The 48,890-nt window shown below is 70.2% G+C and carries 39 protein-coding genes and 4 pseudogenes; 25 read left to right on the top strand and 18 right to left on the bottom strand.

Features of this window, described 5'->3' with window-relative positions; all coding sequences use genetic code 11:
* Nucleotides 1-291 precede the first annotated feature (291 nt).
* The 3 genes and pseudogenes from IG64_RS39635 to IG64_RS32605 all read right to left on the bottom strand — a co-directional run.
* A pseudogene (locus tag IG64_RS39635) lies at nucleotides 292-639 on the bottom strand (transposase); the annotation flags it as partial.
* Nucleotides 640-776: 137 nt separating this feature from the next.
* On the bottom strand, nucleotides 777-2,417 hold the full coding sequence (locus IG64_RS37755; protein ID WP_051813579.1) for a trypsin-like serine protease: 1,641 nt from the start codon (nucleotides 2,415-2,417) through the stop codon (nucleotides 777-779).
* A gap of 220 nt (nucleotides 2,418-2,637) precedes the next feature.
* A complete protein-coding gene (locus IG64_RS32605) occupies nucleotides 2,638-3,153 on the bottom strand; it encodes a hypothetical protein (protein ID WP_199811697.1) in 516 nt (171 codons plus the stop codon).
* 844 nt (nucleotides 3,154-3,997) lie between these two features.
* Between IG64_RS32605 and IG64_RS32610 the strand changes: the two genes are divergently transcribed.
* Nucleotides 3,998-4,198, top strand: coding sequence for a hypothetical protein (locus IG64_RS32610; RefSeq protein ID WP_037862899.1), 201 nt, complete (start codon nucleotides 3,998-4,000; stop codon nucleotides 4,196-4,198).
* Between the two features lie 258 nt (nucleotides 4,199-4,456).
* Nucleotides 4,457-4,966, top strand: a complete 510-nt coding sequence (locus IG64_RS32615) for a hypothetical protein (protein WP_158771700.1) — start codon at nucleotides 4,457-4,459, stop codon at nucleotides 4,964-4,966.
* Nucleotides 4,967-5,020: 54 nt separating this feature from the next.
* Here the strand turns inward: IG64_RS32615 and IG64_RS32620 are convergent.
* A pseudogene (locus IG64_RS32620) lies at nucleotides 5,021-5,396 on the bottom strand (transposase); the annotation flags it as partial.
* Nucleotides 5,397-5,438: 42 nt separating this feature from the next.
* Nucleotides 5,439-6,047 (bottom strand): TetR/AcrR family transcriptional regulator, encoded by a 609-nt coding sequence (locus IG64_RS43125; RefSeq protein ID WP_037862908.1) that lies wholly within the window; start codon nucleotides 6,045-6,047, stop codon nucleotides 5,439-5,441.
* Between the two features lie 49 nt (nucleotides 6,048-6,096).
* On the opposite strand from IG64_RS43125, the gene IG64_RS32630 reads away from it, so the two are divergent.
* The 9 genes from IG64_RS32630 to IG64_RS32670 all read left to right on the top strand — a co-directional run bounded on the left by IG64_RS32630 (nucleotide 6,097) and on the right by IG64_RS32670 (nucleotide 20,354).
* Nucleotides 6,097-7,473 carry a flavin monoamine oxidase family protein gene (locus IG64_RS32630; RefSeq protein WP_199811698.1) on the top strand — a complete coding sequence of 459 codons (1,377 nt, stop codon included), beginning with the start codon at nucleotides 6,097-6,099 and terminating at the stop codon, nucleotides 7,471-7,473.
* Between the two features lie 27 nt (nucleotides 7,474-7,500).
* A complete protein-coding gene (locus IG64_RS32635) occupies nucleotides 7,501-9,219 on the top strand; it encodes an aldehyde dehydrogenase family protein (RefSeq protein WP_037863006.1) in 1,719 nt (572 codons plus the stop codon).
* 142 nt (nucleotides 9,220-9,361) lie between these two features.
* The gene (locus IG64_RS32640) at nucleotides 9,362-11,998 is read left to right on the top strand and encodes a lantibiotic dehydratase (protein WP_037862912.1); all 2,637 of its coding nucleotides are present in this window, start codon (nucleotides 9,362-9,364) and stop codon (nucleotides 11,996-11,998) included.
* Between the two features lie 122 nt (nucleotides 11,999-12,120).
* A complete protein-coding gene (locus IG64_RS32645; protein ID WP_037862919.1) occupies nucleotides 12,121-13,467 on the top strand; it encodes a B12-binding domain-containing radical SAM protein in 1,347 nt (448 codons plus the stop codon).
* Entirely contained in the window at nucleotides 13,464-14,561 is a 1,098-nt protein-coding gene (locus tag IG64_RS32650; protein ID WP_037862922.1) for an arginase family protein, read from the top strand. The genes IG64_RS32645 and IG64_RS32650 overlap by 4 nt, the downstream gene beginning before the upstream one ends.
* A 49-nt stretch (nucleotides 14,562-14,610) precedes the next feature.
* Nucleotides 14,611-15,546, top strand: a complete 936-nt coding sequence (locus tag IG64_RS41330) for a PHP domain-containing protein (protein WP_037862929.1) — start codon at nucleotides 14,611-14,613, stop codon at nucleotides 15,544-15,546.
* An 8-nt stretch (nucleotides 15,547-15,554) separates the two neighbouring features.
* Nucleotides 15,555-18,140: a lantibiotic dehydratase gene (locus tag IG64_RS32660; RefSeq protein WP_158771702.1), complete on the top strand. Its 2,586-nt coding sequence runs from the start codon at nucleotides 15,555-15,557 to the stop codon at nucleotides 18,138-18,140.
* Nucleotides 18,137-19,453 carry an MFS transporter gene (locus IG64_RS32665; RefSeq protein ID WP_158771704.1) on the top strand — a complete coding sequence of 439 codons (1,317 nt, stop codon included), beginning with the start codon at nucleotides 18,137-18,139 and terminating at the stop codon, nucleotides 19,451-19,453. The genes IG64_RS32660 and IG64_RS32665 overlap by 4 nt, the downstream gene beginning before the upstream one ends.
* Nucleotides 19,446-20,354 (top strand): aminoglycoside phosphotransferase family protein, encoded by a 909-nt coding sequence (locus tag IG64_RS32670; RefSeq protein ID WP_037862941.1) that lies wholly within the window; start codon nucleotides 19,446-19,448, stop codon nucleotides 20,352-20,354. Before IG64_RS32665 ends, IG64_RS32670 begins: the two co-directional genes overlap by 8 nt.
* Nucleotides 20,355-20,408: 54 nt before the next feature.
* Here the strand turns inward: IG64_RS32670 and IG64_RS32675 are convergent, their stop codons facing one another.
* Nucleotides 20,409-21,323: an SDR family NAD(P)-dependent oxidoreductase gene (locus IG64_RS32675; protein ID WP_037862945.1), complete on the bottom strand. Its 915-nt coding sequence runs from the start codon at nucleotides 21,321-21,323 to the stop codon at nucleotides 20,409-20,411.
* Between the two features lie 148 nt (nucleotides 21,324-21,471).
* On the opposite strand from IG64_RS32675, the gene IG64_RS32680 reads away from it, so the two are divergent.
* Nucleotides 21,472-22,341, top strand: a complete 870-nt coding sequence (locus IG64_RS32680) for a helix-turn-helix transcriptional regulator (protein WP_037862947.1) — start codon at nucleotides 21,472-21,474, stop codon at nucleotides 22,339-22,341.
* 305 nt (nucleotides 22,342-22,646) lie between these two features.
* On the opposite strand, the gene IG64_RS32685 is transcribed toward IG64_RS32680, so the two are convergent.
* Nucleotides 22,647-23,693, bottom strand: coding sequence for a lactonase family protein (locus IG64_RS32685; RefSeq protein WP_037862951.1), 1,047 nt, complete (start codon nucleotides 23,691-23,693; stop codon nucleotides 22,647-22,649).
* 275 nt (nucleotides 23,694-23,968) lie between these two features.
* Between IG64_RS32685 and IG64_RS32690 the strand changes: the two genes are divergently transcribed.
* From IG64_RS32690 to IG64_RS32700, 3 genes are all read left to right on the top strand, one after another.
* Complete coding sequence (locus tag IG64_RS32690) at nucleotides 23,969-25,795, top strand: glycoside hydrolase family 15 protein (RefSeq protein ID WP_037862963.1); 1,827 nt, start codon at nucleotides 23,969-23,971, stop codon at nucleotides 25,793-25,795.
* On the top strand, nucleotides 25,792-27,192 hold the full coding sequence (locus IG64_RS32695; RefSeq protein ID WP_037862966.1) for a glucose-6-phosphate dehydrogenase: 1,401 nt from the start codon (nucleotides 25,792-25,794) through the stop codon (nucleotides 27,190-27,192). Before IG64_RS32690 ends, IG64_RS32695 begins: the two co-directional genes overlap by 4 nt.
* 85 nt (nucleotides 27,193-27,277) lie before the next feature.
* Nucleotides 27,278-27,799: a gluconokinase gene (locus tag IG64_RS32700; RefSeq protein WP_078884354.1), complete on the top strand. Its 522-nt coding sequence runs from the start codon at nucleotides 27,278-27,280 to the stop codon at nucleotides 27,797-27,799.
* Between the two features lie 96 nt (nucleotides 27,800-27,895).
* Here the strand turns inward: IG64_RS32700 and IG64_RS32705 are convergent, their stop codons facing one another.
* The 4 genes from IG64_RS32705 to IG64_RS32720 all read right to left on the bottom strand — a co-directional run bounded on the left by IG64_RS32705 (nucleotide 27,896) and on the right by IG64_RS32720 (nucleotide 32,288).
* A complete protein-coding gene (locus tag IG64_RS32705; protein ID WP_078884355.1) occupies nucleotides 27,896-28,705 on the bottom strand; it encodes a universal stress protein in 810 nt (269 codons plus the stop codon).
* Between the two features lie 174 nt (nucleotides 28,706-28,879).
* Nucleotides 28,880-29,914 (bottom strand): C-terminal binding protein, encoded by a 1,035-nt coding sequence (locus IG64_RS32710; RefSeq protein WP_051813582.1) that lies wholly within the window; start codon nucleotides 29,912-29,914, stop codon nucleotides 28,880-28,882.
* Nucleotides 29,901-31,691, bottom strand: coding sequence for an IlvD/Edd family dehydratase (locus tag IG64_RS32715; protein ID WP_037862971.1), 1,791 nt, complete (start codon nucleotides 31,689-31,691; stop codon nucleotides 29,901-29,903). The genes IG64_RS32710 and IG64_RS32715 overlap by 14 nt, the downstream gene beginning before the upstream one ends.
* A gap of 138 nt (nucleotides 31,692-31,829) precedes the next feature.
* On the bottom strand, nucleotides 31,830-32,288 hold the full coding sequence (locus IG64_RS32720) for a universal stress protein (protein WP_037862974.1): 459 nt from the start codon (nucleotides 32,286-32,288) through the stop codon (nucleotides 31,830-31,832).
* 748 nt (nucleotides 32,289-33,036) lie between these two features.
* Here IG64_RS32720 and IG64_RS32725 point away from each other — a divergent pair.
* The 3 genes from IG64_RS32725 (at nucleotide 33,037) to IG64_RS32735 (ending at nucleotide 35,978) form a co-directional block, all read left to right on the top strand.
* On the top strand, nucleotides 33,037-33,606 hold the full coding sequence (locus IG64_RS32725) for a hypothetical protein (RefSeq protein ID WP_037862975.1): 570 nt from the start codon (nucleotides 33,037-33,039) through the stop codon (nucleotides 33,604-33,606).
* 68 nt (nucleotides 33,607-33,674) lie between these two features.
* The gene (locus IG64_RS32730; RefSeq protein ID WP_037862977.1) at nucleotides 33,675-34,172 is read left to right on the top strand and encodes an SMI1/KNR4 family protein; all 498 of its coding nucleotides are present in this window, start codon (nucleotides 33,675-33,677) and stop codon (nucleotides 34,170-34,172) included.
* Nucleotides 34,173-34,436: 264 nt separating this feature from the next.
* Nucleotides 34,437-35,978: an ISL3 family transposase gene (locus IG64_RS32735; RefSeq protein ID WP_158771706.1), complete on the top strand. Its 1,542-nt coding sequence runs from the start codon at nucleotides 34,437-34,439 to the stop codon at nucleotides 35,976-35,978.
* Between the two features lie 4 nt (nucleotides 35,979-35,982).
* Here IG64_RS32735 and IG64_RS42575 read toward each other — a convergent pair whose 3' ends face one another.
* Together IG64_RS42575 and IG64_RS39645 are read right to left on the bottom strand one after the other, a co-directional pair.
* Entirely contained in the window at nucleotides 35,983-36,765 is a 783-nt protein-coding gene (locus IG64_RS42575; RefSeq protein ID WP_037862980.1) for a hypothetical protein, read from the bottom strand.
* A gap of 468 nt (nucleotides 36,766-37,233) precedes the next feature.
* Nucleotides 37,234-38,778: a serine/threonine-protein kinase gene (locus tag IG64_RS39645; protein ID WP_051813587.1), complete on the bottom strand. Its 1,545-nt coding sequence runs from the start codon at nucleotides 38,776-38,778 to the stop codon at nucleotides 37,234-37,236.
* Nucleotides 38,779-39,169: 391 nt separating this feature from the next.
* Here IG64_RS39645 and IG64_RS32750 point away from each other — a divergent pair, with 391 nt between their 5' ends.
* Nucleotides 39,170-39,661, top strand: a complete 492-nt coding sequence (locus IG64_RS32750) for a nucleotidyltransferase domain-containing protein (RefSeq protein WP_199811699.1) — start codon at nucleotides 39,170-39,172, stop codon at nucleotides 39,659-39,661.
* A 104-nt stretch (nucleotides 39,662-39,765) separates the two neighbouring features.
* Here the strand turns inward: IG64_RS32750 and IG64_RS39650 are convergent.
* From IG64_RS39650 to IG64_RS32765, 3 genes and pseudogenes are all read right to left on the bottom strand, one after another.
* A pseudogene (locus tag IG64_RS39650) lies at nucleotides 39,766-39,978 on the bottom strand (IS5/IS1182 family transposase); the annotation flags it as partial.
* Nucleotides 39,979-40,440: 462 nt separating this feature from the next.
* Nucleotides 40,441-41,376: a hypothetical protein gene (locus tag IG64_RS32760; RefSeq protein WP_158771708.1), complete on the bottom strand. Its 936-nt coding sequence runs from the start codon at nucleotides 41,374-41,376 to the stop codon at nucleotides 40,441-40,443.
* A 378-nt stretch (nucleotides 41,377-41,754) separates the two neighbouring features.
* Nucleotides 41,755-42,648 carry a helix-turn-helix transcriptional regulator gene (locus tag IG64_RS32765; protein ID WP_037862987.1) on the bottom strand — a complete coding sequence of 298 codons (894 nt, stop codon included), beginning with the start codon at nucleotides 42,646-42,648 and terminating at the stop codon, nucleotides 41,755-41,757.
* A gap of 400 nt (nucleotides 42,649-43,048) precedes the next feature.
* Between IG64_RS32765 and IG64_RS32770 the strand changes: the two genes are divergently transcribed.
* The 5 genes and pseudogenes from IG64_RS32770 to IG64_RS43380 form a co-directional block, all read left to right on the top strand.
* Complete coding sequence (locus tag IG64_RS32770; RefSeq protein WP_037862990.1) at nucleotides 43,049-43,369, top strand: carboxymuconolactone decarboxylase family protein; 321 nt, start codon at nucleotides 43,049-43,051, stop codon at nucleotides 43,367-43,369.
* Between the two features lie 74 nt (nucleotides 43,370-43,443).
* A complete protein-coding gene (locus IG64_RS32775) occupies nucleotides 43,444-43,881 on the top strand; it encodes a cupin domain-containing protein (RefSeq protein WP_037862992.1) in 438 nt (145 codons plus the stop codon).
* A complete protein-coding gene (locus IG64_RS32780; RefSeq protein WP_037862993.1) occupies nucleotides 43,878-44,735 on the top strand; it encodes an aldo/keto reductase in 858 nt (285 codons plus the stop codon). Before IG64_RS32775 ends, IG64_RS32780 begins: the two co-directional genes overlap by 4 nt.
* A 363-nt stretch (nucleotides 44,736-45,098) precedes the next feature.
* Nucleotides 45,099-45,866, top strand: coding sequence for a glucose 1-dehydrogenase (locus IG64_RS32785; protein ID WP_037862994.1), 768 nt, complete (start codon nucleotides 45,099-45,101; stop codon nucleotides 45,864-45,866).
* A 38-nt stretch (nucleotides 45,867-45,904) separates the two neighbouring features.
* Nucleotides 45,905-46,241, top strand: a pseudogene (locus IG64_RS43380) (transposase); the annotation flags it as partial.
* Nucleotides 46,242-46,251: 10 nt separating this feature from the next.
* Here the strand turns inward: IG64_RS43380 and cutA are convergent.
* Entirely contained in the window at nucleotides 46,252-46,587 is a 336-nt protein-coding gene (gene cutA / locus IG64_RS32795; protein ID WP_037863020.1) for a divalent-cation tolerance protein CutA, read from the bottom strand.
* Nucleotides 46,588-47,035: 448 nt separating this feature from the next.
* Between cutA and IG64_RS32805 the strand changes: the two genes are divergently transcribed.
* Nucleotides 47,036-47,497, top strand: a complete 462-nt coding sequence (locus IG64_RS32805) for a DUF5709 domain-containing protein (RefSeq protein WP_037862997.1) — start codon at nucleotides 47,036-47,038, stop codon at nucleotides 47,495-47,497.
* A 321-nt stretch (nucleotides 47,498-47,818) separates the two neighbouring features.
* Here IG64_RS32805 and IG64_RS32810 read toward each other — a convergent pair whose 3' ends face one another.
* Nucleotides 47,819-48,790 (bottom strand): fumarylacetoacetate hydrolase family protein, encoded by a 972-nt coding sequence (locus IG64_RS32810; RefSeq protein ID WP_037862998.1) that lies wholly within the window; start codon nucleotides 48,788-48,790, stop codon nucleotides 47,819-47,821.
* Nucleotides 48,791-48,890: the final 100 nt, after the last annotated feature.

Genomic DNA, 48,890 nt, shown 5'->3' on the forward strand with positions numbered 1-48,890 from the left:
AACCGATGTCGCTGCCGGTCACAACGCGGACGGGCGTCTTGAGGCCATCGCTTCCAACGGAGGCGGTGTCTACCACCGGTACAACACCAGTGAACAGCCCTACTGGTCCAACTGGGGCTACCTCAACGGCCCCGGCCCCGGCATCGACTACTGAACACCTGCGCCAGTGATGTCGAAGTGCCGCAACTGAGTCACCGAGCCGGGCACTCGCCGAACGCCGGGACGGCTTCGGGGAGTGCCCGGGAGCGACGGTTGACCCGCCTCGCAAGTGGCGTACCGGTGCGGTCGGCCCACACCGACCTGGCTGTTCTCCATCTGCCGCGTGGCGCCGGTGTACTGCCGCTGCACGCCCGCCGAGGCGGTGCCGTTTTTCAGGAAGCCTGTCTCGTCGACGATCAGCACACCGTTGTCGGCACCGAGGTGCTCGTGGACGTAGGCGCGCACGTCGTCACGGAGGGCGTCGGCGTCCCAGCGGGCGGTTCGCAGCAGCCGCTGCATCGGCCCGGGGCGGGCATGGCCGGCCTGCTCGGCCAGCCGTCAGCAGTTCTTCCGCTCGACGCCGGAGAGCAACCCGAGCACGAACGCGCGGGCAGTGGCACGCGGCTCAACCCGCCTGAACCGGCCCGCGATTCGGGCCATGGCCTGGTCGCACATCCTGTGTGAGGGGGCGCGGGCGCGGACATGAGCCTCCCTCGGGGATGCGCGGGAGGGGCACAGGCCTCCCCCGCGGCGCGACTGGCGCCGCGGGGGAGCCGGACCGAGTGCCGGAGAGTGCGTCAGAGGGTGCCGGCGAGGGAGACCGCGCCGAGCGTTCCGGTGATGCCTCCGGCGGCGACCGGCGCGGTCGGACCCCAGGTGCGATCGACGTGGCGGATCGTGTGCACGATCCGGTCGTCCACGGTCGTCACCGCCACCTGGAGTTCGCCGTCGACGGTGCCGGCGGCCACGGACCTGGCCGTCACGGTGCCGAGGTAGTCCTTCAGGTCGGCGAAGGGCGCCCAGGTGGCGTTCCCGTAACGGATGGAGTGGTACTGGCGGGTGCCGTTGTCGGTCGCGATGACGATGTGGGCGTCGCTGCCCGCACCGGCCATGGCCACAGAAGTGATCGGGCCTGTGGCGCCGGCCGCCCGGGCCACGTCGCCCCAGACGGCCCACTGTCCGTTGGTGTGGCGGACGGAGTGGTACGCCTTGCCGCCGGACACGGCAATGATCTGGAGTTCGCCGCCGACGCTGGCGGTGGCGACGGAGGTGACGGCGCCGATCGGGCCGACCGCGTCAGCGACGTCGTGGAACGGGGTCCAGGTTCCGTTCGCCCCGCTGCGGACCGTGTGGAACACCTTGCCGCCCGCGACGACCACGACGTGCAGGTCGGCGCCGATCGACACGGTGGACACCTGTGTGATGTCGCTCAGCGCGCCGGCCGCGGTGTTCACGTCGCCGAACTTGCTCCATGTACCGTCCGCCTTGCGGATGGTGTGCCAAAGACGGCCGCTGCCGCCGAGCGCCACCACGTGGGTGTCGCCGTTGATCCCGGCCACGGCTGCCGTGCGCACCCCGCCGATGCTCCCGGCCTTGGACTGGACGTCTGTGAATCCCGTCCACGAGCCGTCGGCCAGCCGGATGCCCTGGTACAGCGTGGAGCCGGCCTGGACCAGCATCTCGCCCTTCCAGCCGGGGGTCAGGGCCCGTACCGACTGGATCCAGTCGGTCAGGTCGTCGGTGCGTACGCTGATGGCACCCGTACGGGTCTCCGTGTCCGGGCTGCCGAGGCAACCGCCCTGCCAGGAGCGTGAGTTGATACCGACCAGTTCGCCGGCGGAGTTGAGGAGCGGGCCGCCGGTGTCGCCCTTGCAGATCGCGTCGGTCCCCTTGCCGGTGATGGCGTACGTCGTCGCGTCGGCGGTGTCGAGGACGAAGGAGCCGGTGTGGAGTCTGTCCGTGACCCATGCGGTCTTGGTGCGGCCGAACCCGGCCGCCGTCAGCTCGGAACCCGCGGCCGGGGCGGCGGTGGCTCGCTTGACGCCCGAGATCCCGGCAGCAGGCGTGGCGAGGCGGGCGAGGACCAGGTCCCGGTCGGTGCGCGACTCCAGGTCGACCACCTCGATGGCCTTGCCGTCGCTGAGGGTGGCGGTGCTCTTCAGCGCGGGCTTGCCGGACGGGACCGGGGTGCCGGGGGTGGCGGCGAAGCAGCTGGACGCCGTCGCGATCCAGTTCTGGTCGACGAGGACGCCGGTGCAGGCACGGGAGTTCGCCTCATCTCCGATGTTCAACTTGACGACGGAGGAGAGCTGTCCGGCAGCGGCTTCGGGGCCTGTGAGCGCATGGGCCGGGACCGCGGAGATCAGGCCCGCGGAGACCGCCGTGGCCGACACGAGGAGACCGGTGATCCGCGGGGGGTGCGGACGGGAGACAGACATGGAATTTCCTTCGAATGAGCGATTGCGTGGGAAATCGGCTGAGGGCGCCACCGTGAATTCCGCCCGGGCGCGCGCGAAGACGCTGTGGCCGGGTTGCGCGGGACCACGGGCGTGACGGGCTCGGCGTGCGAGGCCGCAGCGTGGTCGGGAGACGGCCGGAATCGGCGCACGGCGAACCGGAAGCGGCACACCGGCGAAGAACACAGGGCTGCCCGATGTGTTATTTGGTGGTGCGGATTTCCATGAGCATGAATTCGCGACCCTTCTCGTCGGCGCTTTCACCCACCGGTGTCCACGCGTTCTTGTTCACGTCGAACGACTTTTCCTCGGTACCCGTGGTCATGTCGACCTGGGCCGAGTAGCTGTTGCCCTTGACGGCATACACAGAGGGGATCTCAAGGGTCAGGTAACCGGCCTTTCCGGTGACGCGGAAGCAGATCTTGTCGTTCGCTCGGGCCCACACCTCCATCAGGTCGGTGGCGCTCGTGCAATCCGCGAGAAGAATGTGCCCGTCGCCGCGCTTCAGGGTGATGCCCCGCTCGGCGAGGATCTTGTCGGCGTTCGGGTAGCCGAAGTCCTCGATGGCGTAACCAGGGCCTTCCTCGGCGACCGACTTCATCGCGGGAGTGTCCGCCATGGATCCACCGGTCCCGCCGACGGTGATCGCGCACCATGCCAGAACGCCCGCGCCAAGCGCCGCGCCCACCGTGCGGAGCATCGTCCTGCGTGCCTTCATCACTGTCCTGTCGTCGGTTCGGGGGAAACCCGAAGCATGTGTCAACGCGGAGGTGAAGGCTGCTGTCCAGCCGAAGGAAAATGAACCCGAACCCGGGTTCACCGCCCCGTGGAAGCCCCCCCACTCCCCGAAAGAGCGTAACTGTCGGCCCGATATGTCATCTCCCTGGAAAAGACAGGAAAGCGGAAGACGGTGGTGAGACCGGTCCCCGCCGGGCCTTCCGTATGGAAACACCAGAGCATGAATCCAGTCAACGGGCGACACGTGATATATGTCACGCCGGGCTGAGGTTTCCCGTATTGCCCGGACTTTCGCATTTCCTTTCCGTTTTCCGGAATGCTGGATTCCATACGGCCGGCCGTGGACGATCACCTCGCGCGCTGTGCCTTGCCGGGCCGGTTCCTCGGCTGCTGCCCCCGTGCCGCCTTCGCGGAAGGGGGGCGGGAAGCAGGCCACGAAGAAGGCGGCGGAGAAGAAGGCAGTGCCGCTGCCGCGCGAGCGCCCCGGCCCGCTCGTAGCGCTTGGCTGCTCACGGCGGCTTGAAGCTGCGAACAAAGTGGGCCCCGGCGGGCGGCGCCCGGCACGCGCCCTCGCCGCGTTGCCGGAAGGCCCTGGCAACTCCGCTGCAAGGACCTTCCGGCGCCTTGCGGCCGCACGCACCGGACACCGCCCGCTGACCGGAACCCACTTTTGTTCGCAGCTCCTACCGCCGGTGCCGACGAGCCACCAGTGGCCGGGCCGGGCGAAGTTCGGCGGTGTGGGTGAGCCGGTCGACGGCCGGGGTCCGGCGTCCGGGCTGGGAACGATGAGCTGACGGGAGTGGCCGGACAGGGCGCGGTCGGCGATGCCGTCGTCCGGACCGCGTGAACTCCTGGCCGCGCAGGGCCTCCAGCAGGCGTCGACGGGCTCCGGCCAGGGCGTGGCGGCGCGCGAAGCTGCCGCGCACCGTGGAGGGGCCCGCGACGACGCCGACGGCGGCGAGCGCCGCAACCACCACGGGGCCCACCGGGCCCGGATCGCCGCACCCGCTGCCCGGCAGCGCTGAAGAAGCCCGCCGATCGTCTGCATGCCGGACTTCAGGAGCGCGGACGCCCGCCACCACGCGAGCAGCCGCTTCGAAAGGGCGTGGGTCTTCTTCTCGGGGCGGGTGTCCTGCGCCGCCCGCCGGGCAACGCCCTGGCGGGCACCCTCGCCAGGCAGCCGCCCGTGCCTTTCCGCGCACTTGCAGGTGAGGCCCTCAAGGACGTCCTCGATCCGCTTGCGGCGGGTCGGGGACTCCTGCCTGAGGGAGCCGCAGACCCGCATGTCCTACTACATTGATGCCCCGCCCGATATGGAGGATCAGATGATCGATTTCGCGTTCGAACCGCGCCAAGACGACGACTCCTGGTCCCCGGACTGGCATCCTGATCATCCGACCCTGAACGGTTCGGACTTCTGTCTCCAATACTTCAAGGCGGACCGACGGCTCATCATCCACGGTGCAGACCTCAGCGTGCGCCTACTGGGTGAGCCCGTGGTCGACTTCGCACTGATGCTGGACTACGCCACCCGGGAACTCATGGACCAGAACAGCGTCTCGGCCGAAGCCAGCTTGACCCAGCACCTGTACTCGTTCCTTCGAGAAGAACAGGTTGTCACCCTGACGACAACGTGGCCGCCGGGGACAGTGGCACGGCTGTCCTGGTCGGAGTTGCAGGAGCTGACCGAAAGAGCAAAGGACGAAGCGGTGCGATTGATCACCACCGCACACCCGGAACTCCGCCACAACACCTGGCTGAGGCAGACAGTGGGGCAACCGCCCGCTGCCTGAAGGGCTTTCCCGCAAAGGGGCTTTGAGGCGCTGGGTGACCTGCTGGTTTCTGTGTCACCCGGCAAGGACGAGATGGTGAAGGCGGGCGATGCCGAGCACGGCGTGATGGACGCCGTCGCCTTTCAGGCGGCAGTCGCGGGGGATCTTCCATCCCTTCATACGGGCGAAGGCGTGCTCGGCGCGGGCCCGGACCTTGCGGTGGGAGGCACAGTGTTCCTCCTTCCGGGCAGTGGGTTCGGTTCGGCCGCGTTCACGGCGGTGCGGGATGACCGGACCGGTACGTCGGCAGCCGCCATCTGCAATGACCGCCGTGCTGCGGGGCTGCCTTCGCGCCGGACAGCTCCCGCGCCTTGCAGTCGTTGCGGTTGCCGGGCAGCGGCCGGCTGACGGCGACGACGAGCCGGGTGCCGGCGTCGATGACGACCTGGTGCACATCTCCCCAGCCCGCAGGTGACAGCGGGGGCGCGGCGGGTCACGCGGACGGCGGGACGCCGTCGGTCACCACCCCGCCGATGAGGTCGCGGACGAGGGCTGCCGCCTGGGTGCGGGCCTGCTCCGGCTCATCGGTCTCCGTGATCGTGATGGACAGCTCGGTGAGCGCGCCGTAGAAGGCGCGGGCGACCAGGGTGGCCGGGTGGGGCCGCAGCCGGCCGGCCTCCAGAGCGGCGTTGACGATGTCGAGGACCAGGCCGCCGAGGTGCAGATGATCCAGCTCACGCCACCGCGGCCAGCCCAGGGCGACCGGGCCCTGCTGGAGCACGACGTGCCGATAGGTGTCGTCGGCACAGACCTCAAGAAACGCGTCGACACCCCGGTAGGCGCGCTCACGCGGATCGGACACGGGCGCGATCGCCGTGCGGATGCGTTCCGTGGCCTGTCGTTCCAGCTCCTCGAAGACGGCTTCGAAGAGTCCGGGCTTGCCGTTGAAGTGGTGGTACAGCGCCCCCCGTGTCAGCCCGGCGGTACGCACCAGCTCCTCCGCGGAGACGCTCGCGTAGTCCCGCTCACTGAACAGTCGCAGCCCTGTGTCGAGCAGGGTGCGGCGCGTGTTCTCGGCGTATCTCTCGCGCAGTGTTTCCATACAGTATGGATACCACATACATTGCGTATGTCAGATTCACTCTGTATGAATGGCGGGCGTGATGGAGAAGTCGGTGGACGTCGTGATCGTCGGAGCCGGGGTGGCGGGGCTGGTTGCCGCCCGCGACCTGCTACGGAACGGGGCGGACGTCCTGGTCCTGGAAGCCCGCGACCGCGTCGGCGGCCGGCTCCTGAACGGCGAACTGCCCGGCGGCTCACCCATCGAAGTGGGCGGACAGTGGGTGGGCCCCACCCAGCACCACGCCATGAAGCTGATCGGGGAACTGGGCCTGAGCACCTACCCGACCTACGCCGCTGGCGAGCACATCGGAGAGTTCGGCACCGCCCGCTCCCGGTACACGGGCCGGATTCCCAAGCTGAACCCCCTGGTCCTCGCCGACATCGGGCAGGCTCAGTACCGCCTGGACCGGATCGCCCGTCAGGTCGCGGCGACCGACCCGTGGCGGGCACCCCGGGCCGGGCAACTGGACCGCCAGACCTTCGACACCTGGCTGCGCAGGACCGCCCGTACCACCGGTGGCCGGGACTTCTTCCGGCTGGTCACCGAGGCGGTCTTCTCCATCGAGCCCGAGGACATGTCCGCGCTCTGGGCCGCCTTCTACGTCGGCGCGGCCGGCGGCCTCGACCCGCTGATCAATGTCGTCGGCGGGGCCCAGCAGGACCGCGTCGTGGGCGGGACGCAGCGCATCGCGCTCGAACTGGCCAAGGAACTCGGTGACCGGATCGTCCTCGAAGCCCCCGTCACCGACGTGGACCGGCAGCCCGCGGCGGCCTCGGGCGTCCGCGTCACCACGCGCGGGGGCCTGACCTTCCGCGCTCAGCGGGCCGTGGTCGCCGTGCCGCCGCCGCTCGCCGCCCGCATCCGCTACACCCCGGGCCTGCCCGGCGACCGGGACCAGCTCGTCCAGCGGATGCCGATGGGCCGGGTCATCAAAGTCAACGTCGCCTACGAGGAGCCCTTCTGGCGCCACGCCGGCCTCAGCGGGCAGGCCAACAGCACCCACCGCCCGTTCGGTACCGTCCTCGACAACACCCCCCACGACGGCTCGTGCGGTGTGCTCGTCGGCTTCCTCGAAGGCCGCCACGCCGACACCGGCTCACGCATGGCCCCCGACGAGCGCCGCGCTCAGGTGATCCACGACCTCGTCGGCTACTTCGGCCCCCAGGCTCGCACGCCCCTCGCCTACATCGAACGCGACTGGGCGCAGGAGGAGTACAGCCGAGGCTGTTACGGAGCATTCACCGTGCCGGGCACCCTCACCCGCTTCGGCCCTGCGCTGCGCCGCCCGGTCGGCCCCCTGCACTGGGCGGGCACCGAAACCGCCACGCGCTGGGCCGGCTACATCGACGGAGCCGCCGAATCCGGCCACCGCGTCGCCGCCGAGATCCTCCCCGAGCTGTCCTGACCCCGACCCGTGAGCGAGGCCCGCGCCATGACCGCCACACCCGCCACCACCCACGATCTCGACGCCCTCGTCGCGCGACTCGCCGCCGGCGAACGAACCTGGGCCCGCACCTCCCTCGCCGAACGGCGCGAGCTGCTCCTCGGCATGGCAGCGGCCACCGCGGCCGTCGCCGAGCAGTGGGTCCGCACCGCGGCCGGGATCAAGCAGCTGAACCCCGCCTCCCCGCTCCTCGGAGAGGAATGGATGAGCGGCCCGTATGCGGTGCTCAGCTACCTCCAGGCACTCCAGAAGACGCTGCGCCGCCTGGACGAGGGAGCCGACGTCCTCGGCGGCACCCGGATCACCCCGGCGCCGGGCGGTCGGCTCGCCGTCCAGGTCCTGCCCTACGACACCTACGACAAGCTGCTCATGAGCGGCTTCCACGCCGAGGTCTGGACGTCCCCCGGCATCACCGCGGAGCAGCTACGCGCCACGGCCGGCCTCACCCAGCGGACACCGCGGCAGACCAAGGGAGTGGCCCTCGTCCTGGGCGCCGGCAACATCTTCTCCATCCCGCCCCTTGACGTGCTCTACCAGCTGTACGCCGAGAACCGCACCGCCGTCCTCAAGCTGAACCCCATCACCGACCCGCTCGCCGACGTCTACCGGGCGATCTTCGAACCGCTCACCGACCGGGGCCTGGTCGAGACCGTCACCGGCGGACCCGAGATGGGCGCCGCACTCACCGAGCACCCCGGTATCACCGCCGTCCACATGACCGGCAGCGAAGCCACGCACGACGCCGTGGTCTGGGGCACCGGCGAGACGGCGACGGCCGCAAGGGCCTCCGGCACACCCAAGTCGGCCAAGCCCATGACCAGTGAACTCGGCGGCGTGGCCCCGGTCATCGTCCTGCCCGGCTCATGGTCCGAGGCGGACCTGCGCTACCAGGCCGAACACGTCGCCACCATGCGCCTGCACAACAGCGGCTGCAACTGCATCGCCGGCCAGATCCTCATCCTCAGCTCCGACTGGCCGCAGAAGAACGCCTTCCTCACCGCCCTGCGCAGGGCACTGGCGACCGCACCGGCCCGACCGGCCTGGTACCCCGGCTGCGAGGCCCGCGTGCACTCCGCCCGCGAGCTGCACCCCGGTCACGCGGAAAAGCCCGGTGGCACTTCAGGACCTACCCTCCTCACCGGCCTGGACATCACCGACGCCGACGAGTCCGCCTTCACGACCGAGTACTTCGGACCGGTCCTGGGCGTCGCCGAACTGCCCGGCACCGGAGACCGGTTCCTGAGCGCCGCCGTCACCGCCGCCAACGACCGCCTCCGTGGCACTCTCGGCGCCAACCTCATCGCCCACCCCCACACCGTCAAAGCCCTCGGCCACCGCCTCCGCGCCGCGATCGCCGACCTGCGCTACGGCACCGTCGCCGTCAACGCCTGGACCGGCGTCGGCTATGCCACACCTCGCGCCACATGGGGGGCCTTCCCCGGGCACACCCTCGACAACGTCCAGAGCGGCATCGGCGTCGTCCACAATGCCCTCCTCCTGGATCACACCGAACGCACCGTCGTCACAGGCCCGTTCAGGCCCGCACCACGATCCGTGCTCCACGGCGAGCCGTCCCTCTCCCCGAAGCCTCCGTGGTTCGTCACCAACACCACCGCCGCCCGCACCGGCCGACTCCTCACCGAATTCGCCGCAAACCCTCGATGGCGGGACCTCCCGGCCCTCTTCGCCTCCGCGATGAGCGGCTGATCTCGGCGATGAGGCGGGGCCGCGTGTTACTGGCGTGAACTCGTTGTCGTCGGTGTGCACACCGTTGAATCCTCCACACGACCGTGACTACCGTGACATCTCGGCTTGATCACAAGTTCGCCGACCGGGCAGGAGATCGGGAGTGGGTACCAGCGGGGCGAGCGGCAGCGACAGCCGGTTACGGGACGAGGATCGGCACGAGGCCACGCCGGACGCCCATGGCGGGTGGTCCCTCGTGCCGGTCGCGCTGTTACGGCATGCGGGTTTCCCGGTCGCTTTGCTGGACCGGTTCTCCGATGTCCCGGCGGCCCAAGGGGCCGACCTCCTGCTCGCCCGTGCCGACGCGGCTCGTCATCTAGCGCAGGAGGCCAAGGCCGCGTTGCGCGAGGCCCGGGTTGGCAGCCAGGGGGACCTCTCCTCGGGCGTGGGGATGCTCCGGGCCTTCGGGGACCAGGATCTGGCCCGGCTGCGGGCCGCCCTCGCGCCGTCAGTTCTGGAGGTCGTCGAGCGATATCAGGACGCGGCACTCGGTCTGGACCGGATGTGGACGGAGTTCGAACGTGGCATCACCGAAGGGCTTGCGCGGGCCCGCCACGACGTGAAGGAACTCTTCAGGGATCCGGCGCTGAAACAGGTCCTGTTGCTGTCCAACGACGCGCGTTTCCCCGAGTTCGAGGACTGGATCGACGGGGGAAGCAGCGGATCGCCCGGACGGATGCGGCGAATGACCGATCTGCTCGCCATGTACCTCCAGCGGGTCACGACGAAGAACGAGACGCATTCCCATTTCGGTCCCATGGGCGTGGCCCGGGTGTCATCGGACACCTCGGGTGTCTCCTGGGCTGCCGGCCCACTGCGCAGGACCGCTTTTCTCACCCATTGGGCGGGAGAACAGCTGGCCGAGACATTCAGCCGCCGCCCCGGGACGTTCGAGGAAGTGCGGCCCCGGCGCCGGCCGCTCGCGTTCGCGGAGGGTTCGCGGCTCGCGCTGTACGCGTTCGAGTCGGTGACGGGGATGCCCGACGGCTGGCGCTTCGTGGCCGTGGCGACCGCCACCCTCGATGACGACCAACTGTGGCTGTGGCGACGGTGCGATGGTGAGCGCACGGTCGCCCGACTGCGTAGGGCCTGGCACCTGCGGGAAGACGAAGGCGATGCGCCGCTACGGGGCTTCGATGACGTCCTGCACGAATTGATCGAGAAGGACTGGCTGGTCGGTCGCTGGGAGATCCCCATAGGCTGCCCGTATCCACTACGCGTGCTGACCGAGCACCTGCAGTCCCCGGACGTGCTGCGAACAGCCGACGGCGACCGCGATCTGGCGACGGCGGCACGGTTCGAAACGATGTTGCAGGAGTTCGCGGCCGCTCCGGCGGTGAACCGCGCGCCCCTGCTCGCCGGCATGAAGGAACACTTCCAGGAGATCACCGGAGCCGCTGCCAACCGCGCCGGTGGCAGACACTACGCCGATCGGAGCATCCTGTACGAGGAGGCCCTCGGGCCCGTCCGGGACCTGCGCATCGGCCAGGACGTCGCCGACCTGATCGGCCGTGAACTGGCCATCGTCTACGACCTCGCCTTGCTCGCTCCCCGGCTGCGGGTCCGCCGGGAACTGCAGGTCCTCGGCCGCTGGCTCGAACGCCGCTTCGGCGCGGAGGCGGACGTCCCGCTGGAGCACTTCTACAACGGGTTCTACGCCGACAGACCGGAACTCGTCCGCGAGTGCGAGGACATCGACCGGGAGATCACGGCCGTAGACCGCGAGGTCACCGCGCTGCTCCTCGACGGACATCAGGAGGGAGCGGACGAGGCGGTCGTCGACCGGGAGCGCCTGGAGGAGTTCCTCGCCCGCTTCCCGTCCTCACCGCCCGCGCTGTGCAACCCCGACGTCATGATCGCATCGGCGAACGCCGAGGCACTGGCTCGCGGGGACCTGCTGGCCGTCGTGGGCGACTGCCACGGTCTGCGTGAACTGCTGACGCACTCCAGTTTCGCTCCACTGATCCAAGCCGAGGCACCGGAGCTGCTCGATGAGGTGTACTCCCGATACCAGGACCTGCTCGACGGCGACGAACTCCTGCTCGACCTCGCTCGGGCTCACCCGGACAAGACGGGAGCACAACTGGCCTATCCCTGCCCGGACCTCGAGGTCTACGGCCTCTCGGCCAAGAGCCGGGACCAGGTGCTCCAGCCACAGCAGCTGTATGTCACCGTCCGCGGCGGACGGCCCCAGCTGCGCGCCCACGGAACCGAGAAGCGGCTGAAGCTGCTGGCGCCGCTCGCCGGCGGTCCCAGCATCCGTCAGGATCCGCTGTCACCCTTCGCCTTCCCCCGCCACTTCGGCGGCATCGGTCTGGACGCCGCCGGCCATGACCGCCTGCCCCGGATCCGGTGCGGCCGGGTGGTCCTCCAACGGGCCCGCCAGCGGATCCCCGCGCAGGCCTTCCATGGCTGGAGCCCAGGCGTGCACCGGGGGAACGGGGACGCGGCCGAGTTCGCGGCAGGGCGCATGCTCCGGCGTGCTTTCGGCCTGCCCGAACAGGGCTTCGTGAAGATTCCGGGCGAGCCCAAGCCGGTGTATGTCGACTGGCAATCGCCGCTCCTCGTGCGGCAGGTCTTCCGCCTCGTACGAAAGACTGATCTGCCTGTCGATTTCACCGAGATGCTGCCCTCACGGGAGCAGCTGTGGCTTGAGATCGAGGGACAGCGGTTCACGAGCGAGCTGCGTTGCGCTGTCTTCTCCCCGCGCGCCGGTCGACCTTCTGAACGAGCCCGCTGACCCGACGGCGCAGGACCGGCGACTTCACGGCGCGCAGACGGACCACCGTGCGTTTCGATTCCCTCTCCCTTCCCTTCCGGCTCATCGTCACATCAGCCGTCCGAGCGACGTGAGGAACACTCATGCTCAGGAGTTGCATCGTTCAATTGCCCTTCCCCTCCACACACGACCCCGACCCGCTGCTCTCCCAGTACTACGAGGACTACGACCGGACGTTCCGGGACTTCCTCCCCGAGTACTTCATCCCGTCGGACGGATTATGGGAGATTCCCTTATGGGTGGCTCACCTGACCGCTCTGCTCAACACCGCGGGTATCGACTCCGCCTTCAGTGACCTTTCGAAGGTCCCCGCCGAAGCGGAAGCCTGCTGCGAACCGCTGTTGCGCGATACAGCGGCCGGAGACCTCGTTCTCATCTCGCCACTGGCACAGAACTTCCGGCTCGCCCTCGACATCGCGAAGCGGCTGGAAGCCGCCGGGCGGCGCGTCGTTCTCGGCGGCAACATGGCCCCGCTGGCACCGAAGGACGCCGTGCACATCGTGCACCGGGGGCAGCTCGACGCCGACTTCGTGCGCAGACTCGCCCGTCTGGCGGCCGGGACCGGCGGTGCCATGGAGAAGCCTGTGGAGCGTGGCCTGTCCGCATCGCGCATCACCTGGGCCCCGGACTACCGGCATCTGAACGGCTTCGGCGGGAAAGTGCCTCTGCTGAGACTCAACGCCAGTCACGGCTGCCTCTACGACTGCGCGTTCTGCGGTGACGCCTGGAGCAGACAGCTCATTCTCGTGGACAAGAAAGCCCTGGCCGCCGAGGTGGACGAGATCACCGCCCGGTTCCCCGAAACCCGGCTCATCTACATCGGGGACAAGACGTTCGGCCAGTCGAGAGAAGCGGTCGAGAACCTCTTGGAGGTCTTCCGTGACCGTCCCGGGTACAGGTTCATCGCGCAGACGCATGTCATGCAGGTGAAGGACTGGGTCGTCGAAGCCATGACCGAACTGGGCGTCGTCGCGGTGGAACTCGGCTTCGAGTCGGCGGACTCCCAGATGCTGAAGCGTCTGGGAAAGCTGTCACGCGGCCTGAGCGACTACACCAAGAAGATTCACACGCTCAGCGACGCCGGTCTGAAGGTCGTGCTGAACATGATGGGCGGACTCGACGAGGAGGGCGAGCGGTCACACGCCCAGACGATCGAATGGCTCGAGGAGAACAGCGCTTCCCTGTGGCTGTTCAACCTCTACAATTTCGTCCCCTATCCGCTCACTCCTGACTTTCCACAGCTACGTGAGCGCATTTTCGACTGGGACTTCGCGAACTGGCGGGAAGACGCCCCAGTCGTCTACCGGCCCCAGCACCTGACTCCCGAGCGGAGCTGGGAGCTCTTCCAGGAGAAGATCGCCGTCGCCCGCCGTATCGTCCGCACGCCTGTCCCTGACCTGCCCGTTCCAGTTCGTGGGGAGACGAAATGACCCAGCAGCTACCGGACTTCGAGGCATTGCAGCACAGCGTCAAGCCCGAGGACTTCGAGACGGACCCACTGCCGGGATGGGCCGGCGTCGCCACGCTGTTCGGTGCCCCCACCACCTCGATGTCACAGGTGGACGTCGGCCCGGACGGCTGGGTGGTGTCCGGTATTCCCTTCGACGCCACCGCCAGCTCCCGCCCGGGAGCCGCGGAAGGCCCCCGGGCCGTACGGCAGGCAAGTCTCGTGTTCTCCAGTTATCTGACCAGCCTCGGTGAATGGCCGATGCTGGACACACGCAGTGGCCACACCTTCCGCTACCGGGCGCCCAAGGTGGCCGACGCCGGTGACCTGCACGTCTATCCGACCGACACGGTGCGTACCTTCCAGGCGGTCGCGGCCGAGAGCCGACGGCTCAGCCAGGCCGCCCCGCATCTGATCTTCCTCAACGGCGACCACTCGGCCACCTTCCCGACCTTCGCCGGCTTCCGCGCCGGACGGCTCGACCGGGGAGCGGAGCGGGTGGGGTTCATCAACATCGACCACCACTTCGACTTCGGAAACTGGAGCACACTGCACGGACCGCTCTACCACGGATCGAACTCACGCCGGATCAGCGAACTGCCGGGGGTACGGGCCGAGGACATCGCTTTCGTCGGCGTCGGCGATGTGACGAAGTACGACCAGTTCCGCGGCCTGCTGGAACGAGGCTTCCACGTGGTCCCCGGCGCCCAGATCCTCAAGGAAGGCGCCGCCACGGCACTGCGGCCCGTGATCCAGCAACTGAGCGAGCGGTGCGACACCGTCTACGTGTCACTGGACATCGACGTGCTGGACAGCGCCGTGTCCACCGGAACCGGCCATGTGACCCTGGGCGGCATCGACACGGGGGCTCTCCTGGACATCTACGAGGAGCTGAGGGCCCTTCCGGTCGGTGCCGTGGACATCGCAGAGGTCGCTCCCCGCTACGACCCGTCCGGCAGCACGGCACAGATCGCCGCCCACTTGCTGTTCAACTTCCTGTTCCGCACCGAGAGCACGGCGAGCGGACTCGCCCCCTGGTCGGACGGCGGCGCCGGTGACGCCCGGGAGGACAGGTGAGGGGCGGTCCTGCCCGCACCCAGCGGCTCTCTCCCGCCGGGAACCCGTGATGCCCGGCGTACCGGCGACCCTTGCCGGACCGCTCGACCTGCATCTGCACACCCGACGGTCGGACGGCGACGAGAGCCCCGCCGAAGTGGCGCGCCGCTGTCTCGCCGCCGGACTGCGCGTCGCGTCGGTCACGGACCACAACACCATGGCGGGGGTCGCCGAGTTCACCGGGACGGTCGGCGACTCGATGACGGTGGTGCCCGGCTGCGAGGTCACCGCCCGATGGCGGGGCGAGGAAGTGCACTGCCTCGCCTACTTCATCGACCCCACCGACCGGCGCCTCCAGCGACGGCTCCGGCGGGTGCACGACGCCGACCTGGAATGGTGGCGGGCCTGGGCGGAGCGAGTACGGCACATCGGAGTGCCGCTCACCTGGGAGGACATCACGGAGCGGATAGGCGGTGACCGGATCGCCTATCCGGGCGACTACCTGGCGCTGCTGGCCGAGGCCGCCCGTGAGGACCCCCGGTTCGCCGGGTACGGCCCCACGGACCACGAGCGGCTCGCAACGGACTGGTGCCGCCCCGGTCGGCCCCTCCATGTGCCCGAGCCCTGGATGCCCGGCATCACGGACGTTCTGTCCTGGATCGCCGACGCGGGTGGCGTCGCGGTGCTCGCCCATCCCGCTCGTGTCCTGGACGTCTCGGACGGCGCGCAATGCCGGACACTGCTGAAACCGCTGGTCGCCGCCGGGCTGGCCGGCCTCGAAGCGTGGACCAGCTGGCACACCCCGGCGGAGAGCGCCGGGCTGGCCCGGATCTGTGCCGCCCTCGGCTTGGCGGCGACAGCCGGCTCGGACTATCACGGAGTCCGGGTCAAGTCGTGGGTGACCGCTCCCGGGCGGCTGCCCGCGCTCCCACCGGAACCCATGGCCGTCCTCGACGCTCTGTGCGACCGGCGGCCCACCCCACCGAAGTCCGAGGCGGAGCTATGACCGCGGTGATGACCCCACCAGACCCAGATCCCCAGTCCGCCGCCCGGCACCAGCCGCAACACACGCGCCGGGCCTGGACCCTCGTGCCGGTCGTCGTGCTCCGCCAGGCCGGATATCCGATGGAGTTGCTGGACCCGCTCCTCGCCCCGGACGCGACCGAAGAGGCCACGTCGCTCCTCGACTCCAGAGACCGGCTCGCCGGGCTGGCGGACGAGGTGAAGAAGCTTCTGCGCAAGCACCGGATCACGGGCGGCCAGCAGCTGTCCTCGCGGGCGGGCCAGCTGCGGCCGGTCCCCGAGGCCGAACTCGACGGGGCGCTCGCCGACCTGCCCGACGACGCGAGCGCCACGCTGCGTGACTACCAGGAGGCCGCGACCGGACTCGGGGACCGGTGGGCGGCGTTCGCCGTCCGCCACCGCGAGCGACTGGCCGAGGCACGGCTCGCGGTGGCCGAGACCTTCACCGAACCCTCGATGCGGCAGGTACTCCTGCTGTCGAACGACGCCGCCTACCCCGAACTCAGCTCCTGGCTGGACTCCTTCCACGGCGAAGCCGGACCGCGCACGCGCAAGATGACCGACCTGCTGGCGATGTACCTGCAGCGCGTCACGACGAAGAACGAGACACACTCGCACTTCGGACCGATCGCTGTGGGCCGCGTCGTCAGTGACACCCCGGGCATCGCCTGGGTGCGGCGGCAACCGCTGGAGCGCCGGTCCTACTTCGCCCACTGGGCCGCCGAACGGCTCGCCGCGGCAGCGGGACGGACCGTGGGTCTCGGCGGCCATGTGCGACCGCGTCGACGTCCGCTGGCGTTCCTGCGCGACGGACGGATCGACCTGTACGCGTTCACCACCCGGGACGGGCTCGACATCGACTGGCACTTCCAGCACCTGGGAGGGGCCGACGTATCGCCGTCGGAGGAGTGGCTGTGGCAGTGCTGCAACGGCGACCGGACGGTTCTGGAACTGCGCGCGGAATGGTCCGACCGACACGGGCCGCACCATCAGCCGTCGTTCGACGAGGCACTTCGACGGCTGACCGAGCGGGAATGGGTGATCGCCGAGTTCGAGGTTCCGGTCGGCGGCTCCCAGCCGCTGGCCGCACTGCGCGACATGCTGCCGGCCACCGGGGAGCCCGCGCGCCAGATCCTGGACGCGATCACACGATTCGAACAGGATCTGGTCCGGTTCTCCGCACTGCCCCTGGCAGAGCGACCGGCACTGCTCTCCGAAGCCAAGCACCGCTTCGAAAGGGTGACCGGGAGCCCGGCCAACCGGCACAGCGGCCTGCACTACGCGGACCGCAGCATCCTCTTCGAAGAGGCCCACGGCGAACTCCGCGATCTCACCATCGGGCCGGACATCGCCCGCTTCATCACGGACGAGCTGTCGATCGTGTACGACACCGTACTCGCCGGTCCCCGACTCCGTATGCGACGGGAGACGGCGATCCTCACCGGCTGGGTGACGGACCGATTCGGTCCCGGTACCGAGGTGGACCTGGACCGTCTGTACGCGGGCTTCTTCGACGACCGGGACCGCCTGGCGGCGCAGTGCGCCGCCGTGGACGGCGAACTGGCGGACCTGGACGAGGCGATGACGGCCGCGCTGCTCGGTGCCGAAACCGAGCGGCGGGAGGTCGTCGTACCACGCGAACGGGTGGAGGAGGTCCTCACCGCCTACCCGGGCTCTCCCGCCGCGGTCTGCAATCCCGACATCCTCTTCGCCGCGACCAGCCAGGAAGCGCTGCGGCGGGGCGACTTCACGGCCGTGATCGGTGACTGCCATGCCGTGCGCGAGGTGATCACCCACACCAGCTTCGGCCCGCTGGTCCAGGAAACGGCCCCGCGCCTCCTTCCCGAGGTGTACCGCGGTTACCTCTCGCTCCTCGACGACGACGAAGTCCTCGTCAACCTGTCGCGAGGACATCCCGACAAGACGTCGACCCAACTGTGCTACCCGTGCTACGACCTGGAGGTCTACGGCCGGTCCGCGCAGACCCGTGACAAGGTGCTGCAGCCGTCGCAGCTGTACGTGGTGGTCCGGGACGGCCGGCTCGAACTGCGTGCGCGGGGCGTCGAGGGCAGACTGCGTCTCATGGCGCCTCCGGCCGGAGGGCCGAGCATCGTCCAGGACCCGCTCTCCCCGTTCTCCTTTCCCCGGCATTTCGGCGGAGTCGGACTGCGGGCCTCGGCTCTGGAGCACGTTCCCCGCATCCGCTGCGGACGTGTGGTGCTCCACAGGGAGACCTGGCGGATCCCCACGGCCCGCCTGCGTGGTCTGGCCCTGTCGGGCGACCGGGTGACGGCCGACGACGCCGCGCAATTCCTCACCATCTGCCGGCTGCGCGCTGAACTCGGTCTGCCGCAGCAGGTCTTCGTGAAGGTTCCCGGCGAACCGAAGCCGCTCTACGTGGACTGGGACGCGCCGCTGCTGGTCCGCCAACTGTGCAGGCTGGCCAGGAAGACGGACGGCACGATGGAGATCTCCGAGATGCTGCCCGGCCGCGACCAGCGCTGGCTTGAGGCAGGCGCCCGGCGCTACACCGCCGAACTCCGGTGCGCGGTGTTCTCCTCCGGGCGGCGGCGTTGACCAAGAGCCCGGCCCTTTCTTCCGTCTCCGGATACCACCGTGTCATCGCCGCGGCGGGCGTTTCAGCGGTCGGCGACGGCATCCGCTTCGCCGCTCTGCCCCTGCTGTCGGCGGCGCTGCTGGACGACGCCTTCGAGGTGTCCGTGATCACCGCCGCCACGACCGTGCCGTGGCTGCTGCTCGGTCTCCCGGCGGGGGCGTACGCGGACCGGTTCGAGCGTAGCCGCCTGATGGTGCTCGCCGATCTGCTGCGCGCCGGTGCGCTGATCGCCGCGGCCGCTCTGCTCGCCTGCGGCCGGCTGTCGTTCTGGCCGCTGCTGGTGATCGCGTTGCTGCTGGGAGTGGGGGAGGTGCTGTTCGACTGCGCATCCTTCGCCCTGCTGCCCAGCGTGGTACCCGAGGACCGCCTCGAAGCCGCGAACGGCCGGCTGTTCGCCGTCCAGAACCTGGGGCGTGACTTGCTGGGCCACCTCCTGGGCGGCGTGCTCTTCGCGGTGGGCCGGGCCGTCCCGCTGCTCCTGGACGCGTGCTCCTTCGTCGTCTCCGCCGCACTGCTGCGGGGCGTACGCGGGCCGCTGCCCGACCGTTCCGGGGCCGAGCCGAGGCTGCTGGCCGAGATCCGGGAGGGGGTCAGCCATGTGGCGCGCGACCCGCTGCTCCGGGCCCTGACCGTCGCAGCCGGGCTCATCAATGCCGTCTTCCTCGGCCAGGTGGCCGTCTTCGTCATCCTGGTCCGTGACGTACTGGGGCTGCCCTCCGCCGCGTACGGGGTGCTCGTCGCGGGCGGGGCCGCGGGAGGGCTGGCCGGCAGCGCGGTCGCGGGCCGGGTGAGCCGCATGGCGGGCCGGGTCCCCTCTCTGCTCGGCGCTCTGGCCCTGATCGGTGCGGCCGGGCTGGGCGTGGCCGCCACCGACAGTCCCTATGTGGTCGCTGTCGCCTACTCCGCGTCCGGGGCAGGCCTGATGGTGTGGAACGTCGTGGCGGTCTCCATGCGGCAGCGGCTCATTCCCGACCGGCTGCTGGGCCGTGCCACGGGCGTGTACCGCCTCTTCGCGTGGGGCACGATGCCCATCGGCGCACTGCTCTTCGGCGCGCTGACCGACGCGGCAGGTCCCAGGACGGCCTTCGCGGCGGGCGGTGCGGTGCTCCTCGTGCTGTCCGTCCTCGTCGCTCCCACCCTGCTCAGGAGCGACCGGACAGGTGGCGACCGGCAGGCGATCGGGAATACGGACGAAGCCACCGGCGGGAATAGAGACGAAGCCACCGGCAAGAAAACAGAAGACAAGGCGGACGAGAAGACACACGATGAGTGAGCGACTGGACACACTGAATGAGCTCGCCGAGCGCTGGGGAATCGACGCCCCCACGCTTGCCGGCAGCGGGCTGGAATTCTCCGTCTACCGGGCGCGGAGCCGGGACGGGGACCTCATGGCTCTCAGGGTGGCCCACAGGCGTTTCGATTCCAACGCCAATGACCCCGCCGTGGACACACGTGCGCTGCTGGTGCAGGAATACCGGCTCACCCGGCATCTGGCCGCTCAGGGATTTCCGGTGGCGGAGCCTGTGGAACTCTTCCTCTCGGAGGATTCGTCGTCCCCGGACGTGCTGCTGTCCAGGTACGTCTCCGATGACGGGGCGCCCCTCGACTGCTTCGCCCTGGGCAGGCTCCTCGCCCGCCTTCATCTTCTGCCGCCACCGCACCTGAACCTCGTCGCATCCGAGGGGATGTCCACCCCCGAGGTCATCGCCACCCGCATCCGGCGGCGATGGGCCGAAGTGGGCTGTCACGTCGTGGACTGGCCGAAGCCGCCGAGCCACCCCCACCTCGCCCGGTTGCTCGCCGGTGTCTCCGGGAACAGCCTCGTGCATCTCGACGTCCGCAGCGACAACATCCGCCGCGAGGGCGGCGAGATCACCGCACTGCTGGATTGGTCGAACACGTTGCCCGGTGACAGCGCGGTGGAATTCGGACGATTGGCGGAGTACGCGCTGTATGCGGAGAACGAACTCGACATGGCGGCTCTGCGAGCGGGTTACGGCACCGTTCGCCAGGCCCCGCCGGAAGACGGGAAGGAACTGCTCGTCTGCCGACTGGACGCCGCCGTGATGCTGGCGCTCGTCTTCCTCTCGGAGGCCCCTGACCCACAGCGCGGCGCGCCGGCCGCGGACCACGCGCGCGAGCTGGGCGCCATGGTCGCGGCCCTCGAAGCCTGACCTGTGTTCGGGAGAGATGAAAAGGGTGGACCAGAGCGCATCCGCGCTGGCTGCTCACACCGCGGTGAACCGTTCGACGGCATCCCAGAGTTCGCCTTCACGCCGCTCGTCGTAGGACTCCTCCGACGAGCGGTCCGCACGGCTGCGGTCGACGTAGGAGCCGGTCGGCGCCTGGGTCGTGCCGAGGACGACGTCGGCGAGGCAGCGGCCCGCCGTGGTGCGGCTGGTGGCGAACGGCGTGACGGTCATCACCGGCAGGATGTGGCGCATCGCGAAGCGGGAGACGGGGTCCGCGTTGCGGGCGAGGCCGGTGCCGGGCACGAAGCCCGGGTTGTAGGCGACGGCGTCGATCCCGGCCGGCAGGCGGCGCGCGTACTCGTGCACGAGATAGATGGTGGCCAGCTTGCTCGTCGAGTACGCGGTGCGCCCGGCGGCCACGGTGTCCGGATCGGGGAAGGCGCCGGTGCGGGCGAGGACGTCCGGGGACCTCCAGGCCGGGCCGGGCACCATGCCCATGTTGTGCCTGAAGTCGCCGAAGTGGGTGTCACTGGTGGTGATCACGATCCGGGCGGGAGCGGCGAAGCGGTCCTGGAGCAGGCGGACGAACAGGTGGTTGGCGAGCACGTTGACCGTGAAGGTGGACTCGAACCCCTCGGGTCCCTCGGTGAGCGCGTTCGTGTACTGAATGCCCGCGTTGCCCACGAAGCCGCGCAGCGGCGGCAGGTCACCGCCATCGAGCCGGTCGCGGATCCCGGTGGCGGCCGAGCGGACGCTGTCCAACGAGCCGAGGTCCGCCGAGACGTGCGAGACCGTGTTCCCGCCCTCGGCGAGTTCCGCAGCGAGCGGTGCGCCGGAGGATCCGCGGGCGACGACGAGGAGATGCACGTCCGGCGACCGGCGCAGGATGCGCTCCGCTGCGACGCGTCCGATCCCCTGGCTCGCGCCCGTCATCACGACGGTGTGCCTCATGGAAGGCTCCTTCACTGGTCAGCCGATGTCGCCCGGTTCGGGCGCAGCCCCACGTTCGCCGCTCGCGCCACCGGCGACCAGCGCCGTCCCCATCCCCAGGACCGGCAGTACCCAGGCTGATGCGGCGCCGTGCGGCGAGAATGAACCCATGGCTGCCTCCCGCTCCGCATTCGCCGCACTCCTGCGCGCCTGGCGTGACCGCCTCTCCCCGGCCGACGCCGGCTTCACCGTGACCGGTGGCCGTCGTGCCCCGGGACTGCGCCGCGAGGAGCTGGCGCAGCTGGCCGGGCTCTCCGTCGACTACGTCCTGCGCCTGGAACAGGGACGCGCGACCAGCCCCTCGGCCCAGGTCGTCGGTGCCCTCGCCCGGGCCCTTCAGCTCTCCCGCGCCGAACGCGACCAGCTGTACCGAAGCGCCAGGCTCCTGCCGCCCCAGGACGGGACGGTCAGCACCCACGTCCCCGCGGGGATCCAACGGCTCGCAGCGCGCCTGAACGACGTCCCGGTCGGAGTGTTCACCGCCGACTGGACCCTGGTGTGGTGGAACACCACGTGGAGCGCCCTGCACGGCGACCCCGCCGTCATGCCGGCCGCCGAACGCAACCTTGCCCGCGCCCTGTTCGGCAACGGCGCCGCACACGCCTCGATGCTTCCCGTCCGGTCCGAGCGCGGACCGGACGCCTTCGAGGCGTCGATCGTCGCCGACCTCAAGGACGCCGTGTCCCGTTATCCTGCGGACCCTGGACTCGATCGACTCGTGAAGGAACTGCGCGAGACATCCGACGTCTTCGCTCGTCACTGGACCACGCAGTCGGTCTCCGCCCCGCACACGACTGACCGCAAGACGATCCGCCATCCGGAGATCGGCGACATCCTGCTCGACTGCGACGTCCTCGTCGTCCCCGGCGCCGACCTGCGCATGGTCACGTACACGGCCGCTACCGGAAGCGACGACGCGGGGAAACTCGGCCTTCTTCGCGTCACAGGTGGCCGCCGTACCGCCAGCGCGCTCCACTGACCGACGGCTGCTGGACGGTTTCGCCGAACCGACTGGGCGAACCTCACCATTGTCGTCGGCCACTGTCGATGTCGTCCTGCTCGACCTGCATCCCCGCCGAGTGGACCGGTTCTGCGACGGCCGGGCCGACTGTTCCCACCGACCCCGGCGCCACGGTGAGACCGCGCAGGTTGCCACCGGCCTCGGCGGCCGGCCGGCTGATCATCCCGTGGGGCCTGGCGCGGACCGCCCCGACGCTCGTCTGACGTCTCCACGGGAAAACCCGCAGCCGTGGAGACGGACGAACGCGGAATAGGACGGGGGCGTCATACGAAGAGGACGTTCGACGCCGCCGGTACGGTGAGTGACCCGGCTCGGCGCGGCACTCCCGTCGTGTCGAGGTCGAACCAGGTGACGTCGCCCGAGTACTCGTTGGCGGCGTACAGACGCCGCCCGGACGGGTGCAGCGTGAGGTCGCGCGGCCAACGGCCGCCGCACGACACCGACGTGGCCAGACGCACCGCCTCCCCGGTCTCGTCCAGGGAAAGGACGGCGATGCTGTCCGTGCCGCGGACGGCCGCCCACAGATGCCGGCCGTCTGGTGAGACCACGGGAGCGGAGGGCTGCACGGGTACGCCGGCGCCGTCCGGGAAGAGGTGGCACTCTCCGGCGGGCCTCAGAACTCCGGCCGCGGAGTCCCAGCGGCAGACGGTCACGGTGGGTCGGAGCTCGCCGAGCACGTAGGCGTGGTCACTTCGTGGGTGGAAGACCAGGTGGCGCGGGCCCGTTCCCGGCGGGAGGTCCATGACGTCGTGCAGGCGGAGCTGCCCGGTGCCCGGATCCAGGGAGCAGACGCGCACCGAGTCGGTGCCGAGGTCGACACTCAGCACCCAGGTTCCCGAAGGATCCCGCACCACCTGATGGGCGTGCGGGGCCGACTGGCGTTCGAGGTTCGGTCCGGAACCCTCGTGGAGGAGCACACTGCTCGGAGCGAGCGGGGTGCCGTCGGAGGCCAGCGGCAGCACGGTGACGCTTCCGGACCCGTAGTCCGCCGTGACCAGGTGGTCGTGGCACACGGTGAGATGCGTCGGATCGGCCGACCCGGTGGGAACGGGGGCGCCGAGCGGCCGGGGGAGAGGCCCGGAGACGTCGAATCCGGCAACCGCGCCGCGAGAGGTTTCGGAGACGCAGTAGAGGACCGGTCCTCTTTCCGAGCGTCCGGACGCCAGGTAGGAGGGATCGGGAACGGTTGTGACGGTGCCGGTCACGCTCAGTGCCCCGGTTCGCGGATGCACCGAGGCCTGGACTATTCCGGGCCCTCCTCGGGTCGTGAAACAGCCGATGAACGCTCTCAGGCCATCAGTACCGTCCATCGATGACAGTTTAGTCCCGGACCGGAAAACGGCCCAGCGGGTCGGGCCGGCGTCGCGTCCCACCGGCGGGCCACGAACCCGGGCCGCGATTTGCGGGTGCGGCCGACCTCGGTGAATCTGGCTGTGCGGGTATGCGTCGGCGACGTGGACCTGAGGGAAAGCCGGTCCCCGATGTCGGTCCCCGCTGTGCCCTGGGCGGGTAAGCCCTCAGACGCGTACGCGGCCGGTGCCAAGGGAGTGTGCGGAAGCCCGAGAACGGTCAAGGAGCGAACGGCATGCACGATCCCGACCCGCCGTTCCGGCCGGTTCGCCGGCTGGACGGATACCTGCCCCTCGAGGATCTCGGCCTCATCGGGGACGGCACCACCGCGGCACTCGTCGGACTCGACGGCACCATCCCGTGGATGTGCCTGCCTCGGTTCGACTCCGAACCCGTCTTCTGTGCGCTGCTGGACAGCGCACAGGGCGGCCGCTTCACCGTGGCACCGCAGAACGTGCGCGAAGCCCGGCAGTGGTACGAGACCGACACCGGTGTGCTGCACACGGAACTGCGCGGCGACACCGGCGTGGTGCGCGTCACGGACGCCATGGTCCTGCGCTCGGGAGCCGACCTGTCCGACGACGCTCCGTCGGGCCGCGGAGAACTGGTCCGCTCGGCGACGGTCGTGGAGGGAACCGTACGTCTCGCGGTGGAACTGGAGCCGCGCGGCGGTGCGCGGGCCCACCACCTGTACAGCGGACTGGAGGTGCGGCCCGCTCGCCCCGCCGGTCTCCGTCTCCACCTGCGGTCGAACCGCCCCGTGGACGGCCTGCGGACCGTGCACGACCTGAGGCAGGGCGACCGCCTCGACCTCGTGCTGTCCTGGGGACGCTTCCACCGGCACCACCGCTTCGACCCCGACGCGATGGTGGGCCAGACAGCCGACGCCTGGCGGCGGTGGATGCGGTCCTTCCACTACGCCGGCCCCCAGGAGGCCCTCGTTCGGCGTGCCGCGATCACGTTGAAGATGTGCGACGACTGGGCCAACGGGGCACTCGTCGCCGCCCCCACATCGTCCCTGCCCGCGCCCATCGGGGGGATCCGGAACTGGGACTACCGCTACTCCTGGATCCGGGACGCCGCGTTCGCGGTCTTCGCACTGCGCCGCATCGGGTTCGACGGCGAGGCCGACGCCTTCCTCGGCTGGGTCCTCGACGCGTTCGAGCGCAGCCGCCGGCCCCGCATCATGTACACCCTGGACGGCAGTGAGGTGCCGGACGAGATCGAGGACGCCGGACTGGAAGGCTACCGCGGTTCCGCACCCGTGCGCTGGGGCAACGGTGCCGCCGACCAGCGTCAGCACGACGTGTACGGCGAGATCCTGGACTGCGCCGACCAGTGGCAGCGCCGAGGCGGCGAGATCCAGCCCGCGATGTGGGCCAGTCTGGCCGGTCTCACGGACGCGGCCGCACGCGCGTGGCGCCAACCGGACCAGGGGATCTGGGAGATCCGGAGCGACGGCCGTCCCTTCACCTACTCCGCCGGCCTGTGCCAGGTCGCCCTGGACCGGGGGGCGCAGATCGCCGAGCGCCTGGGACTGCCCGGCGACGCGGGGCGCTGGCGTGCCGAGGCCGGCCGGCTGCGCGACCTCATTCTGAAGCAGTCCTGGGACGAGGGAGAACAGACGCTGAGCGTCTACCTGGACGGCGGCGGCATCGTCGACGCGAGCCTGCTGAACCTGCCGCTGCGCCATGTCGTACCGGCCGACCATCCCCGCATGGTGGCGACCGCCCGAGCCGTCGCCGAGCGGCTCTCGGCCGGTGACGGGCTGCTCTACCGCTACCTGCACGACGAGCACCCCGACGGCCTCGCGGGCGACGAGGGCGCCTTCGTTCTGTGCTCCTTCTGGATGGTCGACAACCTGATCGGTCAGGGCAGGGTCGAAGAGGCCGAGGAGCTGTACACCTCGCTGTGCTCGCGAGCGAGTCATCTGGGGCTGCTGTCGGAGCAGATCGACCCGGGCACGGGAGCATTCATGGGCAACTTCCCCCAGGCGTTCAGCCATATCGGTGTCATCGCCAGCGGAGTCAATCTCGCCCGGGCGGAGGGTGTTTCGCGATGACCATCCGGCGACTCGCCGTCTTCGGCGGGACGGGAGACCTCACCGGCCGCTACCTCCTTCCGGCGCTGGCCGCGCTGCGCGCGGCGGGACGTGCCGACGACCGGTTCGGTCTGGTGGCGGCCAGCCGCGAGGACTGGGACCGGGAGCGGTACCGGGAGTGGGCGGGCGATCAACTCGACCAGCACGGAGCCGGCTTCCCGGCCGAGGTCCGGAGATCCGTCACGGCCTCGGCGGACTACCGCAGGGCCGATGTCACGAACCCCGCGGACGTCGCGGCGGTCGTCGCCGGCGACGATCCCGTGGCCGTCTACCTCGCGCTTCCCCCCGCGCTCTTCCCGGCCACGGTGACCGCGCTCCACGAGGCGGGACTGCCCCGGGGGAGCCGCGTCGTCCTGGAGAAGCCTTTCGGCGAGGACCTCGCCGGCGCGCAGGAACTGAACCAGCTGCTCGCCGGCCTCGTGCCCGAGCGCGCCGTCTTCCGGGTCGACCACTTCCTGGCCATGACGACCGTTCAGAACGTGCTCGGCAGCAGGCTCGCCAATCGGGTCCTCGAACCGATCTGGAACAGTACCCACATCGCCGAGATCGAGATCGTCTGGGACGAGACCCTCGCGCTGGAAGGAAGGGCCGGCTACTACGACCACGTGGGCGCGCTGAAAGACATGGTGCAGAACCACCTGCTGCAACTGCTGTGCCTGGTCGCCATGGAGCCTCCGCTCACCCTCGGTGAGCGAGACCTGCGCGACCGCAAGGTCGACGTGCTGCGCTCGGTGAGGCTGCTGACCGACCAGGAGGTCGTGGAGCGCACGCGGCGAGCCCGCTACGCGTCCGGCACGTGCGGCGGCCACGACGTTCCCGCCTACGCCGACGAGGAGGGCGTCGACGCGCGGCGTGGGACGGAGACCTTCGCCGAGATCGATCTGGAACTGGACAGCTGGCGCTGGGCGGGCACGCGGTTCCGTTTGCGCAGCGGCAAGGCGCTGGGCAGGGACCGCAAGGAGGTCGCCGTGCGCTTCCGGTCCGTTCCTCACCTGCCGTTCGGGGAGGACCAGGACGTGCGGCCCAACGTGCTGCGCTTCGGACTGGAGCCGGAGAGCCTCAGCCTGGACATGACCGCCGTCGGCTCGCGTGCGGAGACCCTCACACAGCTCTCGTTGAGCGCCCGCATGGACGCCCCCGCCCTGCCGGCCTACGGCCGTCTGCTGATGGACGTGCTCGACGGGGACCCGGCCCTGTCGATCCGCGGAGACGAGGCCGAGGAGGCGTGGCGCGTCGTCGAGCCGGTCCTGTCCGCCTGGGAGAGGGGCCTCGTACCCCTGGAGGAGTATCCGGCCGGCTCGGACGGGCCGCCGCCGCGCCACACCACCCCGGGGCGGCGGGACGAGTCGCTGCACTAGTGTCCGGTCGCACCGGCCGGCCGACGCAGTGACCGGGACGGACGTGCCGTATCGGTGATCGCACGCCGGCGCGGAAGGAGCATCGATGCCCCACCAGCAGAGCCGTCCTCCCTGTGTCGTCGTCACAGGGGTGTCCGGGGCCGGGAAGTCGACCGTCGCCCGGGAGCTGGCCGACCGCCTGGGCGTGCCCTTCGCCGACGCGGACGGCTTTCATTCGCCCGGTAGCGTACGGAAGATGTCGTCGGGGGCTCCGCTGGACGACCGGGACCGCGGGCCGTGGCTGGAGTCCGTCGGGCGTTGGCTCGGGGACCGCGCAACCGATGGCAGCGGAGGCGTAGTGGCCTGTTCCGCCCTGCGGCGGCGTTACCGGGACACGTTGAGATCGGCCTGCCCCGCCGTGTTCTTCCTCCAGCTCACGGCCGACCGTGAGGTCCTCAGGCAGCGACTGCTGGGGCGCCGCGGGCACTTCATGCCCGAGACCCTGCTCGACTCCCAGCTCGCGACGTTCGAACCGCTCGAACCGGACGAGAGGGGAGCCTCCCTGGACGCCGCACGGAATTCCGGCGAGATCGTCCTGACGGCGATGGACCTCCTCGCCGGACGATGACCCGCACCCCGCCCGGCGGGGCGGTGACCGACGGTTGCCGGCCCGTCGTCGCGCCGTCAACGCCCGGGGCGTCCATGGCACCCACACCGCCACCGCTCACGCCGTGTCCCGGACGACGGCGACCGGGCAGTGCGCGTGGTACAGCAGGGCTTGGCTCACCGAGCCCAGGAGCATTCCGGAGAAGCCACCGCGCCCGCGGGCCCCGGCCACCATCAGCTGTGCGTTCCGGCTCGCCTCGATCAGGACCTCGCGGATCTCCCCGCTCAGTACCTGCTGCCTGACGGTGATGTCCGGATACCTTTCCCCGCGACCGGCGACCGACAGGGCCAGCAGACGCTCCGCGCTCTCCGCTCCCGTGCCGGCCGGCGCCAGGTCGGGCTGCCAGGCGTGCACGGCGTAGACCTCGGCCCCCCGCAACGACGCCTCGGCGAAGGCGAACTCGACGGCCTTCTCACCTTCCGGGGAGCCGTCGACGGCCAGCACCACCGGCCCGACGTCATCCGGCTCCTCACGGACCACCAGCACCGGACAATGACTCTGGCCGACCAGGGACACCGCCGTCGAACCGAGCAGCATCCCGACGAACTTCCCGATGCCCCGGCGGCCGACGACCACCAGATCCGCGGTTCGCGACTCGGCCGACAGCACGGGCACCGCGTCGCCGACGACCACGGCATGGGTGACGTCCAACCCGGGTACCACACTGCGGGCGTGTTCCGCGGCGTCCTGGGCCAGGCGGTGGATCGGCGTGGGGTCCAGCGGCGCGTACATGGGCCTGACCGGCCAGCTCAGGGCGTGCACCACGCGGAGCCTCGCACCACGCCGCCTGGCTTCCCGCGCGGCCTGGGCCACGGCGGCGTCGCTCGAGGACGAACCGTCGACGCCTACGACGACCAGACCACTCATCCCGCCTCCACGCTCGCGTCGTTCCCGTCCCGCCGGGCACTCCAGTCCCCTAAGACACTTCAGGCCCGTCAGGCACTCCAGCTCCAGCCTCGCTCCGGCCGAGCCCGGCCGCCAGCCGGCCGCAGGAAGGCGGCCGCGCCTGCGCCGCCCGCGCGACGGGGCACCCGGTCCTGATCAGGAGCGGGGAGGGCCGCCCCGGAGCGGACGGGGCCCGGCCGGCAACAAGTTGACCGGGAATCGAGCCGGCCGCCCGGTCAGCACCCGTACGGCTTCCTCGGCGGCGATGGTCCGTACCGTCCGGACGGCTTCCTCCGAGTAGTACGCCGCATGGGGTGTCACGATCACGTTGGGCAGCTCGAAGAGGGGGTTCGTCGGGAGCCATGCGCGCTGTTTCGCGGGTTCCTCCTCGATGTCGTCCAGCGCCGCACCCGCGATCCACCCCTCGGTGAGTGCCTGGTGGAGCGCCGCGTCGTCCACGATGGGCCCGCGCGCCGTGTTCACGAGGACGGCGGTCGGTTTCATCCGCCGGAGCGTCGCGCGGTCGAAGGTGTGGTGCGTCTGCGGGGTGAGCGGCGTCTGGACCACCACGTGGTCGGCCCCTTCCACCAGGTCGTCGAAGGACACCGGCCGGACCCGGGCGTCCCGGATCACGGACTGGTCGACGAACGGGTCATGGGCCCACACCTCGACGCCGAACGCCTTCGCACGTTCGGCGATGAGCCGTGCGATGGCCCCGAACGACAGCAGGCCCAGCACCTGTCCCCGCAGTCTGTGGACGGGCATTCCTGTCTTCCAGTGCCATTCGCCCCGCCGGGTCGCCCGGTCGTACCGGCAGATCTTCCGGGCGGCCGCGAGCCAGAGCGCGACGGCGTGGTCGGCGACCTCTTCGGCGCACCACTCGTTGGGAGCGTTCGTGACCTGGATGCCGTGCCGGGCAGCGGCCTCGACATCGACGATGTCCACGCCGGTGCCGTAGCGGGCGATCACCCGGCAACGGGTCAACGCGGCGACGGCACGGGAGCCGACGCGCGCGTACTGGGTCAGGACGCCGTCGGCCTCGCGTCCCGCCTCGATCACCTCGTCCTCGCTCTTGCACTGCGCGGCGAGGAGCCGCAGTCCGGCACCTTCGACGATCGCGCGTTCGATGTCCGTATCGCCGAAGTCGGAGTCGGCGATCAGGATCGTCGCGGGGGAGTCAGTGCGAGTCACGGGGGACCCCCTTCGAGTGGACGAGGTCCTGGTACGCCACGGCGAGCTCCAGGCAGGCCCCGCTGTCCAGTTGGCCGACCGTGGCACGGTAGATCTCCTGCCACGGTGTCTGGTGGTCCAGGGCGGGAGGCGGGCAGGCGGCCCGCCGCGCGGCGATCTCCTCGTCCGACAGGAGGACGTCGACGCGTGCGTTGTCCAGGTCGACCCGGACGCGGTCACCGGTGCGCAGGATGGCGAGGTTGCCGCCGACGGCCGCTTCGGGGCTGGCGTTGAGGATGGACGGCGCGTCCGACGTGCCGCTCTGCCGGCCGTCCCCGAGCGCGGGCAGCGAGGTGATGCCCCGCTGGACCAGCCCCGCGGGAAGTTCCATGTTCACCACCTCGGCCGAGCCCGGATACCCGACGGGCCCGGTGTACCGGACGACGAGGAGACAGTTCTGGTCGATGTCCAGCTCCGGGTCCTCGATGCGGGCGTGGTAGTCCTCGGGGCCGTCGAAGACGACGGCGCGGAACTCGAACACCGACGGACCGCCGGAGTGCGGCAGCCCACGGTCCCGGAAGCTGTCGCTGATGACCGACGTCTTCATGATCGCGGAGTCGAACAGGTTCCCGGTCAGGACGAGCAGTCCGCCGCTCGCGGTCACGGGGTCGTGGAAGGGGCGGATGACCGCCGGGTCGGCGGGCGGGGCGTTCTCCAGGTTCTCGGCCAGGGACCGGCCCGAGACGGTCATGGCGTCGCCGTGCAGGTGTCCCGCTTCCAGCAGCGACCGCATGACCGCCGGGACGCCGCCGGCGCGGTAGAAGTCCTCGCCGAGGAACTCCCCGGCGGGAGCGAGGTTCACCAGTACCGGGATGTCGCGCCCGACGCGCTGCCAGTCCTGGTTGGACAGGTCCACACCGACGTGACGGGCGATGGCGTTGATGTGGACGGGCGCGTTGGTCGACGCCGCGATGGCCGACGCGACGACGATCGAGTTCTCGAAGGCGTGCCGGGTCATGATCTTGCGCGGGGTCAGGTCCTCCCGGACCAGGGCCACCGCTCGCAGACCCGTCTCGTAGGCCATCTGCGCGCGTTCGTTGTACGGGGCGGGAATGGCCGCACAGCCGGGAAGGGACATGCCCAGTGCCTCGGCCAGACTGTTCATCGACAGTGCGGTGCCCATCGTGTTGCAGTGCCCGATGCTGGGCGCGGAGGCGGTCACCCGTGCGTTGTACTCGTCGTGGTCGATCTCTCCGCTGGCCAGGAGCCGCTTCGACTGCCAGATCACCAGCCCCGAGCCCGTGCGCATGCCCTTGTGGTAGCCGTTGAGCATCGGTCCCCCGGACAGCACGATCGCCGGGATGTTCACCGTCGCAGCCGCGGTCAGGCAGGCGGGCGTGGTCTTGTCGCAGCCGGTCGTCAGGACCACCCCGTCCAGCGGGTAGCCGTAGAGGACCTCGACCAGTCCGAGATAGGCGAGGTTCCGGTCCAGTGCCGCGGTGGGTCGCTTTCCCGTCTCCTGCAAGGGGTGGACGGGGAACTCGAAGGGGATTCCGCCACCGTCGCGGATTCCGTCCCTGACCCGCTCGGCGAGGGCGAGGTGGTGACGGTTGCAGGGCACCAGGTCGTTGCCCGTCTGGGCGATTCCGATGATCGGCCGGCCCGACTGGAGCTCTGCCCGGGAGAGGCCGTAATTCAGGAACCGTTCGAGATACAGGGCCGTCATCTCGGGTTTTTCCGCGTTGTCCCACCATGCCTGGCTGCGCAGCTCCCCTGTGGTGTGCTCCGTCGGTGACATGCTCAGCTCCTCGCGGACCGGTCCGGGACGTCGCCGCGAGACCGGGAAAGGAAGTCGAAGGTCCGAAAACGCTGGTTCGGCAGGTCGTGAGGTCCCGGTCCGGGATCGGCAGGGCGCCGGTGGCGTCGCCGCCCCTCCTCAGCGGCCCTCGTCGCGCACCACCACCACCGGGCACGAGGCCTGCTGGACGCAGTGCTGGGCCACCGAGCCCAGGAGCAGCCCGGAGAAGCCCCCGAGGCCCCTGCTGCCGACGACGAGCAAGGAGGCTCCGTGTGCCGCCGTGAGCAGGACGTCGGCCGCGGTGCCGTAGCGGGCCTCGGTACGCAGATCCACCGGTGGCGGGTCTCCCACGGTTTCCCCCACGACCTGGACGAGAGAGCTGTGCGCCCGTGCCTTGATCGCTGCCTCGTCGCTGCTCGACGGAGGCAACCAGCCGAGCGCGCCGTGGAACTGGGGAAGATCCCAGGCGGTCAGCGCCTCCACTGTGCCGCCGGTGAGCCCGGCCTGACGTACGGCCCAGCGCAGCGCTTGTTTCGACGAGTCCGATCCGTCCACTCCGACCACGACGCGTTCGGCGCTCTGCTTCCGGTCAGCCACGGATCCTCCTTGGTTCGCCAGTGGCGGGCGACTGGCTCGGTCGGCCGAGTTCCGGTTTCAGCATCAGCTTCGGTCAAAGGGGCCGGACGCGCAGTTCGGGAGGCGCGGACGGACCGGAAGCCGCCAGGCGGCGGTTCCTCCGCGGCCGTGGCCGATCGGGCAGGTCAGTCGCGTCCGGCCAGGACACCGCGGTCGACGTCCCCGACCGCACCGGCGCCCCGGTCCGCCGTGTCCGGCGGAGGGAAGACAAGGGGGGCAGCGACGCCGTCGGACGTACCGATCCGGCCGAGCGGGCGGAAGGGGCCGAAGCCGTCGATGGCGGAGTCTGGGGCGGCCTCGGGACGGACTCCTCGTGGCCCGGAGTGCGTGCGACCGCGGGGCGACGGCGTTGACGCCGTTGCCGTGCCGGCCGGCTCCATCGCGAGGCGCGGGTCGGCGAGTGCAGTCCTGCTTCGGCCCTCGAGTGTGCTTCGGCCATCGAGTGTGCCGCAGGCCACCCTGGACGGCCGACGACATCCACGTCGTAGCCGACGGCGGTGAAGCGGGGCGGACGCTCGCCCGCCGGTACGGGCGCGGACGCCGTGGGCACCGGTCGCGCCGGGACGGCGGTCAGCGTGGAATCCCACGTGGGGCCGGTTGGTACGGTTACGCCCAAGAGCAGACCCGGAGAACGAAGGGGCGGTCCGTGGGCGGCAGCGCCGGCGGACAGCGCGAGGTCTGGGCGACGTGGTGGGGGAGGAGATCCGCGGTGGTCGAACAGCCACAGGAGGCTGCGGTCTCGATCCGGGCGATCTTCGATCGCGTCACCGCCGACGGGCTGGCGCCGGAGGCGGTGACGGGGGCCACGGACGAGCAGGTCGAGGAGTTCGCCGCCGCCCAGGGCGCCAGGGCGGTACCCGCGGCCGTTCGTGAGGTGCTCCGCTTGATCGGTGTGCGTCACGGGCTGTGGCGGGCCGGCAGCTCGTTCGGCGTGGACGGGATCGGCCCGGACGCCAAGCGGTACGCCCGGGCGGCCCTGTCGCAGCAGGGCGGCGCGATCGAGGACGCGGACGGGATGCTGGTGCTGGTCATGCACCAGGCGTACGAGTTCCACGTCATCGACGGCGCCGACCTCGGCCGCCCGGATCCGCCGGTATGGCTGATCACCGAGGGGGAGCCGGCCCAACCGGTCTGGCCCTCCGTCACCCAGTGGTTCGACAGCATCAGCCCGGACGTCAGCGCCTACCGCACCCGACTGGACGTGCTGGTCGAGCTGGGCCGTCAGCCGCCGTCCTGGGCGCAGTACCTGCGCCCCGGCAACGCGGGTCGAGCAGGCTGAACCCGCCCCGATGCGCGCCGGGCGCGGCGCACCCGGTGGTCTTCGGCGCGCGTATTCGAGGGGGAAACGTGCCTGGTGAGCGGCTTGACGCGGAGTGGGTCCGGTCCTGGCGGGAACAGGCCGACACGGCACTGACGAAGCTGACGCAGTCCTTCCTCTCGACGCACGGCTTCCCGCCCGGCCACAACGCAGTGACGCCCGCAACCGACGACAGCCACCAGGCGACGGACGCGCTCGTGGACCGGGCACCGATCCCCTCCGACCTGACCACGCTCTACCGGGTGATCAGCGGGGCATCCCTGCCCGACGTCGACAACGGGTACTTCATCCACTCACCGGCAAAGGTGGCGGAACACTTCCGCGAGTACGGCCCCGCTCCGATGGACGACGAATCGGTCGCACTGGTCTTCGCCAGCGACGGCGGGGGCCATCTGTTCGCGATCGGGGACAGCGGACAAGTCCGGAAGTCCACCACCGCCTCCTGGTGTGACGACTTCGAGGTCGTCGCGTCCAGTTTGCGGGAGTTCCTCGAACAGCTCGGCGGGCGGATCGCGAACCACCCCTGATCACCGGCTGCGGCACCGTGCACGGAGACGATCTCGGTCTTCCGCAACGGGGATCGTGAAGGTGTGGGCGCCCCCCCCGAGCAGCGGGTGGCCGTTTTCAAGGCTGTGGCGGACATTTCGTGACGGCCAGTTCTAAACATTCCGTGTAGCCCCCGATGTCCGTTCCTCAGCATGGTGTTCGTGGGGGACAAACAGTTCTGGGATCTGGTGTGACCCGAGGTCAAGGGGCTGGTCATCGATGCGGTGGACGTCATGGGGGAGGCTGTGTGGATCGACCTGCACGCTCAACAGCAGACGGTGACGTGCCCCTCGTGCGGCGTTGCCGCCTCACGCGTGCACAGCATGTACATGCGGCGCCTGGCCGACCGCCCGCTGGGCGGGCGGCGGGTGCTGCTGCGGCTTCGGATTCGCCGGTTCTTCTGCGACAACGGCCTGTGTTCCCGCCGGACCATGGCGGAGCAGATCCCGAGCCTGACCACGCGGTACCGGCGCCGGACCACGGCCCTGGCCCGGATCGTGCAGGCGATCGGGCTGGCCGTCGGCGGCCGGGCTGGTGCCCGGCTCGCCGGCTACCTGCCGCTGCGGGCGAGTCGGGACGTGATCCTGCGGGAACTCCGTCGGTTACCGGACCCGCCCACTGCCCAGGTGACGGTGCTGGGGATCGACGAGTTCGCGTTCCGCAAGGGCGCTACCTACGGCACCGTGCTCATCGACGTCGAAACCCGGCGGCCGATCGACCTGCTGCCCGACCGCAGCGCGGACACGGTGGCCGCCTGGCTCGCGGACCACCCCGAGATCAAGGTGATCTGCCGGGACCGGTGCAGCACCTTCAGCCAGGCTGCCGCTCGCGCGGCACCCGACGCAATCGAGGTCGCAGACAGGTGGCACCTGCTGCACTCACTCGCCCGTGCCGTAGAACGAACTGCTCACCAGCACCGTGTCTGCCTGCGAAAAGACGCAGAGACCGGCGATCTCGACGAGCCCGCAGTGCAATCGGATCCCGCGGCCCTGGCCGCGCTGATCGCACCGCTGGAGCCGGACGACCCACCCGACGGCCAGCTCCTGGCCCGCGTCCGCCAGTGGCACACCGACATCCACCAGCCTCGCGAACGCGGCTGGACGATCAGCGCGATTGCCAACCGCCTGGGCCGGGACCGCAAGACGGTGCGCCACTACCTGACCACAGACCTCGACCAGATCCTCGCCTCGGCCCGTGAACGCCGGCCCAACGGCCACATCAACCGCTTCAAGCCCTACCTGCAACAACGCTTTCTCGGCGGCGCCACCAACGCTGCGGCCCTCTTCCGCGAGATCCGTGAACGCGGCTACCGCGGCAGCCGCGTCGTGGTCACCAAATACATCGCGACCCTCCGCGCCGGCACCGCCGCCCCCGAACCGCCGCGGCCGGTCCCCAGCCCCCGCCGGATCACCACCTGGATCATGCGACACCCCAACACCCTGACCGACAGCCAGCGCGAACAACTCGACCGCATCCTGGCCGCCTGCCCCGACCTCGCCACCGCCCGCGACCTCGCCCACGAGTTCAGCGCCATCGCCCGCGAACGCCGAGGCCAAGACGTCGCCCACTGGATGACCCGCGCCCTCGACCAAGGGCCAAAGCCGGTCCAGGGCTTCGCCGTCTTCCTTCAGAACGACTGGGACGCAGTCGTCAACGGCCTCACCCTGCCCTGGAGCTCCGGCGCCGTCGAAGGCCAGGTCACACGAATCAAACTGATCAAACGCCGGTCGTACGGGCGGGCGTCGTTCGCTCTCCTGCGAACGCTGGTCCTCGCTCAGCCGCCGTGAGCCGTCAGAACGGCAGAGCCCACTCGTGATCGTCTACCGCCTCGGCTACCGCCGTCACGGCGGGCGGCCAGGCGCCGGGAATGGCTTCAACTGCACGTTGGACATCAGCCTTCGTCCTGCCGGTCACGACCAGATCCATCCCCTCCGAGCCGGGCTCCAGGCAGAGCAGCAGGCCAGAGGCAGAGAACCAACGAACGGGCTGCCCCATTGGCTCGAACCACGCCGGATACGGCGGCAATGCAACCGGAGCGAACTCCTCTTCCAGACAGGCAACCACTTCGGGCGTTGCCTGACAGGTACGGCCCTCGGTCCAACCGGCCATGGCGGCTTCACTCAGTACGGTTTCCACACAGGCCAGCGACAGGCGGCCGAGGAAGTGGAGTCGGCTGGGACCCGGCAGCCGATCGCCAAACAGGACGACCGGCGGGTCCTCACGGGAAAGGTCGGCCAGGGCCACACCCCACCCGGCGCAGCCCTGGTTCTCGCTGCGGAACACCAGCAGTTCGCCGGAAGGGTCGAGCAGTAGCTCGTCCGGCTCCAGCAACGGATTCTGCTGGGCGACCAGGTCACGCCGTCGGCCGAACAACGCATACGCCTCCCGGAGAGCCACCGGAAGACGGAAACCGAGACGGTCCTCAGCCCGCTGAACCTCAGCCGATGTGAACCCGTCAGTCGGCGACAACGGGGTGGACCAGGCAGCAGCGAAGCCTTGAACGAATGCCCATGCATCCGCCCGTATCGGGCATCCATCAGCCAGTGCCTCAGCTACGTTGAACCTGTCAGCCATGCCGCTGACCCTACGTGGCCGCCACCCTTGTGCCGGACGGCACGGTGGCCGTCACGAAATGTCTGCCACAGCCGTTTTCAAAGAGCGTCAACCCGGCGGGCGGAGTCAGGTGGGGGATTCTGGGGTACGGCAGGACGGGCGGTGCGCCGGTGCGCCCTGTGCGGCGCTGAGCTTCCGAAGGGGAACCGGCGTTCGTACGTGTGCTGCGGCGCCCGGTGCCGTACCCGGGGTTGACGGTGCGTCGGGCCCGCTGGGCTGCCGCCGACGCCGCGGGCGAGGCGTGTGCGGCTCCGCTGGAAGCGGCGCCCGCACCGCCGGCCCCGGTTCCGCTGCCCGGGGTGCGAAGCCACCTGGTACGCCAGTGACGCCCCGATGGGAATCCGGAAACGGTCGGACGGCCGCTACTGCTCGTCCCGCTGCCGTACCCGGGCCTGGCGCCGGTGCCGGCGCGTGCGTCGTCCGTCCCGCTCACGGCTGAGACAGCAGGCTCGATGCTGAACCCGCCCGGCGCGTCGTGATCTCGCGCGTGCAGTACAGCGCGACAGCCGAGGCGCCCACGGCGATGGGGACCCATGGTGGCGAGACGAACCCGAAATATTGGAACCAGATCGGATTACCTGACACCAAGTGTGTGAACGTGCCGAGCACCGCGACGGCATTGACACCGGCGAGGCCGTAGCCGATCCCGCGCGTCGGGCGCTTCGTCCGGGGAGTGAGAGCCGCGGTCACGGCCAGGAGGCCCGCCAGCGCGAGCGTGGGGACCCCGCCGACGGGCAGCCAGTAATCCCAGTTGATCCCGTCCAAGGATGCGGCGTCGGCGACGTCGACCGCGATCAGCGCGGCGTAGAGGCAGAAGAGGAGCACCGGCGCCAGGAATCGGCGCGGCAGGGCGATGCGTGCCTGCCAATGCGGTCGTGCCTGCACTGCGAACCATACGATCAGCCATCCGGTGGCGGCGGCGACCGCAGCGGCGCCGCCGGCTATGTCGCGGCCGTCGGAGACTCCGTTGACATTGACCGCGGTCACCGTGGCGGCCACCAGTGTGACGAGGAACCAGACGGCAACCGCGATCGCGGAGCGCAGCGTGGCAGGCTTCCCGGGAGCCGAGCGGGCCGGAGGCGACGGCAGAGTTTCTGGCAGTTGTGCGGTGGCTGCCGGCGCGGGATCGGGTGCGTCCGCGAGCCTGCGCAGGGCCCGGGCGGCGTCGGCGGCGTTCGCATACCGCTCCGCGGGATCCTTGCGCAACAGCTTGAGCAGGAGAGCATCCCACGCCTCTGGCACACCCGCGGCCACGGAACTTGGCGCGGGCGGCTGCTGGCTCAGGTGCGCCGTCAGGTAGCCGATGCTGTCCGGAGCCTGGAACGGCAGTCTGCCGGTGACCAGCTCGAAGAGCAGACAGCCCAGCGCGTACAGATCGCTCCTCGGTTCCGGGTAGCCGCGCGCCTGCTCCGGCGCCATGTAAGGGGGCGTGCCCACGATGAACCCGGTCTGGGTGAGCCGGTCCGCGCTCGCGCAGGGGTCGGCGGCGCGGGCGACACCGAAGTCGAGGACTTTCACCGTTCCGGCAGGCGTGACGAGGATGTTGGACGGCTTGATGTCCCGATGCATGACGTTGTGGGCGTGCGCGTCACCCAGCGCATCACAGATCTGAGCACCCCAACGGGCAGCTTCAGCCAGGCCGACGGACCCTTCGCGGATCTTGGTATCGAGTCCCTCGCCGCGCACCAGCTCCATGACCAGGAAGGGTGCCGTGCCTCTCTGCGTACTGCTCTCGCCGAGATCGTGGACGGTCACGACGTGCGCATGCTGCAGCCGGGCCGTGATCCGCGCTTCGCGCAGAAAGCGTGCGCGAGCCTCGTCCCCACGGCTTCCGCCTCCGGCGAGCAGGGAGATCACTTTCACAGCCACCTGCCGGTCCAGCGTCTCGTCCCGCGCCTCCCAGACCTCGCCCATACCGCCCTCGCCAAGCTGCCGGACCAACCGGTAGCGGCCTCCCAGAAGCCGGCCCTCCATCGCGTCCTCCCCCGTCGTGGACTCACCTGTGCGTCTGCGCTCCGAGTCCCTCGATCATGGCACTCGGCGCAGAGCGCCACACGCAATGCCGGAGATACCAGCGGAAGCGGTATCCACCCCAGGCACGCGCCCCAGCCCCGCCGCGGGCTCACGCCGTCGGCGGCCTCGGCCACTGACGCCGCTCCCTCGGTCGCCGCCTGGCGGTCGCTCTGCCCGGACACATGGTCCACATGATCCGCCGGCTCGTGGCCGCCGGCGAGGACTGCCCGCACCGCTCCTAACGTCGCCAGCGTCGCGACCTGGTTCATCGGGCACCGCCGAAAACACCATGCACGGGACGGCGACGGCTCCGTAGGCTCTCCGCCTCAGGAGAGCGAGAGGAATGCCGATCGTGACTGGCGATGATGTGTTGGAGATCCTGGACGCGCTCCGAAAGGCCGGCACGGATGTCTGGATCGGTGGGGGCTGGGGCATCGATGCCCTGCTGGGGAGGCAGACCCGTCCTCACCGGGACCTGGATCTCCTGCACCGCCATGACCAAGAGCCGACTGTCGTTGCGGCTCTCGCCGAAGCCGGCTTCGCCGAATCGCTGGACTGGCGTCCCGTGCGCTTCGTCGTCGCGGATGCGACGGGACGCGAGATCGACCTGCATCCTCTGGTCTTCGCAACCGATGGAAGTGCCATTCAGGCTTCGTTGGAACCAGGGCGCCCGTTCGTCTATCCGGCGGCCTGCTTCGTCACCGGTACGATTCAGCACAGCACCGTGCCCTGCCTGTCCGCTGAACAGCAGGTCTACTTTCACCAGGGCTACGAGCCCAGCGACCGGGATCGCCACGACATGGCCCAGCTCCGCGAAGCATTCGGGATCACTACGCACTTCTGATCCGCTGCACTCACCTGTCGCGCCGGCCAAACTGGTAGTGCAGGGCAGGCCAGTGGTCGGCCGACCACGACGACCGAACGGGTGCCGACGTCGATGATGACCTGGGGGGCGAGCTGCCGCATCGTGAGGTTCGTTCGCCAGTGGGCCGCGACCGACAGTGCCCGGTCCTCCAGCGGAAGACCCCACGGCCGGCCCTTGCGGACCGCGTCCGCACCCTCGCGCCGCAGCACCGCCACCGACTTGCCGAACTGCCGCGTGCTGAGCCCGGTGGACGGGGCTGTCCAGGACGGCTCCGACGCCGTGTTCACACCAGCCATATCAAGATCACCCCAGGCCGGTTAGGGGGCTATCTTCAAGTCGACAGACTGGAGATGGCTGATCGAGCAGCACGAGGCCCTGCAACTCGCGATGGCGTTCCTCACACACAGCCGGCGTGATGACGAGCCGCCTCTCGCCATCGACGCAGAGCGGGTCCGTGCGGGCAACGGACTCCTGATCGTGCCCTACAACTCTGTGCAGTACCTCGCCTCGCGCGATCCGAGAGAGCAGCTGTTGGACTGCTGGCCCATCCTCGTCGACCTTGAACGCGGAGACGTGCGATCCGGATCCCTGGCCGAGCGACATCTGTGGAGGGACCCGAGCGCCTGACGGGTGTCCCGCAACCACCGTCACGGGACAGCCCTTGACAACCCGTACTCCCGATCCCCGTTCAGCTCCGTTCGGAAGGCCAGCGGAGTTGGCGGGACATCAAGCCGGCACAATCTGAAGGTCGCCCACGGTCACCGGTGGACCGGGGTGATCTTCCATTCTCGCGAGCTCTCGTCCCAGGACACTTCGACAGCGTTTCCCATGGTCTGCCGGATCGCGGTGAAGTCCAGGTCGGCCAGTTGCCGCAGCGCATCGTTGGAGACGTGAGCGGATACCCGCAGCACCACGCCTTCCATTCCTGCTTGCTCGCCGGGGGGCTCGGGAGGCGGGACCGGTGATCGGCGGAGCATCCTGGCCCATCGATGAATCATGGCCCGCGCCGCTCGGTAGCCGTCCTCTCCCGCCTTGCTCACCAGGGTCTGGAGGAAGGGAACCAGTGCGCCGGTGAGCACCGCTGTCGTGACGACTTCCGCCGGCCCACGGGACGGGTTCCGGCGTTCGTAGTCCTCGGCTTCGGCGAGGAAAGCATCGGCATCAGTCGCTTTCCCCATGGCCAGCAGGTTGGCAGCCCGCTTACGGGCAACCCCGGGCTGTCTGTGCGCGAAGTCGATCGGCCGATACCCCTCTTCCAGGGGGCGCCTCTCGACGGAACCGGGTGGGTCGTCACCGTAGTAGGCCCGGCAGTACCAGGTTTCGGCTTCCTCGTACTCCCTGCGCGCTACGAGAAGATCGCCCAGACGCTCCGCGGCACTCAGCACGCAGTGGCTGCCGTCGGTCGCCAGCGCGGCCCGGCGGTACCAGGCTTCGGCCTCACGGTCCTTCCCGTGACGGTCCAGAAACTCTGCCAACATGAACTTGCCTGGGCTCTCCGCCGCCGGTTCCTGTTCAGCAGCGGCATGGAACCACGTCTCTGCCTCCGCCAGAGAACCCTCGCTCAGCAGTTTGACTGCTTCGGCGTCAGCCTCTCTCCCGAGTGCGCGCAGACTGGCCGCACAATCGGTCAGGAAGGGCGCTCCAGGCCGGTCGCGCCCCCAAGACGCGAAATCGTCTACTCCCTGCTGCCCCATGACGGTCAACCCCCTGTTGCTCTCCCTGCTGCCCCGGCCGGCGTGCTCCGGTGCTTGCCGTCGCACATCTCTCTGCCGGGTTCCGTGCAGCATTCATCCCCCCAGACTGCCGCAAGATCACGCCGACCGAAGTGGCGTCTACCGGACTTGTCGGCGTGTTGCCGTCAAGGTGAGGCCGGTTTCGGCTGCCCCGCCGCGGTCACCGGCCTCCTCGTCATCGTCTCCGTTCTCGGCGACTCGTTCTTCCTCCACGAGTCGTCGCACGGCGTCGACGACGCGAGTCGACGCGAGCGAGGCACCCTCGTCCTGTGGCGGGCTGTCGGGCATGTGGTGCCTTTGGCAGCCGGCCGGCCGGCCAGTCTCGGGAGCGGGTGTGGCTCAGGGGTGCGTGGAGTCCTCGTCGTGGTGGGCTGCTTGTTCCTGGTCGGTGGCGGCCCAGGAGGCCAGCAGGCACAGGCCGTCGTGCTCAGGTGTGCCTGGTTCGGCGCTGTAGGCGGTCAGGGTCAGCCCGGGGTGGGCGGGCAGTTGCATGGCGTCGAAGTCCAGGGTGATCTCGCCGATGGCCGGGTGGCGGAAGGGCTTGCGGCCTGCGTGGTGCAAACGCACGTTGTGCTTGGCCCACGCGGCCCGGAATTCCTCGCTGCGGGTGACGAGCTCGCCGATCAGTCCGGTCAGTTCGGTGTCGCCGGGGGCCCGTCCCGCCTCGGTGCGCAGCAGGGAGACAGTGGTGTTGACAGAGGCGTTCCAGTCGGGAAAGAAGTCGCGGCTGGTGGGGTCGAGGAACTGGAAACGGGCGATGTTCACCGGGCGGCCCGGACCGGTGAACAGGGGCGCGTAGAGGGCGCGCCCGAGCGGGTTGACGGCGAGGATGTCCAGGCGGCCGTTGCGGATGAAGGCCGGTGAGCCGGTCATGGAGTCCAGGACACGCCTGATGCCGGCGGGGACGGCTTCCTTGGCCTTGCGGGCGGCGCGGCGCGGCGGGCGCCGGCGCTGGGCGGCGGCCAGGTCGTGGAGGTGGGAGCGCTCGGCCTCGTCCAGTTGCAGTGCTCGGCAGACGGCGTCGAGGACCTCCTCGGAGGCGCCGGCGAGCCGGCCGCGCTCCAGGCGGGCGTAGTAGTCGATGCTGACGCCGGCCAGCAGGGCGACCTCTTCACGGCGCAGCCCCGGCACTCTGCGGTTCCCGCCGCCGAAGGCGGGCAGGCCGGCCTGCTGCGGGGTGATCTTCGCGCGGCGGGTGGCGAGGAACTCGCGGATGTCGTGGGCGGTGTCCATGCAACCAGGCTAAGAGCTGCGAACAAACGTGGGTTCCGATTCAGCGGGCGGTGTCCGGTGCGTGCGATCGCAAGGCGCCGGAAAATCCGTGCAGCGGAACTGCCGGGCCTTCCGGCAACGCGGCGAGGGCGCGTGCCGGGCGCCGCCCGCCGGGGCCCACTTCTGTTCGCAGCTCTGGGCGCGGTGGATGAGTGCTGGGGTGCCCTGTCAGTACCTGTAACAGCAGGGCCTTCTGCACGCCTGTGAGCTGCGGTTTCCTCGATGGTGGCAGCGGATGCGGTCCGCTCGGGGGGCGGTGGGAACCCGCTCCGGATGCCACCCCGGATGCCACCTGGCCCGGTGTGGCCGACAGTGAGCAGAGCCGCGTCCACGCGTACGTATTGTCACAGGGAGTAACCGTATGGCCAAGCAGTCCGCGCCCCGAGAGTTGGCCGGCATCGCACCGAAGCTGGTCGACATCACCGACAACGTGCTGTTCGAGGACGTCTGGGAGCGTCCGGGACTGTCGCCGCGGGACCGCAGCCTGGTCACGGTCAGCGTGCTGGCCGCGCTGTACCGCAGTGAGCAACTGCCCTATCACCTGGGTGTAGCGCTGGACAACGGGCTCACGGTGGAGGAGCTGTCCGAGGCGATCACGCACCTGGCCTTCTACGCCGGATGGCCCAACGCCATGACCGCGATCACGCGGCTGAAGAAGATCGCCGACGAGCGCTCCGCGTGATCGCCGGCGCATGCAGCGCAAGGACGCCCCGCACACGGTCAGCGGGGCGGAGTGAATGCCAAGGAAAGAACGAGATGACTGTCAACGGATTTGATCAGATCTTCCCCCTCGGGGAGAAGAACGACGCCTTCGCGCAGTACTTCACCGGCCAGAGCTACCTGGCTCCGCTCGCCTCGGGGAACGTTCCCGTCAGTAACGTCTCCTTCGAGCCGGGCTGCCGCAACAACTGGCACATCCACCACGGCACGGGCGGCGGCGGTGACCAGATCCTGCTGTGCACGGCGGGCAGCGGCTGGTACCAGGCCGAGGGCGAGGATCCCGTCAGCATGGAGCCGGGAACCGTGGTCCGCGTCCCGGCGGGCACGAAGCACTGGCACGGCGCGAAGGCCGACTCGTGGTTCTCCCACGTCGCCTTCATCACTCCGGGCGAAGACGTCGGCAACGAATGGCTCGAGCCCGTCACCGACGAGGTGTACGGCGCGCTGCCGAAGAAGAACGGAGCGAACGCATGACCATCCTGGACGAGACCTACACGCTGTCCAACGGCGTCGAGATCCCCAAGCTGGGCCTCGGCACCTGGTTCATCGACGACGACAAGGCGGCCGACGCGGTCCGCGCAGCCGTGGAGACCGGCTACCGCAACATCGACACCGCCCAGGCGTACGGCAACGAGCGCGGTGTCGGCGAGGGCGTGCGCGGCGCGGGAGTGCCCCGCGACGAGTTGTTCGTCTCGACCAAACTCGCTGCGGAGATCAAGGACTACGACCAGGCGGTCGCCGCGATCGACGGCTCCCTGCGGGAGCTCGGCCTGGACCGCATCGACCTGATGCTGATCCACAGCCCGCAGCCCTGGGACGACTTCCGCGGTGGCGACTACGCCGAAGGCAACCGTGAGGCATGGCGTGCCCTGGAGGAGGCCCACCAGGCCGGCAAGATCCGGTCCATCGGCGTCTCCAACTTCCAGGAGCGCGACCTGGAGAACATCCTGTCGAACGCGACCGTCGTCCCGCACGTCAACCAGCTCCTCGTGCACGCGGGCAACACCCCCTCCGAGCTGCTGGCCTACTGCCAGAGCAAGCAGATCCTCGTCGAGGCGTACTCGCCGATCGCCCACGGCGCGATCCTGCAGAACGCCGAGGTGCAGGCGATGGCAGAGAAGTACGGCGTGTCCGTCCCGCAGCTGTGCATCCGCTACACCCTGCAGCTGGGCACCGTGTCGCTGCCCAAGACGGCGAACCCCGACCACATGCGGTCCAACGCCGCAGTCGACTTCGAGATCACCGGCGAGGACATGGACGTCCTGCGCGACCTGCGCGACGTGGACTACGGCGAGCACAGCGCCTTCCCCGTCTACAGCGGCAAGTGACGCCGGGCCAGCGCCGCCCCGTGACGGCCTGACGCCATGGAGCGGCGGCTCGAAGAGATGTCTCGGCCGATGACCTCCACGCCCTCGTACCGCGCCGGCCGTCTCACCCCGGGGACGCCGACCTGGGTCTGATCCCTCGTCGGCGGCGAGGTGCGCGGGCGCGCCCGCAGCGGCAGCGTGTCGCACCTGCGAGGGCCGGCCGTGACGCGGCGAGCCGGTCGACCGTCCTCGAGTTCCCGCCCCGCGCGTAACCACCATCCGTGATCGACGCCCCGGGGCCTGCGCCGCGGAAGAGGCCGGGCCGGCGCACCGTGGCCCGGCCTCCCTCCTCGCGGCCGCACGCCCCGGGGCGAGGAGAACACCATGAACCCCACCTACGACTTCACCGGGCAGGTCGCGCTGGTCACCGGCGCCGCCTCCGGCATGGGCCTGGCCACCGCCCGCGCCTTCGCCCACGTCGGCGCGGCCGTCGTCCTGGCCGACCTCGACCGCCCGGCCGCTGAGGCGGCGGCGAAGAGCCTCACCGACGACGGCCGTCAGGCCCTCGGGGTCGGCTGCGACGTCGCGGACGAGGACCAGGCCCGGGCCATGGTCGAGCGCACGGTGCAGACCTTCGGACGCCTGGACATGGCGTTCAACAACGCCGGCATCCAGGTCCCGCCGACCGACGCCGCCGAGGAGCGGGCGGAGGACTTCGACCGCGTCAACGCGGTCAATCTGCGCGGCATCTGGACGTGCCAGAAACACGAACTGCGCCAGATGCGCACCCAGGGCTCGGGCGCGATCGTCAACTGTTCGTCCCTGGGAGGCCTGGTCGGTCTGCCCGAACGCGCCGCCTACCACGCCTCCAAGCATGGCGTGATCGGGCTGACGCGCAGCGCGGCCGTCGAGTACGCGGCCCGGGGCATCCGCATCAACGCCGTGTGCCCGGGCACGATCGACACGCCGATGGTCGCCGGCATGCTCGAAGATCAGGCCGAGGCCATGGCCGAGATCATGAAGCAGCAGCCGATCGGTCGCCTGGGCACCGCCGAGGAGATCGCCGACGCCGTGCTGTGGCTGTGCAGCCCCGCCGCCGCGTTCGTCATCGGCGTCGCCCTGCCCGTCGACGGCGGCTTCACGGCCTACTGAAACCGCCGGGCTCTCCCAGCCCCCTGCGCTCGGGCGTGATCGACGAACATGCGGACGCCGCCGGGGAACGGGAACTCGACGGCCTTCTCCTCTGCGCCGGTCACCGGTCGGGCCGTGCCGGCCTGCGGCGCCGGACGCGGGACCATGTGCGGGGCCTGCTCGCCCCCGTCGGCCGCAGAAACGGCCGGCGGCCGGCCGAGTGCGCCGGGCACCGCACACCGGATGGTCTCCGGCGGCTGCTGAACGGTGCGGACCGGGACGCCGACGACGTCCGCGACGGCCTGCAGCCATACGTCGCCGAGCACGCTCGGCGGCGACGGCGGGGTGCTCGTCGTCGACGACACCGGCGTCCTCGAGAAGGGCACCGCCTCGGCCGTGCGAGCCGTCACTCGGCGGACTGTGGCGAGGTCTCGTCGACCACCCACTTCAGGTAGGCCTCGGATCCACCCGTCACCGGGAGGGTGATCCACTCCGGCACTTCGTAGCTGTGCTGCTCCGCGACCCAGGCCTCCAGCGCCGGGAGCCGCTCTGCCGTCGTCTTGTACGAGATACGCCACTCCTGCGCGGTCTCGATGCTCCCCTTCCACCAGTACGTCGCGGCGAACGGCTGGTCGATGTGGGCGCAGGCCGCCAACCGGCTCTCGACCGCGCCGCGGGCGAGGGCTCGGGCCTGTTCCTCGTCGTCGACGGTCGTCTGTGCGATCACGATGTCGCTGGCCATGCCACTGCCCTTCCGGTCGGTGAATCCCGACACTACCCAGCGGCCCTGGGGTTCCTGAAACGGACGGCGGGCTGGAGGCTTGCGGCGCCGGGGAGGCCGCAGAGGCGCAGTCGCCCGGCTAGGGGGAAGGAGTCGGTCCGCGGAGCCCGGAGGCCGGTGATCAGCGCGCGCCGGGTTCCGGGCTTCCTGTTCGCCGCACAGTCGCGGAGGGCGTCGACGAACCTCTCGGCGCCGAACTCCTCCATCGCCGGGACGAAGCAGCGGAGCAGGGGCCCCGGACCGCAGCGCCGCGAGGAGACAACCGGCCTGTCTCGTAGCGCCCTTTCCGCGGCCGGCCGTGCTCCGGGAGTGCACAGTTCCGCTGGTGGCGCCCTCGATGCGCGGCGGGCGCACCGATACTTCTCCTCGTTGGAGAACGGCGTTTCAGCCGGGGCGACGAGGAGCGTGGATGAGCGACGAGATGATGGGCGACGAGGTCTACCAGCCGTACGGAACGGAGGTGCAGGACGACGCGGGCCTGCTCGACGCCTCGGACACCCTGATCTACGAGGCCGGCCCCGAAGCTCTGGACGAGGGCTACTCCCCGCCGGAGCGGCCGTTGGGCGTGGAGCACACCGGCGTCACCGCGTCGGAGCGACTGCGGGGCGAGACGCTCGACGAGCGCCTGGCCGAAGAGGTGCCCGACGTCATGGTCCCTCCCGGCGACGGCATCGGAGACATCTACGGCACGGACGGCGAGCTGGTCGACACCGAGGTCGGCGACGAGCGCGCCGGCCGGCTCGTCGCGCCCTCGGCCGCCTTCGGCGAGCCGGAGACCGATGTCTACGGGATCGACGCGGGACTGGACGGAGCGGGCGCCTCCGCGGAGGAGGCCGCGATGCACGTGATCCCCGACGCCGGTTCCTTCTGACGGCTCTCGCCCGTGAAGGCAGCGGCCCCTGCCTTCACGGGTGAGACGTGCGAGCCGCGGCCGGACGCGCACCAGCGGCGTGCCGAGCACGTCCCGCCGACCGGTCGGGCCGCTGCCGCGTCAGCACGATCCACCCCGGCCACACCGAGACCGGGACGGCACCGCCGGCGGGGCAGACCTCGTCGACGGTTCCGGTGCGGCCGAGCGGCCTCTCGCGGACGTCGGCCTCCCGTCAGGCCGGCGCGGCGGCGGCGCCCTGACCAGGCGCCGCGCCGGTGAGCACGACCACCTTGCCCCGCAGCCACTTGGAGCGCAGGGCGGTCACGGCCGCTCCCGGGGCCGGCGTCGGCCGGCGGGCAGCGGTACCGGGTCCGCGCCGGGCACGACGGTGTTGGACACGCTGCCGATCCCTTCCACGGTGAGGGTGACGGTGTCACCGGGCTTCAGCGGCGGGGGCGTCCGCTCGCCGCGCAGGCCCCACAGTTCGGCGAGACAGCCGCCGTTGCCGCAGGTGCCGGAGCCCAGGACGTCGCCGGGCAGCACCCGCGTACCGCGCGAGGCGTAGACGACCAGCTCCTCGAAGGTCCAGCTCATGTTGGACAGGAGGTCCGTGCCGACGGTCTCGCCGTTGACCTCCGCGGTGAGCGCCAGGCGCAGGAATCCGCCGGCGTCCCGGTACGGTTCCAGTTCGTCCGCGGTGACCAGGTACGGGCCGAGGGTGGTGGCCGTGTCCTTGCCCTTGCACGGGCCGAGGCCGACGTTCATCTCGGCGGACTGCAGGTCCCTGGCCGACCAGTCGTTGAAGACGGTGTAGCCGACGATGTGCTCACGGGCCTGCCCGGGGGTGAGGTCGCGGCCCTCACGGCCGATGACGGCGGCGACCTCGAGCTCGTAGTCCAGCACACTCGAACCGGGCGGGACGGGGATGTCGTCGTGCGGGCCGTAGATCGCGTGCGGGTTGGTGAAATAGAACGTCGGGGCGGCGTACCACTGCTCCGGGACGCCGACGGCGCCGCTCACCGAGCGCCGTACGCCCTCGACGTGCTCCTCGAAGGTGACGAAGTCCCGGACGGAGGCGGGCTGGAGGGGCGGCAGCAGCCGGACCTGGGACACGTGCGGGCCGGGCGGCACGTCGAGTGCGGCGGCCCCCGCGGTGAGCAGCCCGGGCAGCCCGCCGGACTCCCGCAGCAGGTCGGTGAGCGAAGCAACGCCGGGCAGGGGCAGCAGGGTGCCGTCGCCCTCGACGACGGCCACGCGGCGGCGGTGATGGTGTTCGTAGGCGGCGAAACGCATGGTGCGGCTCCGGGAAGGGCGGGCCGGGGGCGCGGCGGGGCCGAGTCAGGGCAGGTGACGGGGCCGGCCGCGCCCCCGGGAGTGGAGGGGGGTGGAGGGG

Source organism: Streptomyces sp. NRRL S-340, from assembly GCF_000720185.1.
In the GTDB taxonomy this organism is placed as follows: domain Bacteria; phylum Actinomycetota; class Actinomycetes; order Streptomycetales; family Streptomycetaceae; genus Streptomyces.

What these genes read in the sequence shown, in the direction of transcription:
- IG64_RS37755 (WP_051813579.1), bottom strand. Translation starts at nt 2,417, where the DNA reads ATGTCTGTCTCCCGTCCGCACCCCCCGCGGATCACCGGTCTCCTCGTG.
- IG64_RS32605 (WP_199811697.1), bottom strand. Translation starts at nt 3,153, where the DNA reads ATGAAGGCACGCAGGACGATGCTCCGCACGGTGGGCGCGGCGCTTGGC.
- IG64_RS32610 (WP_037862899.1), top strand. Translation starts at nt 3,998, where the DNA reads ATGCCGTCGTCCGGACCGCGTGAACTCCTGGCCGCGCAGGGCCTCCAG.
- IG64_RS32615 (WP_158771700.1), top strand. Translation starts at nt 4,457, where the DNA reads ATGTCCTACTACATTGATGCCCCGCCCGATATGGAGGATCAGATGATC.
- IG64_RS43125 (WP_037862908.1), bottom strand. Translation starts at nt 6,047, where the DNA reads ATGGAAACACTGCGCGAGAGATACGCCGAGAACACGCGCCGCACCCTG.
- IG64_RS32630 (WP_199811698.1), top strand. Translation starts at nt 6,097, where the DNA reads ATGGCGGGCGTGATGGAGAAGTCGGTGGACGTCGTGATCGTCGGAGCC.
- IG64_RS32635 (WP_037863006.1), top strand. Translation starts at nt 7,501, where the DNA reads ATGACCGCCACACCCGCCACCACCCACGATCTCGACGCCCTCGTCGCG.
- IG64_RS32645 (WP_037862919.1), top strand. Translation starts at nt 12,121, where the DNA reads ATGCTCAGGAGTTGCATCGTTCAATTGCCCTTCCCCTCCACACACGAC.
- IG64_RS32650 (WP_037862922.1), top strand. Translation starts at nt 13,464, where the DNA reads ATGACCCAGCAGCTACCGGACTTCGAGGCATTGCAGCACAGCGTCAAG.
- IG64_RS41330 (WP_037862929.1), top strand. Translation starts at nt 14,611, where the DNA reads ATGCCCGGCGTACCGGCGACCCTTGCCGGACCGCTCGACCTGCATCTG.
- IG64_RS32660 (WP_158771702.1), top strand. Translation starts at nt 15,555, where the DNA reads ATGACCCCACCAGACCCAGATCCCCAGTCCGCCGCCCGGCACCAGCCG.
- IG64_RS32670 (WP_037862941.1), top strand. Translation starts at nt 19,446, where the DNA reads ATGAGTGAGCGACTGGACACACTGAATGAGCTCGCCGAGCGCTGGGGA.
- IG64_RS32675 (WP_037862945.1), bottom strand. Translation starts at nt 21,323, where the DNA reads ATGAGGCACACCGTCGTGATGACGGGCGCGAGCCAGGGGATCGGACGC.
- IG64_RS32680 (WP_037862947.1), top strand. Translation starts at nt 21,472, where the DNA reads ATGGCTGCCTCCCGCTCCGCATTCGCCGCACTCCTGCGCGCCTGGCGT.
- IG64_RS32685 (WP_037862951.1), bottom strand. Translation starts at nt 23,693, where the DNA reads ATGGACGGTACTGATGGCCTGAGAGCGTTCATCGGCTGTTTCACGACC.
- IG64_RS32690 (WP_037862963.1), top strand. Translation starts at nt 23,969, where the DNA reads ATGCACGATCCCGACCCGCCGTTCCGGCCGGTTCGCCGGCTGGACGGA.
- IG64_RS32695 (WP_037862966.1), top strand. Translation starts at nt 25,792, where the DNA reads ATGACCATCCGGCGACTCGCCGTCTTCGGCGGGACGGGAGACCTCACC.
- IG64_RS32700 (WP_078884354.1), top strand. Translation starts at nt 27,278, where the DNA reads ATGCCCCACCAGCAGAGCCGTCCTCCCTGTGTCGTCGTCACAGGGGTG.
- IG64_RS32705 (WP_078884355.1), bottom strand. Translation starts at nt 28,705, where the DNA reads ATGAGTGGTCTGGTCGTCGTAGGCGTCGACGGTTCGTCCTCGAGCGAC.
- IG64_RS32715 (WP_037862971.1), bottom strand. Translation starts at nt 31,691, where the DNA reads ATGTCACCGACGGAGCACACCACAGGGGAGCTGCGCAGCCAGGCATGG.
- IG64_RS42575 (WP_037862980.1), bottom strand. Translation starts at nt 36,765, where the DNA reads ATGGCTGACAGGTTCAACGTAGCTGAGGCACTGGCTGATGGATGCCCG.
- IG64_RS39645 (WP_051813587.1), bottom strand. Translation starts at nt 38,778, where the DNA reads ATGGAGGGCCGGCTTCTGGGAGGCCGCTACCGGTTGGTCCGGCAGCTT.
- IG64_RS32760 (WP_158771708.1), bottom strand. Translation starts at nt 41,376, where the DNA reads ATGGGGCAGCAGGGAGTAGACGATTTCGCGTCTTGGGGGCGCGACCGG.
- IG64_RS32765 (WP_037862987.1), bottom strand. Translation starts at nt 42,648, where the DNA reads ATGGACACCGCCCACGACATCCGCGAGTTCCTCGCCACCCGCCGCGCG.
- IG64_RS32770 (WP_037862990.1), top strand. Translation starts at nt 43,049, where the DNA reads ATGGCCAAGCAGTCCGCGCCCCGAGAGTTGGCCGGCATCGCACCGAAG.
- IG64_RS32775 (WP_037862992.1), top strand. Translation starts at nt 43,444, where the DNA reads ATGACTGTCAACGGATTTGATCAGATCTTCCCCCTCGGGGAGAAGAAC.
- IG64_RS32780 (WP_037862993.1), top strand. Translation starts at nt 43,878, where the DNA reads ATGACCATCCTGGACGAGACCTACACGCTGTCCAACGGCGTCGAGATC.
- IG64_RS32785 (WP_037862994.1), top strand. Translation starts at nt 45,099, where the DNA reads ATGAACCCCACCTACGACTTCACCGGGCAGGTCGCGCTGGTCACCGGC.
- cutA (WP_037863020.1), bottom strand. Translation starts at nt 46,587, where the DNA reads ATGGCCAGCGACATCGTGATCGCACAGACGACCGTCGACGACGAGGAA.
- IG64_RS32805 (WP_037862997.1), top strand. Translation starts at nt 47,036, where the DNA reads ATGAGCGACGAGATGATGGGCGACGAGGTCTACCAGCCGTACGGAACG.
- IG64_RS32810 (WP_037862998.1), bottom strand. Translation starts at nt 48,790, where the DNA reads ATGCGTTTCGCCGCCTACGAACACCATCACCGCCGCCGCGTGGCCGTC.